Origin of the sequence: Sphingobium nicotianae (assembly GCF_018603885.1) — a bacterium.
Taxonomy (GTDB): domain Bacteria; phylum Pseudomonadota; class Alphaproteobacteria; order Sphingomonadales; family Sphingomonadaceae; genus Sphingobium; species Sphingobium nicotianae.
In genome coordinates, this window is record NZ_JAHGAW010000001.1 from 395106 (window position 1) to 452238 (window position 57133).

The window sequence follows — 57133 nt, forward strand, 5'->3', positions numbered from 1 at the left end:
GTCGGATTGGCATAATAAGCCCGCGCCTCCGCCGATTTGCGCCCAAGCGCGGTGCCGCAGAACACAAGCCTGAGCCCCGGCGCGAGCAGATCGGGCACGATATGGGTTTCCGGTAAAGGTCCGAATTGGGGAAGCAAGGGCATTGCGCAAATGTAAGATGCACACCCGCCAATAAAAGCTGCGAAGACACAGGAGCCCAGGGGGCATCGTGGACGAATTCGAACGGCCGCTATTCGCCGGGCGCTTCCCTAAAGCGGCCCGTCCGGACACGACGACTTTTCGGACATTTAGTTCCTCCCCGAGCTTGTCTCGGGGAGGGGGACCACCCGAAGGGTGGTGGAGGGGAAATGGACCGGCCTTCCGCCTTCGGCGGCCCCTCCACCGCTTCGCGGTCCCCCTCCCCAAGACAAGCTTGGGGAGGAATAGATGCGTCAGCTTCCGAATCGCGGAAGCCCGCTCAACCCTCGGCGACTCATAGAGATGCGTTGAGAATTGCCCGCCCTCGCACGGTGACTTTCGCTTGCGCAACACCAGCCCCCAATGTCAGGACGGGTCCGACCGTGCCCGCCAACCACATCCTCATCCCCATCCATGATTTCTCGGCCGGCGGCACCGAGTTGATCGCTTTTCGCCTCGCGCGGCTGTGGCTCGCGGCGGGGCGACGCGTCTCGATTCTCGCCGGTGCCGGCGACGGCCCGTTGCGAGCCCGCGTCCCCGAAGGCGTCGAGGTCCACATTCTCTCGCCCGAGCGCCCGCGCTCGGCGCTCTCGCGGCTCCGCCTCGGCCGCCCGATGGCGCTCGCCGCACGCGCGATCGATCCCGATGCCGTCTTCATTCCCGGCAATTTCCATTTCATGCTGGGGCGCGCCTTGCGCGCTGCCCTGCCCCGCTCGGCGATCGTCGCCAAAGCCAGCAATCCGGTCTGGTCGAGCGATTGGATCCCACCGGCCGTCGCCCGCGCGTTGGTCCGCCAGGGGACGAATGGCATTGATCGCATCATCGCGATGGCGCCTTCGCTCGAAACCGATGTTGTTCGCTATGTCACGGCGGACCGGGTCGCGGTGATCGACGATCCCTTTCTCGACGACGAGGCAGTCATCGCCGCCCGGTCCGCCGCGTCCGGGAGTGGGATGCGCCTGCTTACGGTGGGGCGGCTTGAACCCCAGAAGGATCCCCGGCTTGCGGTCTCGACCCTCAAGGCGCTCCGCGCGCAGGGCCATGATGCAAGCCTCCTGGTCCTGGGAGGTGGCCCCATGCTGGCCGGCCTGCAGGAGCAGATCGCCCGCGATGCTCTTGGCGATCATGTGACGCTTGCCGGTTATGTCGCTGATCCGGCCCCTTACTATCGCGCCGCCGACATGCTGCTCATGTCCTCGCGTTTCGAGGGCGTGCCAGCGGTCATCGGCGAGGCGTTGGTCACGGGGCTGCCCTTTGTCGCAACCGATTGCTCGCCCTGGCTTACGGCGCTTGCCGGGAATCATCCGGCGCTGGGTACGGTCGCCATGGACCGCTCACCGGACACGCTGGCTGCTGCGGTGATCGAACAGGCGCGACGCCCCGCCCCATCGGTCGCGCAGATCGAGGCGGGCATTGGCGCGCATCGCATCGGCCCAGCCGCCGGGGCCTATCTGCGGCTTTTCGACAGCCTGATTTAACCTGTCCTACAGCCCCGGATTCATGCCACGGTCGGCCATGAGCCTGATCTGTTCGCGATATCGTCACCGTCTCCCGCGACGAACCGGGCAAATGAATAAAAATGTTTACCCCGTGACTTTCGTGAACTTCGACCGAAAATCGCGCGCCCTTGATCTTATTCGCGCCGTTTCACGAAGGCTGATGACAGAATCAACCCGCACGCTATGGTTGCCGCCGCCGCCCCCAAGACCGGCAGAGTCGAACAGGAGACCCAGACATGCGCCTCATTCACGCCGCCCTCCCCGCCCTGCTCGTGACCGGCCTCGCCGGTGCCCTGATCGCCCAGCCCGGTGGCGGTGCACCGGGCAAGCCGGATCCGTCCGTCGTGACCGCCGGCAGCTACACTGTCGATCCCGGCCATACGCTGGTGAAGTGGCAGGTCGACCACCTCGGCTTCACGCCTTATTTCGGCTTGTTCGGTAGCGTGACCGGCTCGCTTACGCTCGATCCCAAGAATCTCTCGGCTGCGAAGGTCGACGTAACGATCCCGGTGTCGAAGGTGACCACCGCCAGTTCGGGCCTTACGGCACATCTGCTCAAGCCGGCTGCCGAGGGCAAGCCCGCCGACTTCTTCGGCGCTGCTCCGGCTGACGCCAAGTTCGTCTCGACCAAGGTGACTGCCAACGGTACCAGCGCGACGATCGACGGCAACCTGACCTTGAACGGCGTCACCAAGCCGGTCACGCTCCAAGCCAAATTCTATGGCGCGGGCAAAATGCCGGCCATGATGGGCGGCAAGGAAGGCCTCGGCTTCACGGCGACCGGATCGATCAAACGCAGCGACTTCGGCGTGGGCTATGGCATTCCGATGGTCAGCGACCAGGTCGATCTCGAGATCGTTGCCGGCTTCAACAAGAATTGATCAATCATGCGCGCCGGCCGGTGTGGCAATCACCGGCCGGCCGCAGCCGATCGCCGCCATATGGTCGCGGCGCTGTTGGATATACTCGCTGCCCGCAAAACGCGGCACGACGGGATGGACGCCCAAGGGCCAGAACTGGCTCCGGTCCATGATCGCCACGCGCTTGGTGGCACATAGCCGGTCGATCTGCGCCTCGCTGAGCATCTGCAAGGCGATCACCGCCGGACGCGCCAGCCGACCCTCGTCGAACCGGACGAGATCGGTCATGTAGTAGCCGCCCCTGATGTCGACGAGCACGACATCGGCATCGGCAGCCCGGATCGCCGCCATGGTCCGCGCATAGCCGCGCACATAGCCCTCGCTGTCCTGAACGAGCCACAGGCCTGAGAGCAGCGAGAAGATGGCAGCCGCGGCAACCAGGCGCATCTGCCTGCCGCCCTCCGGCACCACGGCGCGCCAGCCCAGACCCGCCAGCAGGCACAGCGCCCCCATCTGGCCATGCATGTAGCGAAAGCCCCAGCCATAGCCCTGGTAGAGCGCCAGCCCCATCCCGATCAGCACGCCGAGCAGCAGCGGCACGGCGATCGGCACCTCGCGAAGCAACCCGCGCCAGCGCACCGCGAACATCGACAGCCCCGCCAGCGGCAGCAGCATCAGGTTGTTCCAGCCGACCAGCCGTGCATTGTTGAGCAGCGGCTGCCACTTCTCCAGCCGCCCGAATAGGCTTTGCAGCTTGTCGAATATCCCGTTGGTACGATGCGCATCGCTGGGGGGGGCTGCGCCGACCAGTTCGGTGAGCGCCATCGGCCAGAGCCGCGCCCAGATGATCATCATCGCCACCATCACCAGCGCATGGAAGGCGGCCCCCCCCCAGCGCCGGTTCGCCGCCATCCACAGGATGAAGGGGCCGATAAACAATAGCGGAAAATGCCATTGATGCAGTCCCGCCGCCAGCAGCGCGACGATCGCCGCCATACCGTGCCCCAGCCTGTCCCCGCGCAGAACCAGCGCCAGCCAGACCATGTTGAAGGCGAAATGGCTGGTCATCGCATAAGGCGTCATCGCCGTCGTGACGAGCTGGGCAGACGTCAGCGCCATGATCATGACGATCATCACCGCGTCCCGCCGATCCGGCATCAGCTTGCGCGCGACATGCCAGAGAGCAGCCAGCCCGGCGGCCAGCGTGACCGGCGCGGCGAGATCGGCGCTACCGAGCCAGCCAAACAGAGCACGAATGGCCGCGTGAACTGGGAGGTAGATAGCTGTCCAGTGCGTATCCGCACCGTATGGGCTGTAAAATTCCGGCATCAGCGCACGCCGATATGGAATCCACTCCGCCGGAATCGACCAGCCGATGTGGCCGTCTGCAAGATAGGCGCCGGCGAGCTCGACCATGACTTCATCGCGCGATGGGCTGTAGCCGTGGAAGACGAGATTTCGGCCCAGCCATGCGACGAGCATTGCGATGGCGATGCCAGCCGCGATTGGCCAGTTCCCGCCAGCCCGAGCGTGCGGACTCCCGTCCGGCCGCCGCAGCGCCAGAGCCCAGAGCGCGAGGCCGGCAAGCGCCAAGGCCTGCATATCCAGCACCCACATGTCCTGCCGCGCGAAGAAATATTCGGCGAGACCGCGAATCCTAACATCCCGAATGTGCCACAGCCATGCGCCCAGGGAGAGCGCAAGTATCAGCGCTGCCCCGAGCGAAAGGGCGATCGGCAGCGCGCGTGACAGGCCGCCAGCCCGATCAGACGATGGGAACATTGCCGCCCAGAGTCAGCTCCGCGCGGACGAAAAGGCCGTCCAGCTCGACCAGCAGCGGAAAATGGCCCTTGTTGTTGGCGAAGATGGCATTGGGTACGAAGCCAGCCTCGGCCAACAGCGCGATCATCGTGCGATAATCGGTCGCACCTGCGTAGAGGGGCCGGACCGCTAGTTCGGTCTGCACGCCAGTCATGTGGCGGAGCACCGCGCTGGCGCCCGAGCAGACCTGCGCATCATGGCCCTGCGTGTCCATCTTGAGGAGGAAGGCGCGGGCATCCCGCGCCGGCATCAGGTCAGGCAGCAGACTGTCGAGCCGCGCGCAGGGGACGCGCACGGTCTCCGTCACCCGATTGCGTTCGGCGAAGATCGCCTCCAGCCCCTGGTCGGGGCGATTTAGCGAACTGAACTGGTCCGCTGCCATGATGTTGAACTCGGCCTCGCCGTCGCGGTCGGACAGGGCGATGTTATAGACATGCCAGTTGCTGTCCTTGCCGGCCGCCCTTTCGAGCGCGGCGCACACGACAGGATTGGGCTCGAAGGAAAGGATCGTCCCCCCAAACTTCACATCGCGCCGGAGCATCGTCGCATATTGCCCAGCGTTGGCGCCAACATCGATCACGCAATCGATCGCGAAATGGGCGATGAAACGCCGCAACGCGACGATCTCGCCGTATTGATGCTGGCGACCAGCCAGACCAAGACGAACGGCCAGCCAACGATCGCGCAATTCGCGGCGATAGCGCGCCAAACTCATATCCGCGCCTCGAATCGGGCTATCGCGTCGAGATAGGCATGCTCGGTCTGCTCCGCTGCCCTGTCCCATCCATCCATTGCGGCGCCATAGGCAAGCGCAGCCCTCCCCCGTGCCTCGCGCAAACCTTCATCCAAGAGCAGCGAGCGAAGTTTCTCGGTCAAGGCCTGGGCATCGCCGGCCGGGAATCGCGACGCCACATCCTGCGGAATTTCCCCGAACATGCCCGCGTCGCTGGTCACCATGGCCGCGCCATAGCGCAGCGCTGAGAGGAAGGCACCGCTCGAATCGATCGCCCGATAAGGAAATGCGAGAATGTCTGCCGCACGCAGATGCGCATCGAGCCGATGCTCGGTCAGAAAACCCAGATCGGTGATCAGACGATCGCCCAGACCGCCCCCCTGAATGGCTCCGAGGAAGGCCTCGACGGGCATGAAGGGCTTTCCGGAGATCGCCAGCTCGAAGTCGAGGCCCTCGCGCCAGAGCGTGAGGCATGCCTGCACCAGCAGGTCGAGCCCCTTGTAGGGCCGGATCGTGCCGAAGAAGAGAATCCGCGGGCAATTGGGCTTGGGAACGGCCGCGACGTCCTCCGCCGCCGCCTCGCGCAGGCGCATCGGCGGGTGCTGCACGATGTGGATGCGCTCTTCCTCCAGCCCCTGTGCCAGCAGAGCGTCACGAGTCTGTTCCCCATGGACGATCAGCGTGTCGAACTGCGTCAGAAGTGCGCCATAGCCGCGACCCTGTGCATTGCTGTCTCCGTGAAAGGGCTGCGCATTGTGGACAGTGTGGACCAGCGCCACGCGATCCCGCAGGCGACGCAGCAGGCGGGCATCGGCTGGCGCGAACGGCAGCCACTGGAAGTGCGCGATATCGCCCGCAAGGGCTTTGAGCGAGCCAACGCGAACGTCGATCGCATAATCCAGAGCCTTGGCAGCTTGACCGATCTTTCCTTCGCCAAGCAGCGGGCGCAAGCGCTCGCCGATGGAGAAAAAGCGCGCCTCGTACCGATAGCGCTTCGGCACGATCGCATCGGTCGAGCGCATCGGACGGCCAAGCAAAGTGACATCATGGCCCCGGGCAGCAATCGCCTCGCACAGGCCGTCGTCATAGCGCGCAGTGAACAGTGAGGGGTCGATCATCGCCACTTTCATGACGTCGCTTCCCCGCCAAGGCGGGCCAGCATCCGGCCATGGACGAGCGCCAGGACGAGATGGACCACGGCGTAGAGCGCTATGAAGGTCATGGAGAGACTCCAGCCCCAATGCTCCTGTAAGGCCGCTGCCAGCGGCGCGCTGAGCAGGCTGCCGATCAGAAAGGCGAAGGATGGTCCGACGAGAGCACCGAACCGGCCGAGGCCATTCTGCAGATAGACCGAGACACAGATCACGCTGAGACCAACCAGAAGCACCGAAATCATCACCAGCTCAATCCATTGTATCGTGATGTTTCCGGCGAATATGACGTGTGACAGCGGCCGGCCGACAAGTACAATTCCCGCAGCCGATGCCGCGGCCACGAGCAGCATCCAGCGCAGGCAGCGCACCAGTCCGGCGCGAAAGGCGGCGATGTCGCCGGCGAAATAATCCCGCGTCAGCCCCGGTAGTGTCGTTTCGATCAGGGCGCGGATGACGGCCGAAAGGGCTCGCGACGTCTTGAAGGCAAAATCGAACAGGAGGAGCGGCCGGGCGTCGTGTGTCGCCGCAGCGATGGTGAAATAAGGTGCATTATAGGCAGCCACGTCGAACAAGGTCAGTGCCCCAGTCCGACCAAAATCCGCAAGATAGTGCGCGCGGACGTGCGCGGCGCCCCGCCCCGCAGCAAGCCACTGCGCTGGTGTCATCGCAAGCGAGCGGTGGACGATAGCCAGTCCCACGACCAGCAAGCAAAGCGCAAGTGCGAGCTGCAGCACGACGGATTCCAGGATCGGCAGCCCGGCAAGCGAAGCGAAGAGCAGCGCGATGCCGGTGAAGCGGCGCACGAAATCGAGCCCTTCCCACCAGAGATTATGATCGAGCGCTGCGAGGGCCCGGCGCGCGAGGATGGCCAACAGATTGACGGCACTGACGCCGTAGAAAGCGATGAAGAGCGCCGGATGCGCCGTCGGGATCAGCCGCGCCAGGATGGCCGCGCCGATCAGGCACGCCCCGAGCGCGATGATGCCGGCCATCAGCCAGAACAACGCCACGATCTCCTCGCTGCGGAAACTCCCCTCGCCCGCAATCCGGTCGCGACGTAGGCGGCTATAGGCGATCGAGGTCAGGCCAAGCTCGGCAGAGACCGTGAAATTGGCAAAGGCGATGAGCAGCAGAAAGGTCCGGAACTCGCCGATCGGCAGCAGGCGCACGAACACGAATGTAACAACGAAGCCCCAGAGCATCGCAAGAGCAACATTGCCAAGCTTGGCGAGACCGAGCAGGCCGGGAACGCGCTCCAGCCGTCCGGCGAGCGCGACCAGACCGCCGCTTGCGCTCATGCCGGGCGACGGGCCCGGAACAGGGTGTCGGCAAGCGCCATGCGACGCACCTGATCGGCTGGCAGCGCGGCCGCGTCGATAATTTCGATCTCGAAGCCTGCCGCGCGGATCCGCTCGGCAAAGTCGCGGCCATATTGGCGGACATGATCCCATTGGCCAAAGCGCCGCTCCCGCTCACGCCCGGAAAGGTCGCGCGGGCCGTCCTCGCTCGGTTTCTCCCACAACGGCACCAACAGCCACGCCTCGCCGCCCGGCTTTAGCGCGCGCAGGACATTGCGCAGCACCACCGCATCGTCCGGCACATGCTCCATGACATGGCTCGCATAGACCCGATCGAACCGTGCCTCGTCCGACATGCTCATGAGATCAAGCTGCTGCATGCCGGGAACACCGTATCGGTCAGGATCGATATCGGCCGGAACATAGTCGCCCGCGCCAGCATAGAAACGTTGGACCAGACTGCCCTCGTTCGGCGCGCAGTGGAGGATTGCCGCGCCATCGGGGATCGTGATCAGACCAGCGTCGAGCAGCGCATGCATTAGCCGTTCGCGGGGCGAAGCGCCGCACCGGATGCAGCCCCACTCACGCTCCGCACCATAGCGGAAGAAACCGGCAACGTCATGCCGGCAGGCAGGACAATGCCAATCCTTGTGCGCGCCCAGCGCCGCGCGCGCGGCGAGCATGCTGCGCGAAAAATGCTTGCCAGCGGCCTTGAGAATGCGCTGCGAGGTGATCATCATGCCAGCCTATAGCGCGCCCGCACGATTGCGGAAGTAACAGTTGGTCAATTTCCGTCGCGCGATTTGGCCGGCACCCAGATGGTGAAGGTCTGCCCCCGCATGGCAAGGAGGATGCCTTTCAGCGTCGCGACATAAGCCAGTCCCATATCGATGATCGCCGCGATCGGCCCACGCCGCGCCATCAGACCAAGCATCAGCAGAATGATCGCGGCCGCACCGAGGGCGATAGCGGCGATGGGATTGATCGTCCAGGTGAGCGCGAATCCCGCGCTTCCCCCGATCGCCATCCAGGCCGCGCCGAACCAGCGCACGATCTTGCGCGAAGCATATTTGAACCGGTCGAGCGCTCTCATGCGGCGCAGTTGCGGGCGCAGATAGCTATGCGTGTGCCAGCTGCGCGCCGCGATACGCACCTTGCGGCGATATTCGTCCTCCCGCCGCGCCACCATCATCTCGCGGGCGATCACGTCCTTCGCCTTGATCAGCCGCTTGCCGGCGAAGACGACCGACATGGAGACAGTAAGATCGTCGAGCACGCTGTCAGGAAAATCCGGATAGAGCGCGCGCCGGATCGAGAAGATCGAGCCGTCCGCGCCCATCACATTCCCGCAGCGCGATTCCAGGTCCTTGAGGCTTTCCTCCATGCGCCAATACAGCGCGCCGACCGATGCGGACGCACTACTGTCCGTGCCACCATAGCGGAGCGAGCCGAGCACCCCGCCGACGGCCGGATCGGCATAGTAAGACAGGAGCCGATCGATCGCATCCTCATCGAGCAGGACATTGGCGTCGGTGAAGATGAGGATGTCGGCGCTGGCCCGGGCCGCCAGCTGTTTCATACCATGCGCCTTCCCGCTGCGACCAGGGCCGCGGACGAGCGTCACGGCGTCACTTGCCTGCACGAGCAGGTCGCCTGTTCCGTCGCTCGACCCGTCGTCGAACGCGAGGATCTCGAGCGCGTGGTATCGGGCCTTCAAGGTGCGCAGGTTTCCGATCTTGGCGGGCAGCGAAGCCGCCTCGTTATAAGCGCAGAAAAGCAATGAGGCCGGAGGGGGTGAGGTCTCGGTCTGCCGCATCACCGGGCGTTCGGGAATCATTCGCAGAATCAGCGGATAGAAGAGGAACGGCCACAGGAGGAGGACAGCGCTCAGCAAAATCAGCGCGACGAGCAGAAGTTGGATCATCTCACCCGTTCTTTCTGTTGCAGCCGCAGAAACGAGCAGGCCTCCTCAAAACGCATTGTCATGCGCCAGCACCCCCAGCGTCGCGACGATGATGCGCAGGTCGCGCCAGATCGACCAGTTGGTCACATATTCCAGATCGGACTGCAGCCGGTTGATCAGATCCTCATGTCGGTCGGTCGGGCCGCGATGGCCGCGCACCTGCGCGAGGCCGGTCATGCCGGGCTTGATGCAATGCCGTGCCCAATAGCGCTCGTCGACTTCCCAATAGAGGCTGTCAGCGGCTTTGGCGGCGGGTGCGTGCGGGCGCGGGCCGACGATGCTCATGTCGCCCTTGAGCACGTTGAGGAGCTGGGGCAGCTCGTCGATGCTGGTCCTGCGCAGGAAGGCGCCAACGCGGCTGACGCGGGGATCGTCCTTCTCCGTGAGCTTGTCGGCTGCAGAGTCGGTCAGCGCAGTATGCATTGTGCGGAACTTGAAGATCATGAACGGTCGCCCATCCTTGCCGATCCGCTGCTGGCGGAAGAAGACCGGGCCAGGACCGGAGAGCTTCACCGCGATCGCCGCGGCGACAAGCACGGGTGACAGCACCAGCACGGCCGGCACGCCGATCGCCAGGTCGAGCAGGCGCTTGACGATGCGGTCACGGAACAGGAGCGGACCGCCGGCCACCACGATGGTGGGATGATCGTCGAACGCGCTGACCTTGGCGGGCGCGAAACGGCGAAGCTCGGGCACGAGGATCTCGCCCTTGGCCGACAGTGCCGTCAGCGCGATTCGCCAAGCCTCGATCCTATCGGGCGGGCAAGCGACCACGACACGTTCGGCGCCGCCCACACCGTGGGCGAGCCGCTCGGCCATGCCGGCATCGCGCTGCGCGGGATCGACGCCGATGGCAGCGGCATCGATCCGCCAAGCCTCGCGTGGCGTCTCGATATCGACCCCATCGACCAGCAGCACAGTGATATGCGGCACCTCGCCCAGTAGCGCGATGCCGATCCGCTCGATGAGCAGGCGCGCGATGTAGAGGCTCGCCGCCGAAATCAGCAAACCGACGAGAAAGGTGAGACGCGAGAGCTGCTCGGCGACCTTGCCCAGATAGACGATGATCAGCATGAGCATGGCTGCCTGCGCCAGGCTCCAGATCGCCTTGGCCGCACTTGCCCGGCGATTGCCGATCATGCGGATGCCATAGACACCGCCATTCACGGCGATCAGCGTGTAAACCGGCGCGATCATGGCGAACATGACCAGGCCATGGGGCTTGCCCGGCTCGCCGGTCAGCGAATGCAACACAAGGATGTTAGCCAGCGCGAATCCGAGCCCCAGCACCATGATGTCGATGAGGATGCTCAGGATATAGAGGCGCAGGCGCGCCACTTCCTTGGACGGCGCTGGTTTCGCGGTCATGGCCCGCGCGCTATGCGGGGGCGTTGGAAGCGTCAATGACATTGTTGCGCCGGCGGTCCGCCAAAACTGCTCCAATATCGGCCACAGATGCACCATCCGTCCCAAACTCTGTGACAGATCGATGAAAGCTTGTTGATTACGATTTCATGACGGTCGATAAGCGCCCATGCTTAAACCACCTTTTCCAGCCGCCGCACCCATTCAGCGCGTTCAGAAAAACCTTCTCGCGGTACCGGAACGACGATTGCTGAACTGGCTGTGCAGCGTCCTCCCGGGCTGGGTAACCCCCGATTTGCTGACAGCTGCGGGCGTGCTGGGCGCGATCATGACCTTCGTGGGCTATGCCGCAAGCGGCTTCAGCGTTGCCTGGCTGTGGCTGGCGATCGTCGGCTATGTGGTGCAATGGTTCGGCGACTCGCTCGACGGCAGCCTCGCGCGGTTCCGGCGGATCGAACGGCCCTCCTACGGCTATTTCATCGATCATAGCTGCGACGGGCTGGTCACGTTGCTGATCCTGGGCGGCATGGGGTGCAGCCCGTTCGTGCGGATCGACGTGGCGATGCTGACCGTCACCGGCTACCTGCTGCTCTCCATCCATTCCTATCTCGCCGCGCGGGTGATGGGCGAGTTCAAGCTTTCCTACGGCATTGGCGGGCCGACCGAACTGCGCTTCGTCCTCATCGGCCTCACCCTGGCGATGATGGCCAGCGGGACGCGGCACGAGCCCATCCCGGGCATTTCCGGCTACGACATGTTCGTCGGCGGGGTCGGCGCGCTGTTCGTGCTGATCTTCATCGTCCAGACGCTGGTTACCGGCCGCCGCCTGCTGGAGGCGGAGCCGGGCAACCCGCTCTAAGACCTCAGCCGACCTTGCGCAGTCCCGGCTCCCTGGCCGGGGCCGGCTGATCCGGCCACATACCGCGCGTGTCATAGACGGCCTTGTCGACGCGCTCGTCGACGGGCACCGACTTGAACACATCATGGTCGACCAGCACAATGAACACAGCGCAATCCTCGATGGCGTCGTCGATATCGATCAGCGATGCGCCGGTTCCGACGAACTCGGCGGGCACGCCCTGGGCATAAGGCTCGACCAGCTTGATGCGCGGGCCATAGCGCTTGGCGAGGCGATGGGCGACTTCGAGCGCGGGTGACTCGCGGAAATCGTCGATATTGGGTTTGAAGGCGAGCCCCAGGCAGGCGATCCGCGCGCCGGGATGCTCGTCGATCAGTTTGCTCGCCTGCTCGACGACATAGTCGGTCTTGGCGAGATTGACCTCGCGCGCGGTGCGGATGATGCGGGCATTCTTCGGGTCGCCATGGACGATGAACCAGGGATCGACCGCGATGCAATGGCCGCCCACGCCCGGGCCGGGCTGGAGGATGTTCACGCGCGGATGACGGTTGGCGAGGCGGATGACCTCCCAGACGTCGATGCCCATGCCGTCGGCGATGACCGAAAGCTCGTTGGCGAAGGCGATGTTGACGTCGCGATAGCTGTTCTCGACCAGCTTCACCATTTCCGCGGCGCGCGCGGTGGTGGTGATGCATTCGCCGCGCACGAACTTGCGATAGAAGCTCAACGCCTTGCGGGCGCAGCGCGGGGTGATGCCGCCGATGCAGCGGTCGTTGTTGACGAGCTCGATGAGAATGCGGCCGGGCAGCACGCGCTCTGGACAATAAGCAATGGAGACGTCGGCGCCATTCCCCGGCAGGCCGGGCATCTTGAGGTCCGGGCGCAGCTTTTGCAACTCGTCGCGCATCGCCTCGGTCGTGCCGACCGGCGACGTGCTTTCGAGGATGACGACATTGCCGGCGGCCAGCACCGGCGCGATCGTGCGGGCGGCGGCGAGGACATAGCTGATGTCCGGCGCGTTATCCTCGCTGACCGGTGTCGGCACGGCGATGACAAACACGTCGGCCGGCTCGACGCTGAGCGAGGCGCGCAGCGTTCCGCGCGCCACGACGCCCTGGACGAGGCCGTCCAGATCGACTTCCTCGATATGCACCTTGCCGCTGTTCACCGTGTCGACGACATGCGGCGTTACGTCGACGCCCAGCACCGACATGCCCGAGCGGGCGATCAGCGCGGCGGTCGGCAGGCCGATATAGCCGAGGCCGATGACGGCAACCTTGGTGTCATGCTCGATGGGCATCCGATATGATCCTTGCAATTCGGGCGGCCGCCTGGCCGTCGCCGAAGGGATTATGGGCGCGCGCCATGGCGCCATATGCTGTCTTATCGTCCAGAAGCGTGAAAATTTCAGCAACGATGCGGGCGCGATCGGTGCCGACCAGCCTGGCGGTGCCGGCGGCGACGCCCTCGGGCCGTTCGGTCGTCTCGCGCATGACCAGCACGGGCTTGCCGAGCGAGGGCGCCTCCTCCTGCACGCCGCCGCTGTCGGTCAGCACGATCTCGCAAGCGTCGAGCAGGCCGACGAAATTGGGATAATCGAGCGGCTCGATCATCGCGACATTGGCGAGGCCGGCGAGCGCATCGTCCATGACCTTGCGGACATTGGGGTTGGGATGGACCGGGAAGATGACGGCGACGTCGTCGCGCTGGGCGATGTCGCGGATGGCGCCGGCGATATTGGACATGCCGTCGCCGAAATTCTCACGGCGATGACTGGTGACGGCGATGATCCGCTTGCCAGCGAAGCAGGACGTGATCGGGCCGATGTCCGCGGCGAGCGCGGGCGTCTCGCGGATGCGGGCCTGGGTGGCGAGCAGAGCATCGATCACCGTGTTGCCGGTGACGTGGATGCCGGCCACGTCGCGATTTTCCGCGCGCAGGGCATCGGCGGCCGCCTCTGTCGGCGCGAAGTTCATGTCGGCGATGCAGGCGACGACGCGGCGATTCACCTCTTCCGGCCAGGGATGATGAATGTCGCCGCTGCGCAGGCCGGCCTCGACATGGCCGACGGGAATCTTGCGGTAGTAGGCGGCAAGGCTCGCGACCATCGTGGTCAGCGTGTCGCCATGGACGAGGACGCGATCCGGCTTCTCGGCGTCGAACGCTTCGCCGAGCGCAACGATCAGCCGCGCGGTGAGCGAGTCCAGCGTCTGGTCGGGCTGCATGATGTCGAGATCGATGTCCGGCACGATGCCGGCAAGCTCCAGCACCTGATCGAGCAGGGCGCGATGCTGGGCGGTGACGCAGACGCGGGTCTCAATGCCCGGCGTCGCGCGCAGGGCGTGGACGACCGGAAACATCTTGATCGCCTCGGGCCGCGTGCCGAAAACGACGATGACTTTCTGCGTGCCCACGGACCCATCTTCCCCTGCTGGTCACCCGCCGTTACTGCGGGAATGTGAAAGCCGCGTAAAGCATGTGCTCGACGGCCGTTTTCCGGCAATCTGTGACCTGACGGCATCCTTCCAAAGCCAAGAGTCCAACCGAAGTTCACGAAGGTCACGGCGAAAACAGATTAAATTCCCTCCTTCATACGAGTCGACGCGACCGGTCACGCTCTGGCTTGGGGCCAGCATGGTTCGGTTTCAGCGATGTAGGACAGCGTTTTTTTTGGCTGAGGATGACCGCCTGGTCGGGTTGGACGCGGACGATCCGCTACCGGGCGCGATCCTCGAAAAGCTGCTTTTCGCACGCCCCTTGCGGATGCCAATGGTCGATCAGGGTGGTAGGCGGCTGGCTCGCGTCATGAAGAATGAGCGCGAAGCCTTTCCGGGGCACTGTCCCGATGGCCATGAGCAGCATCGGCGGCCCTGCCCTGATCACCAGACTATTGCCCGGCCCTCGCCCAAGCTGGACGCCATCGGGAGTCTCGAGGCAGGTGTCGCCGCTCACGGCATAGAAGGCTTCCGGGCCGGAATGGACATGCAGTGGCGCGGTTGTGCCCGGCTCGAAGATCGAGCGGAGATACTCGGCCGCATAAGTGGCGGCCGGCGTCACCGGCAGCGGACCGATGACGGAATGCTGCTCGCCTCCCCTGGACCGCCATTGTTTGGTTTCGAGCGTGAACAGCCATGTCGATCCGAATGCCTCGGTGACTACGCTGTTCGCCACCGCGGCGCGTTCAGCGGCCATTTTCGTCGGGAAGCGGTCGATATGCCAAAAGACCTCGCCGGAAGGTAGTGTCGCCAGAGGCTTGTGGGCCAGCAGACAGGCGGGGCCGGTCTTCTCTTCCGGCTCGCATGGGCGCGCCGTCGCCTGAGCCTGCACCGCCGCCGGGAAGGCAACCGCCGCGAAGACCGAGAGGATGATCAGCAAGCCCCGCATTGCATATCTCCCTTAAGAGTATGAAACATGAACATTTCTGGCGACTGCCGCAAGAGCTGTCGGCGAGAGGTCCCCTCTTGTCGTTCGTCTCCCGGTCAGCCGGCGACCAGCGCCGCGTCTCTCAGGCCGCGCCAGACGCGGGCGGCCTGGACGCTCTCCTGCACGTCGTGCACGCGCACGATCTGGGCACCTTGCTCGATCGCCCTGAGCGCCAGCGCCACCGAGCCGCCGAGCCGCTCGGGCACCGGCGCGCCATCGGTCAACGCGCCGACCATCCGCTTGCGGCTCGCGCCGAACAGGATGGGCACGCCGAGGCCATGATAGAGCGCGAGATTGTTGACGATGCGGGTGTCGTCCTGCAGCGCCTTGCCGAAGCCGATGCCGGGATCGACGATGATCTTCGCACGGTCGACGCCGGCCGCGACGCATGCCGCGATGCGCGCTTCCAGCCAGTCGAACACGGCAACGTCGATGCTCGCGCCGCCGACGGCGCCGGCCTTGTACCTGACGGCGCCGCCATGTGGGTCGTCGCCGGCCGAGGGGCTGTGCATGAGGATGACCGGGCAGCCAGCCGCCGCGACCACCTCCAGCCCGCGCGGGTCATGAGTGAGGCCGGTCACGTCGTTGACGATCCCCGCCCCCGCCGCCAGCGCGGCCTCCATCACTGCCGCCTTGCGCGTGTCGATCGAGACGATGATGCCGCTGCGGGCGAGGCGCTCGATCACCGGGACGGTACGGGCGATCTCGTCCCCTTCCCAGACCTGCGCGGCGCCGGGCCGGGTGGACTCGCCGCCGACATCGACGATCGCAGCGCCGGCGAGTTGCATGGCGAAACCGGCGTCGGCCGCGCCTTCCGGATCGTCGACCAGCTTGCCGCCGTCCGAGAAGCTGTCCGGCGTCATATTGAGGATGCCCATGACCTGCGGCGTGTCGAAGCGCAGCACGCGCTCGCCGAACGTCAGCGCCGGGCGGGGCGCGGACAGGCGTGCCACCAGGGTGGCGGCGCGCTCGCCCAGCGCATCCGGCAGGCGTGCCTGCCAGACATCAAGCAGGCCGAGCGGCACCTGCGCCTTGCCGGCCTCTCCATCCGGCGCGATCCAGCGCGCCTCGACGGCCTGGAACCAGATCAGCCCGCCCGCCAGGCGCCGGAAATCGCTCTCGGCAAGGCCGACCGGCGTGTCGGCGAACCAGATCGGGCGGAGATAGAGGCTGGCGCCCGGCTGTGGGCTGGCGAGTGCGTCGGTCATCGACGCCTCCTAATGCATGGGGATCGGCGAGGAAACCGCTCCTTCGCATCCGCACACCGGCATGGTAAGAACCGCCCGCGCTGTGGGAGCGGCTAGCGGTGGCAAAGCAGTTCATCCTCGTCACGGATTGGGCCTTCGATGCGCCGATCGAGCGCGTCTGGGCGCTGATCGAGCATAGCGAGGGCTGGCCCGGCTGGTGGCCGGCGGTGCGCGCCGTCACATGCCTGCGCGAGGGCGATGCGCGCGGCCTCGGCGCGGTGCGGCGACTGACCTGGCGCACGGCACTGCCTTATTCGCTGAGCTTCGATGTCGAGGTGACGCAGATCGAGCCGCTCGCCTTCATCGAAGGCCGGGCGCGCGGCGAGCTGGACGGCGTCGGCCAATGGACCTTTCGGCCGGTGGGCGAGCGCACCCATGTCCGCTACGACTGGCGGGTCGACGTCACCAAGGCATGGATGCGCGCGCTGGGCCCTGTGCTGAAGCCCGTGTTTGGCTGGAACCATGGCAAGGTGATGGCCTGGGGCGAGGCGGGCGCGCGGCAACGGCTGGCGATGGGGTAGCTGGCAAACCCTGCTCGGGACCTCATAAGACACCCTTCGCCATCCAGCTTCGCCGGGATGACGGAAAGGAACGATCCCTACTTCGCGGCCGGCGGCGGCGCGCTGATGAAGACGGCCTGGATCAGGATCTTGCCGTTGCGCACGAGGAATTCCTCGGTGCCGTTGACCGGGCCCATCGTCCAGGTGACGAAGCCCACCTCGCCTTCCTCCCAGACCTTGCCGATCTTCATGTTAGCCACCGGCGAGGGCTCGCCGGGCTTGCGATTGGCCATGCCGGCGAAGATGCCGCGAATGGCGTTCTTGCCCTGCACGGCCTTGCCGGCGGTGAAGTTCACCGCGTCGTCAGCGAAATCGCCCATGATTGCGTCGACGTCGCCCTTCTGTGCGAACTCGATATGGCGCTGCGCGATCTGGGCGGGGGTCAGTGTGGCGGCGTGCGCGGCGCCAGGGCTGGCCAGCGCGACGGCCAGGGCAATGCTCAACTTGCTCAAGGGAGCCTCCTCTTCCTCTCACGCGCCCCGCTCAATAGCGGAGTCGCTTGGCGAAGTTGAATAGGTCAACGATGCGACGGGTGGAAGCAGTCTCGCACATGTGCCGGCGCGGAAAAGTTGAACCCGGAACGGCCGGTGGGAGTCGGCGGTTCCGGGTTCGGGCCGCCTGGAAGGCGGCGAAGCCTGTCTCGGGCCCCGATCAGGGCTCGGTGGCGAGAATGTAGAGCTGGCGCAGGGCGTCGATCGGCTTGACCGCGCCTTCATGCTCGATCTGCCAGAAGGTCCAGCCGTTGCAGCTCGGCGCGCCCTGCAAGGTTGCGCCCAGCTTGTGGATCGAGCCGGTCTGGTCACCGCATTCGAGGCTGCCGTCGGCGCGGACGCGCGCTTTCCAGCGCCCGCCCTTGCCGGCGCTGAGCATTGCGCCGGGCTGGATCATGCCGGTCTCGACGAGCGTGCCGAAGGCGACGCGCGGCTGGCTGCGCGGCGACTGCATGGTCGTGATCGCGCTCTCGTCGAGCGGGAGCGCTGCAGCAATGCGCTCCCGCGCGACCTCGCAATAACTGTCCTCGCGCTCGATGCCGATCCAGCGGCGGCCGAGGCGGCGGGCGACGGCGCCGGTGGTGCCGGTGCCGAAGAAGGGATCGAGCACGACATCGCCTTTCTGGGTGCAGGCGAGCATGACGCGGTACAGGAGGGCTTCGGGCTTCTGGGTCGGATGGGCCTTGTGACCGTCCTTCTTCAGGCGCTCCGGCCCCGCGCAGATCGGCAGCACCCAGTCCGAGCGCATCTGCAGCTCGTCATTGAGCGTCTTCATCGCGCGATAGTTGAAGGTATATTTGGCTTTCTCGCCCTGGCTCGCCCAGATGAGCGTCTCGTGCGCATTGGTGAAGCGCGTACCCTTGAAATTGGGCATGGGATTGGCCTTGCGCCAGACGATGTCGTTGAGGATCCAGAAGCCCTGGTCCTGCATCAGCGCGCCGACGCGGAAGATGTTGTGATAGCTGCCGATCACCCAGATGGTGCCATCGGGCTTGAGGATGCGCCGCGCCTCGGCCAGCCATTCGCGGCAGAAGGCGTCATAGGCGGCATAGCTGTCGAAATGGTCCCAGGCATCGTCGACCGCATCGACGCGGCCGCCCTCGGGGCGGAACAGATCGCCGCCGAGCTGGAGATTATAGGGCGGATCGGCGAAGATCATGTCGACGCTCGCGTCCGGAATGGTGCGCATGATCGCGATGCAATCGCCCTGCAGGAGCGTGTCGAGCGGCAGGACGGGCGGCACCCTCAACGGCGCGACCTTGTTCCTTGCCGGCCGGGTCCCGACCTTCTCGATAACCCCCATCAAACGCTTCCCCCTCTGGTTTCGGCCGATGTGTGAGTCCCCGACAGGCCGCCGTCAAGCGCGGTAATCTTGGTTTACGGGGTGTTAAGTCGCTGATTCCGGGAGGAACGAAACGAGTCCGATACGAGGGATGGAGTCTCGCGATTCGGGGGAGACTCAAGATGTTGTGGTGTTGCGCGCAGGACTCAGCCCGCGCGCCTGTGGATATTTTTTTCGTAGATGCCTCAGGCCATGCCCGCGGCGCGCAAAAATAGCCAGATTCCAATCACGGCGAAGAGGATCGCGGCGATGATGCGCACCATTTTGAGGGGCACGCGCTTGATCAGTTCATGCCCGAAGAAGACCGCCGGCACGTTGGCGAGCATCATGCCGAACGTCGTCCCCATCGTGACCATCGTCACGTCCTGGAAGCGCGCGCCGAGCGCGACCGTGGCGATCTGCGTCTTGTCCCCCATTTCGACTAGGAAGAAGGCGATGACGGTGGTGAGGAAGGCGCCGAAGCGGGCCGGCTTGTCCTCCAGATCGTCGATCTTGTCGGGGATCAGCGTCCAGACCCCCATGGCGAGGAAGGAGGCGGCAATCGCATAGCTGAACCATGCGCTCTGCAGCAGCGAGGCGACCCGGGCGCCGAGAAAGGCGGCGCATGCATGATTGGCGAGCGTCGCGACGAGAATGCCGAGGATGATCGGCACCGGCTTGCGGAACCGGGTCGCGAGCAGAATGGCGAGCAGCTGGGTTTTGTCACCGATTTCGGCGAGCGCGACCACGGCGGTGGAGGTGAGCAAGGCTTCCATGAACGATCCTTGGGCCAGGCAGCGGACGAACAACGACACAGCGCCTCCCGCCCAGCCCGAGCGGAAACGCCATGCCATTGGTCTCGCCTGGACCTTGCGATCCTCCCTGCGCCACGGCCTCTCGACCGAGTATGTTGACGCGAGGGTCCGCCGGGGCGGCGGCTGGCTACTCCCCAAGGGACGCGGCGCTGTTAGCGGACGTTGAGGGACATGGCAAGCGATCGACCGGTCATCCGGCCGGTTGGCGCATGGACACCGCCGCGCTCCACGGCAGGATCTCGAGGTCGGGCCACATCGACCGCCAGCGCGCAGCCTTGGCCGCAAAGATCTGCGGCGTGATCTGCGTCGCATTCGCCCGAACGACCGGCCGGAGGAGATCGCCAAGGCCAAACGGCGCGGCGGTCTCCATCCCGCCATCGAGACGCAGCCCGACAGCGGCCGACGTCGTCGGGAAAGTCGCTATGGCTTCGCGCGACGACCGATAGGGCTCGATCTCGAAACCGAAACTGCCCGGATACCATATGTGCACCCGCGCCTGGTTGCGAACATCGAGCGGAACGGGAAGGTCGGCGAACAGAGAGGCCAGGCGGGCGCCGTGACTGGCTTCACTCTCCGGCGAAAGATCGGACGGATCGCAATAGATGATATCGGCATCGGATATACCGTGGTCGCATGGCAGACCGAACCGCTCGTTCCAGCGCGCCTGCGCGATGAGGCTCCCCGAGAGCCATGCGTCCGGCAAGTCGATGGCCGTCCAGCGATCCAGAAGTGTGCGGATGATGGGATGTCCGAGAGCGAGGCCGCGCAGCCGTGCAGCGTCATCGTCCGCCGTCAAAGCATCACCAGCTGGGCCACCGGCGCGAAGCTGCGGCGATGGAGCGGGCTCGGGCCATGCTCGCGCAGGGCGGCGAGATGATCGGGCGTGCCATAGCCCTTGTTCTGTGCCCAGCCGTAGTGGGGATGATGGTTGTGATAATCGCGCATCAGCGCGTCGCGGTGTTCCTTGGCAATGATCGAAGCGGCCGAGATACAGGGCTCCAGCGCATCGCCGCCGACGATCGGCCGTGCGGCCCAGCGCCATTCCGGCCGGCGGCCGTGCGGGGTCAGATTGCCATCGACCAGCACCTCACGCGGGTCGCAACCGATCTTGGCGCACAAAGCATCGACCGCGAGCGTCATCGCCAGCATGGTCGCGCCGAAGATGTTGAGTCGGTCGATCTCGCCGACATCGACGACGCCGACCGCCCAGTGACAGCGGCGCTTGATGACGGCCTCGAGCGCGGCGCGGCGATCCGCCGTCAGCTTCTTGCTGTCGTCCAGACCGGAAGGGCGCGGCTTGCACAGGATGACCGCAGCCGCCACCACCGGCCCGGCGAGCGGCCCCCGGCCCGCCTCGTCGACGCCGGCGATCACGGCGCCACGCGCCAGGGCGGATAGCGGCGATTCTCGCCGGCGCTGAACAGGCAGAGGCGATTGCCAGCCGGATCGACCAGCCAGGCCTCGCGCCAGCCCCAGCTTTGATCGACCGGCTCGCTGTCGAACACCAGCCCGATCGACTGAAGCTGCGCGACGCGGGCATCAAGATCGTCGCACTCGAAATAGATGGCCGGTGTATCGCCATGCAGCGAGAGCGTCGCGCCGCCCGGCGTCTCGAAGCGGGCGTAAGCGTTGCCGGGGCTGTCGACGATCAGGGTGAAGCCGAGACTCTCGTAGAAATCGCGCGAGGCGGCATAGTCGGCGACGGGCACGGACGCCTGATTGAAGCGCGGCGATCCGCCCAGGTCCAACCGCACCGACGGATGCCCCATGGGGCCATGGCCGCCGCCAAAACCCGGCGCGTCCCTGAGCGCGAGGCGAACGAAGGTCCGCGCGCGGGCGATTGCCTCTGGAAGGTCAAGCCCCTGCCCCAGCCCCACCGCGATGGCGCTCGCCAGCGTGCAGCCGGTGCCGTGGGTGTCCTGGGTCTCGATGCGCGGCGCTTCCCAGCGGGCGATCTCGCCCTCGGGGCCGACCAGCCGGTCGACGATCGTCTCGCCCGGAACATGGCCGCCCTTGATCAGCAGCATCTCGCCCCGCGCGGTCAGCGCCGCTTCGCCTCCGAGCGCTTCCAGCTCGGGGAGGTTGGGCGTCGTGAGATAGGCCCAACCCATCAGCTCGTGCAGGCTCTCTACCGTCGCGGCATCGGCGAGCACCCCGCCGCTGGTCGCCACCATCACCGGATCGAGCACGACCGGCGCGCCGATGCTCTCCAGCCGCGCTGCCACGGCCAGTGCCGTCTGCGCCGAACCGATCATGCCGATCTTGATCGCATCGACGCCGATGTCGCTCACCACGCTGTCGATCTGCGCCAGCACCATCTCGGTCGGCACGGGATGGACGGCCTGGACACCCAGCGTGTTCTGCGCGGTGATGGCGGTGATTGCCGTCATCGCATGGCCGCCGAGCATGGTGACCGTGCGAATATCCGCCTGGATACCCGCGCCGCCACCAGAGTCGGAGCCGGCGATGATGAGGATGCGGGGAGTCGTCATGGCGCACTTTTGCCGGGAGCCGTGCGCGAAGTCGAGGCGCTTTGCGGGTATGCCGGACAGGACCATGTCGCCGTCCGATGCGCGTGGGACAGATTTTCATATGGGGCAGCTTGGCCTGCCCCGTCAGTCCGTGCAAAATGAAACAAATCGGCAGCGAGGCCAAAAGGGGACACGACATGGATATTCCGGACGACATCTTCACCGAACCCGATCCGGTCAATCCCGACGCGCTCGCCAATCTCGGGCCCCTGCGGCGGCTGGCGGGCATCTGGGAGGGCCGGCGCGGCGTCGACATCAATCCCAAGGAGGATGGGCCGGAGCAGCGCGATTATTATGAGCGCATCGAGATGCAGCCGATCGACCCGCAGGCGAATGGGCCACAGCTCTTCTATGGCCTGCGCTATCATGTCCACATCAACACGCCCGAGGAGGACACGACCTTCCACGACCAGGTGGGCTACTGGCTGTGGGAGCCGGCGACAGGGCTGATCCTTCAGACCCTTGCCATTCCGCGCGGCCAAGTGGCCATCGCGGCGGGACATGCCGAGGCGAATGCGACCAGACTGGTGCTCAAGGCCGAGCGTGGGCAGACCGACTATGGCATCTGCTCGACCAGCTTCCTGGAGCTGGCCTTTCGCACGGACAGCTACAGCATCGAGGTCGAATTCCACGATGACGGCACCTGGAGCTATATCTCCGACACGATGCTGATGGTGCGCGGGCAGAGCGAGCCATTCCAGCATCGCGACCGCAACACATTGATGAAGGTCGGTGAGCCCGACCTCAATCCCTGGCTCAAGATCATCCGCGGTGGCCCGAAGCCCTAGGACATATCGACATTCAATTTTCTTGAAATGCTGAGCGCATTGTCTCGAAACAAGATCGTCATGCCGAACTTGTTTCAGGACGACGAAAATGGGATGCGGCCCGCTAAATGGCGATCCGCGCTATCCTTTGAATTTGCGCTCCGTCGAGGCCGGGTTATTGGCCAGCGCTTTGCTGACGCGGCTCGGGCGGTCCAGCAGCTCGCCGCCGCAATTGGGGCAGCGATCGTCGAGGGCATCGGCGCATTCGGCGCAGAAGGTGCATTCGAAGGAGCAGATGAAGGCGCCGCCGGCATCGGCCGGCAGATCGGCGCCGCAGCGTTCGCAATCGGGGCGCATTTCGAGCATCGCTTATTCCCTAGTCCGTTCGGCCTTCTTCCGCCCGATAAAGTCCGCGGCATGAGTGCATTTCACGCATGCTCCGCAGCGCTGGCGACGGCATCGCAGATGCGCTCGACCACACGCCTGACCTGATCGCCATCATCGCCCTCGGCCATGACGCGGATGACCGGCTCGGTCCCCGACGGACGAATGACGAGGCGGCCGGAACCGTTCAGCTCCCTCTCGGCATCGGCGATCACGGTCTTGACGCTCTCCGCCTCCAGTGGCTTGCCCCCGGCGAAGCGGACATTCTTGAGCAATTGCGGCACCGGTTCGAACTGGCGGAGCAGTTCGCTGGCCGGCTTGCCGCTTTCGACGAGGGCTGCGAGCACCTGCAACGCCGCGATCGTGCCGTCGCCTGTCGTCGCATAGTCGGAGAGGATCATGTGGCCGGACTGCTCGCCGCCGACATTGCAGCCGCGCGCCTTCATCTCCTCCAGCACATAGCGGTCGCCGACCTTGGTGCGGATAAGCGGGATGTCGTGGCTCGCCAGCATGCGCTCGAGGCCGAGATTGGACATGACCGTCGCCACGAGGCCGCCGCCCTTGAGCGTGCCGCGCCGCGCCCAGCTCGTGCCGATCAATGCCATGATCTGGTCACCATCGACGATCGCGCCGGTCTCGTCGACGACGATCAGGCGATCCGCGTCGCCATCGAGCGCGATGCCGATGTCCGCGCCGGACGCGACCACCGTCTCCTGCAGCACCTGCGGCGCGGTCGAGCCGACGCCGTCATTGATGTTGGTGCCATTGGGATTGACGCCGATGCTGATCAGCTCGGCGCCGAGCTCCCAGAGTGTGGAGGGCGCGGTGTTATAGGCCGCGCCATTGGCGCAATCGAGCGCGACCTTGAGCCCATCAAGGCGCAGATGCTCGGGAAAGGTCGACTTGACGAAGTGGATGTAGCGCCCGCGGCTATCCTCGACGCGGCGGGCGCGGCCGATATGGGCAGCGTCGGCGAGCGGGATGTCGTCACTCTCGATCAGCGCCTCGATCTTCATCTCGTCGGCGTCGGAGAGCTTGTAGCCGTCCGGGCCGAACAGCTTGATGCCGTTGTCGTAATAGGGATTGTGGCTGGCCGAGATCATCACGCCAAGATCGGCGCGCATCGAGGCGGCGAGCATCGCGACGGCGGGCGTCGGGATCGGCCCGAACTGCACGACATCCATGCCGACGCTGGTGAAGCCGGCGACCAGCGCATTCTCGATCATGTAGCCCGAGAGGCGCGTATCCTTGCCAATGACGACGCGGTGGCGATGATCGCCGCGCAGGAAATGACGCCCCGCCGCCATGCCGACCCGCATGGCCATCTCGGCGGTCATCGGCGACTTGTTGGTGAGCCCCCTGATCCCGTCTGTGCCGAAGAAGCGTCTGCTCATATCGTCCCCTCGATCGCTCGCTCACGCGCTGCGCAGGCGTCCATGCGCCCGCGCAGCGCATCCGGTCAAGCCGGTCAGGTCACGCCGTGCATCCAGCGCTTGAGGAAGAAGGAGAGCAGGAACAGGATCACGCCCGCGCCGATCGCGATCTCGGCAATCGAGGTGAACACGCCGACATAGGTTTCAAGGCTCACCTTGAGGTTCGTCACCTGGCCACCAACCGTCTCGACGCTGGCGAATTGCGCCACCACGCCCGCGACATATTGCGCGACCGAGATGGACAGGAACCAGACGCCCATCATCATGCCGACGATGCGCGCGATGGAGAGCTTGGTGATCATCGAGAGGCCGACCGGCGAGATGCACAGCTCGGCGGCGGAGTGAATGACATAGAGCCCGGCGAGCCACCACAGCCCGACCTTGAAATCCGGTCCGGCGAAGACGGAGCCCCAGACCAGGAACAGGAATCCCGCGCCGACGCCGACAAGCGCGATCGAGAATTTGATCGGGATAGACGGCTCCCAACCGCGCCTGGCGAGCCAGCCCCACAGGATGCTCATCAGCGGCGCCAGCAGCACGATCGAGATGGGATTGAAATTCTGCGTCTGCGGCGCGGAGAGCGAGAAGAGGCCGAAGACGCTGCGATCCGTGTTGCGATCCGCGAACAAAGTGAGGCTCGACCCGGCCTGCTCGAACAGGGTCCAGAACACGACATTGAAGACGATGAGGACCATCGCGGCCAGCATCATCTCGCCTTCCTTGCGGCTGCCCTTGAGGAAGGACCAGATCAGGATGCCGGGCACCGAGACGATGAAGGTGCCGAACAGCAGCTTGCCCATGATCGGCAGGCTCATGAGATAACCGACGAAACCGGAGCCCTCGGGCGGCTTCTCGGTCGCCATCAGATTGACGAACAGGAAATAGATGACCGGCACGGCGAGAACTGCAAGGACGTAGATCAGCATCGCGCGATCCGGCCCGGTGCGGCGGGGCGCATTGCCATAGGCATCCAATCGCCCGCCATGATAGCTGATCATCAGGAAGGAAATGACCATCGCGACACCGGCGAGGCCGAGGCCCGCGGGCCAGCCGATCGTGTCGGCGAAGATGGCGCAGAGCAGTTGGCCGAGGATCGAGCCGGTGTTGATGCCCATATAGAAGATGGTGAAGCCCGCATCGCGTCGTCGGTCGCCCGGCTGATACAGTTCGCCCACCATCGTCGAGATATTGGGCTTGAAGAAGCCGTTGCCGACCGAAATGAGCGACAGCGCCATCAGCATGATCATCGTCAGCACGGCGCTGCGCTCGGCCTGCTCGGTGAAGCTGCCCTTGGCGAGCTTGCGCACTTCCTGGCCATTGGCGCCGAGCAGCGACATGCTGCCGTCGTCATTGCCGCGCATCTTGAGCTTCTGGCCGCCATCGACAAGATAGCGCGCCTCGGCCGGATCGCTCGTCGGCGCGTCGCGGAAATGCTCGACGACCACCTCGTAGCGCTGGCCGTCGACGACCTGATAGGGCTTGGCCGCCGTGCCGCCGAAGGCGAGCGTGAAATAGCCGATCGCCATCATCAGCGCGCCAAAGCGCACCGCACGCTTGGAACCCAGATACTGGTCGGCGAGCAGGCCGCCGACCAAAGGCGTCAGATAGACGAGCGCGGTATAGCCGCCATAGAGGCCGGTCGAGGCGCGATCACCCAGCACGAAATGCTTGGTAAGATACAGCGTGAGCAGCGCGCGCATGCCATAATAGCCGAAGCGCTCCCACATCTCCGTGCCGAACAACCAGAACAACGGTTTCGGATGACCGAACCAGGTTCCGACGTGCACCACATCGGCCGGCGGCGTGCCTGGCTCGATGGATGCATCCTCCATGTGATTGGACATAAATTGGCGATCCCTTGTGCAGCGCGCTCCCTGAAAGGCGCGCAGATGATCGCGGGAGACTAGAGATTATTGCGTGGCTGTGAAGTTTTTTTGCGCACGTTTGCTGCGAGCGATTCGCAAAACAAGGCTTGGCGAAAGCCCGGGATTTGGCTAGCGAATTGACATGCTCAACGATCGCTCCTCGCTGCTCGCCCATCTCTCCACGCGCCGCTCCGGCAAGCCACGCGACCTGGCGGCACCGGGGCCGAGCCTCGACCAGATGCGCGAGATGGTGCGCATTGCCGCGCGCACGCCCGATCATGGCAAGCTCGCGCCCTGGCGTTTCGTCATCGTGCCGGACGACAAGCGCGAGGCGCTGGCGACTTTGCTTGCGGACTCCTATCTCGTCGAGAAGCCGACCGCCGGGCGACTGGAGGTCGACTCCATGCTGCAATATGCGCGGCAGGCACCCGCGCTGATCGTGGTGCTGTCCGCGCCGAAACAGACCAAGATCCCGCTCTGGGAGCAGGAGCTGTCGGTGGGCGCGGCGACAATGAACCTGCTGCATGCCGCCCATGCCATGGGCTTTGCCGGCGGCTGGCTGACAGGCTGGCCGAGCTATAGCGACGCGGTGCGCGACGCATTCGGCAGCGCGGAGGAGAAGGTCGCCGGTTTCGTCTTCATCGGCACGCCCAGCCAGGAACTGGATGAACGGCCCCGGCCGGAGCTGGACGACGTGCTCAGCGTCTGGACCGGTCCGAAAGGCTGAACAGCCACGGCCTTATCATTGCGGCCGATACGGCATTCAGGCGCAACATCTTGTGTTGACCGACTGGCTGTATTATGTCACTGATGCAGCATGATCGATGAAAGTCGGCCCGTCTATCTGCGTTTGCGCGATCTGATTGCTGCGGCAATCCTTGATGGGCGCTATGATGACGGCGACATGTTGCCCTCAGTCCGCGCTTTTGCTGCGCAGCAAGGTGCCAATCCGCTGACCGTCGCGAAAGCCTATCAAAGTTTCCAGGATGACGGCCTGGTGCAGGTGAAGCGCGGCGTCGGCATGTTCGTCGCGCCCGGCGCGTCCCGCAGGCTCCGCGCGATGGAGCGCGAGCGCTTTTTCGGCTCGGTCTGGCCACCCGTGGTGGAGCAGATGCATCGCATCGGCATCACGCTGGATGAGCTGGCAGAGAAGATGGGGGCTTGAGGCGAGCCTCGGTCATTCAAAATACCGTCCGGCTTAGCGAAGTCGAAACTTGCTCCACAGCGAATGGGAAGATCTAAATCAAGCCCAGATCCGAGGCGGCGTGGACAAATTCGAGCGAGGGCTATCCGGCATTTTCTCCTGGAATTCGACAGTCGGGGCGCGACGGCACTGCCGTCATTAGCCTCTCCTCTTCAGAGGAGGGGCTAATGGCCGTTCACCACGACTTTTCAGTCATCCGGCCTGGATTGTCGGCGCATAAGAGCGGACAATCATTGAAGCGGGAATTTGTTCAGGCCGAATAGCTCAGTTTTTGCTTCGCATGCCGACAGACTGCGCAACCGGTGATCGCCATGGCCGATTGCGCGACGCGCACCGCCTGATTCCGAAGAGCGCGACGCCAAGATCCACACCAAAGGCTACCGGGTGGGTGGCGGCCTCGCGTCGACGATGGCGGACCCATCCCTCGCTACAATTCTGCCGCTATTATGATCAGCCTATGTCTACCTAAGTAATGACACATATGACATCGAGGCGTGATTTTGGTTACTGTAAGTTGTCTTGACGCACTTGCGCCGGAGACATCATGCTACTGCCGGCCCCTTGACCGTCCCACTTTCTCATCAATTGAGAAGCAGCATGACGTTCCGCCAGCCAATGCTCGGAGGACGACGTGGTTGACATTGCTATTCTCGGACATGGACGGCTGATCGCCAATCAATCGGACGTTTTTCAGGTCCAGACCGAATATGCCGTGCGCGGGCGCCCGGCGGTGTCCGGGGGATTTGCCCTTCCCATTGAGGGGAAACCTGACCGGTCGTCGAGGGACATGCGATGAGAAGCCAGGGCGCAATGCTGCGGAGGCTCGCAAGGTCTGGCGGGGCCGCACCGCTGATTGCCACGAGCGCCCTCACCCTGGCACTGACGGCCTGTGGCGGAGAAACCGCCGGCTCCCCACCGGTCACGATCCCTACGCCGACACCCACTCCCTCCCCGACACCGACGTCCACTCCGACACCAACACCCTCGCCAACACCCACAGACGCCGTCAAACCGACGACCCTCGGCATCAATCTCAGCGGGCCCGCTTATTACGGCCAGGAGCGCATGTTCTCGAACCTCGTCTCCGGTGGGGGCCGGATGTTGCTCAACGCCGCAAATCAAGGCGTGAGCGTGCCCGCAGCGCGCATGGACGCCAACTACGACGTGATCCGCCTCGATGCCGGCGAGCGCATCGTAACGGGCATCAGCATTCCGACCAGGGCCTATCGCGGCGCGACGGTGCAGGTCACCTGCCAGTGGACGGGCACAATCGCCACGGCGGAGGTGTTCGGCCCGCCGGTGAAGAATCCCGTCTATAGCGCGAATTCGGTGACCTTCTCATGGGTGCCGGGACCGGTGAACTACAACGCCAGCTTCTATTATTCCGGCATGTCGAGCGAAGATCCGCTGCGCAATCTCGATTGCCGCGAAAGCGACGCCGATCCCGCCGCTACCTTCGATCCGGTCTTTCTCGCCAACGTCAGGAATTACAGCGTCGTGCGCTTCCTCAACTGGACCACAGCCGTCAATGATAACCGGGCCGTCACCTGGGCGACACGCAACAGGCCGGGATCGGGAGCGTTCGACGCGGCGGACGGTGTCGCGCTGGAATATATGATCCTCCTCGCCAACCAGGCGCACGTCAACCCATGGTTCAATGTGCCATGGAATGCCGACGCGGCCTATGTCCGCAAGATGGCCGAGTTGGTCCGCGACACGCTCGATCCGACGCTCAAGGCATATGTCGAAGTCTCCAACGAGGTCTGGAATTGGGGTTTCAAAGTGACGACGCAGGCCAACAAGGAAGGCCTTGAAGAGGGGCTGGCGAAGGACGGCAACCTCGCCATCATGTATCGCCTTGCCGAAAAGACAGGCGAGGTGATGGACGTCTGGTCCAGCGTGTTCGCCGGGCAGATGAACCGCGTCGTTCGCGTCGTCTCCTTTCAGAATGGCCCCAGCGCCGTACCTTATGTCCTCGGGTTCAAGGACACCGCCAGGAAGGTCGATGCCTATGCGACGGCACCCTATTTCTCCACCAGCACGCTGACCCCGGACTCGCTCTCGACCGCTGCGGCGATGGATGCCTTCTTTGCGACCACCGTCCCGGCCCGGATCGACGAGACGCTTACCTATGCCGCGCTGACCAAGGCCGAGGTCGCGAAATATGGGCTGCGGTACATCAGTTATGAGGGCGGACAGCATTTCCTGTCGTCCGACCTGGACCTGCTCAAGGCGATCGAGCGCGATCCCCGCATGGGGCAGGCCTACACGCGCTATCTGACCGCATGGCGAGACCAGATCGGTGACCTGCTGACCCTCTACCAGGACGTTGGCGTGATCAGCATCTACGGCGCCTGGGGGCTGCAGGAATATCCGGGCCAGCCGCTGAGCGAAGCCCCCAAGGCAGCGGCGGTCGAAAGATTCCGGGCGGGGGCCACGGGTGCCTGAGGTGAAGCACACCAGGCCGAAGCGCCACTACAATCGTTTATTCATCATCAAAGCGGCACGCCGGGAAAACGCTTCGTTTTGATCGCCTGTCGCCCGTGGCGAACAAAATGTCCAACAACGATCTTATTGAAGAACCGCCGGCCGCCGTCGGTGAAGCGAGAAGCTGTTGTCCGTCTGCGAGGCGTCATCGCCTGAATACTGACGCACGTCGCCACCCGTCTCGACCGCAATATCGAGCTTCATCCCAGATTATACGTCTTCATCAGGTCATAGAGCGTCGGCCGGCTGACGCCGAGCATGCGGGCGGCGCTGGAGACATTGCCATCGGCACGCGCGATCGCCCGCCGGATGGCTTGCTGGTCCGCAGCCTCCCGCACTGCCCGCAGATTGACGACGACCTCCTCGACCTCCTCGCCCGCATCGAGATCAAGATCGGCCGCGCTGACCAGCTTGGCATCGGCAAGGATCACCGCACGCTTCACGCGATTCTCCAGCTCACGCACATTGCCCGGCCAGCTCCAGGCGTCGATCGCGGCGATGGCATCGTTTGCCAGTCCCTTGACCTGCGGATTGAGGTCGCGGGCGAATTTCGACACGAAGTGGCGCGCCAGCAGCACCGCATCCCCTGCCCGCTCCGCCAGCGTCGGAATACGCACGACGATCTCGGCAAGGCGATAATAGAGGTCCTCGCGGAACCGCTGCTCGGCGATCATCTCGTCGAGATTCTGGTGGGTCGCGCAGACGATGCGGGTGTCGACGGGGATCGGCTGGCGCCCACCGATCCGCTCGATAACCCGTTCCTGCAGGAAGCGCAGCAGCTTCACCTGAAGCGGCAGCGGAATGTCGCCGACCTCGTCGAGGAAGAGAGTGCCGCCCTCGGCCTGCTCGATCTTGCCGATCGTCGTCTTGACTGCACCGGTGAAGGCGCCCTTCTCGTGACCGAAGAGCTCGCTCTCCAGCAAGGTTTCGGGGATCGCAGCGCAGTTGATCGCCACGAACGGGCCGGATGCCCTGTCACTGGTCTCGTGCACCCCCTTCGCCAGCAATTCCTTGCCGGTGCCGCTGGCGCCCAGAAGCATCACCGCTACATTGGCATTGGCGACGCGCTCGATCATGCGCGCGACCTTGAGCATTTCCGGTGCAGCCGTGATCATCCGGCCGAGCACGCGGCCGTCCGCCGGCGCCGCTTCGGCAAGACGGCGATTCTCCTCCTCCAGCGCATGCACATGGAAGGCGCGGCCTACGATGTGGCCGAGCGAATCGATGTCGATCGGCTTCTGGTAGAAATCCCACGCTCCCTCGGCAATGGCACGGCGGGCGCTGGCCCGATCGCCATGACCGGACGCGACGATGACCTTGGTGCCGGGGCGCTCCGTCAGGATCTGCGCCAGCACGGCCATGCCCTCACTGATCCCGTCAGGGTCGGGCGGCAGGCCGAGATCGAGGGTGACGACCGGCGGTTCCTCGGTGCGCAATATCTCCAGCGCTTCGGCGCGGTCGCCTGCGATGAACAGCTGATAGCCGTCATAGGCCCAGCGCAGTTGCCGCTGCAGCCCGATGTCATCCTCGACGATCAGCAATTTCGGGCGCGTGTCGGGCATCAACCAGTCTTTCGTGTCTGCTCGGAGGAAGCGTCGCTCCCCCATATATCCGCAAAAGGCAACCGGATGGTAAAGGTCGTCCCCTGACCCTCAATGCTCTCGACATCGAGCATGCCGCCCATCGTCTGGACGAGCAGCCGCGCCTCATGCGCACCGAGACCGAACCCAGTGGGCTTGGTCGAACTGAACGGGCGGAACAGCTGATCCCGCATAAACGCCTCGCTCATGCCATGGCCGCGATCGGTCACGCGGATCGAGGCGCCCAACGCATTCTCGCTGAGGCTGATCCACACCAGACGTCCGGCGGGGCTGGCCTCGATGGCATTGCGCACGAGGTGTCCGATCGCACGGCTAAGCCCCTCCGCATCGGCACGGACCGGTCGCATCACGTCGCCGTCCACCTCGACAAGGCCCAGACCCGCCGCCCAGCTTGCGACGAGATCGCGCGCCCAGGGGCCAAGCAGCAGCCCCTTGGCCTCGGCCCGCGACCCTGGCCGACCCAGCCGCTGCAGCAATTCGGTCATGCGGCTCGCCGTTTCCTTGAGGGTCAGCACCATATCCTCGCGGAACGCGGGATTGTCGGCATGACGCTCGGCATTGCTGGCGAGCAACGACATCTGGCTCACCAGATTCTTGAGATCGTGGAGGATGAAGGCGAAACGGCGATTGAACTCGTCGAAACGCTGCGCCTCGGCGAGAGCGGCCCGGCTGCGCGCCTCGCCGAGCCGCGCGGCCGCCTCCCAGCAGACCACGCGCAATACGTCGAGATCTTCCCAGTCCAGCCGGCGATTGCCCGGCGGTGCGGCCAGCAGGATCACGCCGACGAGCTGATCAGCGTGGATGAGGGGCGCCAATGCCCAGGTCTGGGCGCTGCGCTGCATCCAGGCCGGCAGCATCGCGCCATAAGTCGCCCAGTCCGCCGCGAGATCGACGATCCAGGCCGTCTCCAGGAGGCGGTCTGCAAGCACGGCCGGCAAATGACCCGGCAACTCCGTCTGGACCGGCCAGCACCAATGCTTGGCGAGACTCAGCCGACCATCCTCGTCGCGCAGATAGAGCGCCGCGCTGGGGGCTTCGATCGCTTCGGCAATCGCGCGGGTGACGCGAGTCTCGAGCGGGGCCTCGTCCGTCCCGTTCTCTCCGACGGTCGCGGCGAAGCGCATCCACAGCATGCGATAATCATAGCGGTGCGCGAAGAGATGCTTGGTGATCTCGACCCGCAACCAGGCACGCAGCGACGTCGAGGGCATCAGCGCCAGAACGGAGACGGCGAGCGCGAACAGGACGCCGAACTGCACCACCCGCCCGACCGGCGCGATGAGGCCGCTGGAAAGGGTCGCGAGCAAAGTGACGACGATCAGATACAGCGCCAATATGCCGAGCGATACCAAGCGCATCGTGACTGCGCGGGAGAGCGCCAGCGCCCGCGTTCCGTCATCCGCGCGCAACCCCAGTACCAGCATCAACGAGAAGAGGGCCATGACGAAGCCGCGCATCGGCCCGATCGAATCGGCGCGGCCGTCGGTGAGCCAGGCGAGCGCATAATGATTGAAGTCATAGGCCCACATGAACGCGAGTCCGGCGCCGACCCAGGCCTGCCGCCGGGCCGCGGCCGGATGATCGCGCTGAGTGGACATGCCGTGGAGCAATACGAGCGCGCCGAGCGCGAAGGTGCAGCGCAGCAGCCAGCTCGATTGGAAGACCGGCAGCACGACCTCATTGACGGGCGCGCCCTCGCCGACCAGCAGGTCGAATCCAAGCTGGATCACCAGCACCTGCGCGAGCGACAGCAGCACCAAGGGCCTGACGCGACCCAGGCTGCCGCCGACGGGATGCCGATGCATATAGATGGTCATCACGCCGAGCCAGGCGCCGTTGCGGACTGTCTCGGCCACGCCATCGGACAGCGCGCCGATGTTCAGCACGCTCGCCAGCGCATGCCGCAGCGACCAGAGCGCGGTCACCGTCAGCGCGACGACCAGGATCTGCCCCTCATAGGAGCGCAGGGAGCGACGGGACGTCAGAATGGCGAGGCTGGTCAGCAACGCCGCGGCAAGCGCGTGTCCCGTATTACCGGCAACGATCCAGAGTGACATGGCGATGCCCAGCCCGCTTCAGCGGGCGCCCTCGGGCCAGAGGATCACGCGCAGCGTCTGCAGCAGGATCAGCAGGTCGAGGAAGGGTGAATAATTCTTTGCGTAATAAAGGTCATATTCCAGCTTGTTGCGCGAATCCTCGATCGAGGCACCATAAGGATAATTGATCTGCGCCCAGCCGGTGATGCCCGGCTTTACCATGTGACGCTCCGCATAGTAACGTAGCTGGGTCTCGAGATCCTCGACGAACTGGCGGCGCTCCGGGCGCGGGCCGACGAAGCTCATGTCGCCTTTGAGGACGTTCCACACCTGCGGCAGTTCATCGATGCGCGTCTTGCGCAGGAAGCGGCCGAGGCGCGTGATGCGCGGATCGTCCTTCTCGGCCCAGACCGCCTTGCCGGCAACTTCGGCGTCCTGGCGCATCGTGCGCAGCTTCACGATGTTGAATTCCTGGCCATAGAGGCCGACGCGCAGCTGCTTGTAGAAGGCCGGGCCCTTGCTATCGAGCATGACGGCAAGCGCGCCGAGCAGGATGATCGGCGCGGTCAGCACCAGCAGCAAGGCGCTCGCGGTCACGTCGAACAGGCGCTTGGCGATTGCGGAAAGGCGCTGGCCCGAGGAAAAGCCGTCCGAGAAAATGAGCCAGCTGGGATTGACCGTGTCGAGATCGATGCGACCGGTCTCCCGCTCCAGGAAGGTCGAGAGATCGTTGACGTGGACGCCGGTGGTCTTGATGCGCAGCAAGTCGCTCATCGGGACGGAGTTGCGCCGTTCCTCCAGCGCAAGGATCACCTCGCTGGCCGCCAGCCGGACAACGAAATCCGACATATTATAGATGGCGCTGCGGTTGATCGCTTCAGGAATGAGCTGCTCGCCATCGTTCATGGCGATATAGCCCACGACGATATAGCCCGAGCCCGAGCGCTTCTCGAGCTGGCGGATGCGATCCGCCCGCTTGCCCGCGCCCAGCACGACGAGCCGGCGCTTGAACGCCTCGCCGCCAAGCATCGATCCGAGCAGGATGCGCAGCGTGATCAGGAAAAGGAAGGCAAGCACCATCGCGTAGAGCGAATTGGACCGCCACAAGGTGAAGTCCGGCATCGCGAAGTGCATGACCGAGAGAAAGATGACGCCGAGCGAAATGGCGACGAGCAGCCGCGCCATGGCGAAGCGCAGGGAGGTCAGAGCCTCGGGGCTATAAACACCGACCGCGATCATCGCCGTCTGCAGCGCGACGGCGAAGCTCGCAAGCGGGCCGATGCGGTTATAGATCTGGTCGACATCCATCGCGATCTGGTGGGCGCGCAGCACCCATCCCGCCTCCGCAGCCGCCACCAGCAGCGCAAAGTCGAAAATGCCGAGCATCAACACCGCATGCGGAATATAATGCTTGAACACCCTGATCATGCCGACCCGTCACCCCCGCGGCGTGAGCATTTCATGCTTTGCCGCCTTACATCAAGCCGCCGGATTCTCCGACAGTCTCAGAGGCATACACGGTAAATGGCAAATATATGTTGAACGGCGCAGCGCGATCCTGCGCCGGACCGATATCGTCCATTTACCGGATGCTAAGGCCATTTGCGTAAAGTCCGACCGCTCGGCCGGGCCGGGCATCGGAGCAGGGCATGTCGAAGCGGATTTATCAGATCACTGCACTGGCGATCCTGATCGGTGCGCCCATTCTCGTAAACAGTATCAGCAGCGCCCTGCCCGGCGCCGAGCGCGCCGCTCACGCCGCCGCGGAAAAAGCACCGGCGCCGAACCGGCCGGCCGTCCCCGCATCCGCTCCGACTGACGCCGCCACGCCGCCCATACAGATCACGCCCAGCACGAATGCTGTCGCCGACGCGACCCCGACGCTGGATGCAACGGGCATCTCGCCCGCTTCATCGGACGACGCCATGGCCGCGCCGGTCCCGGCACCGCCCGTGGTGATCACCCCCGCCGTGCAAGCAGCGCCTGTCGCATCCGACTATGTGCCACCGCGCAAGACGGTGGGACCGCGCTCGCTCTCCGTGCGGGAATAGGCGGGCTCAGGCGAAGTCGCGCGCCAGCTCGCGCCTGATTTCTTCACCGATCATCGCCATGTGGCCGTAATGCGGATGATCGATCCCGAACAGAATCTGTCCCTCGCCCCCTTGCCAGGTGGCGACCTGTGCATCGCTGAACGGAAAATGGAGGAAATGGACGCTGGATGCCTTGCCGTCCGCCCGGCTGCGCTCCACATCTCCTTCCGGCACGGCGTCGATCCGCTCGCCCGCGACCGAAAGATAGATATGATCTTCGATACCACCGAGGCGGCCCAGCGTGTGCGCGCGGATCACCGGATCATCGATCTCGATCATCAACGTGCAGGTGAGCTCGCGGCCGTTGGGGATCATCGGATTATAGGCGGCAAGCTCGTCGACCAGCTGCTCCTCGCCGCCTTTCTCGATGCGCAGCATTTCCTGCACCTGCAGCCACATGCTGTCCCAATTCTCGAAGGTCACGGTGATGTGCGGCCCGACCGACACGCGGCGGAACCGCTTGCGCAGCAGCGCCTCCTCGCGCTTGAGTGGGCGGATCGTCTCATAGGTGCCGAGGTCCATGATGTCCTCGCGCGTGATGATGCGGGCGTCATGCGGCATGGCTCGCTCCTTTAGAGGCCATAGGCCCGCGCCATCACTTCGATCGGATGGCCGATGCGCTCGGGCGCGGCATTGCCGGACAGCTCCAGCACCTGCTTGAGGTGCGGCCCGGCCAGCGGGCATTCGCTGACCATGACGTCCGGCATATCCTTGGCGAGCTGGCGCGCGGCGGGACGGCCGACCTTGACCGCCGTGTCGAAATGCTGCGCAAAAATACCCCACTTGCCGCCATGGCCCGAGCAGCGATCGGTGAGCGCCGGTTTCGCACCCGGGATGAGGCGCAGCATTTCCAGCGCCTTCGGTCCCATATTCTGCGCGCGCGCGTGGCAGGCGAAATGGACGCCGATCTTCGCGTCCCATTCCACGATCGGCATGAGGCCGGTCTCCTTGGCCAGCATGACGATATATTGCGAGACGTCGAATGTGTTGGCCGAGAGTCTGGCGATTGCTGCATGGTCCGGCTGCAGCAAAGGCCATTCGAACTTGAGCATCAGCGCACAGGAGGTGGTGAGCGGCACCACCGCATAGCCCGCGTCGATCAACGGCTCGAAATGCGCCGCGACGCGCTCGGCCGCGCTCGCCACCGCGGCGAGATCGCCATTCTCGAATCTGGGCATGCCGCAGCATTTCGGATATTCGATGCGCACCTCGACGCCGTTGTGGGCGAGCACCTTGATCGCCGCCTCGCCCGGCGTCTGGTCGTTGAAGTTGGCGAAACAGGTGGCGTAGAGCGCCACCTTGCGACCGAAAGCGGGGCCGTCCGGATTGGGCGGCGGCACCAGCGCCTGCTTGTTGGCGAGCGGCACGTCCGCATAGGCCGGGAGATGCGCGCGCTTGTCGATCCCAAGCGTCGCCTGCATGACGCCGCGCGCGGGGCTGGCTTCCTTCGTCGCGAAATTGGCAAGGCCGCTGGCGAGCGTCGCGAGCTTGCCGTTGCGATCGGTTTTGGCGAGCTCCCGGTCGGCGAAGCTGGTCAGCCCCTTGCGATGCTCGACCGCCCGATAGCGCAGCATGAGATGCGGAAAATCGAGGTCGAACGCGTGCGGCGGCACATAGGGGCACTTCACCATGAAGCACATGTCGCACAGGGTGCAGTCGTCGACGACCGCCTTGAGGTCCGCCGCGGTCAGATCCTCGACCGATTCGTTCGGGCTCTCGTCGACCAGATCGAACAGGCGCGGAAAGCTGCTGCACAGATTGAAGCAGCGCCGGCACCCATGGCAGATGTCGAACACGCGGCGGAGTTCCGTGTCCAGCGCGGTCTCGTCGTAGAAGCTGTCATCGTCCCAAGCGATCGGGTGACGCATGGGTGCTTCGAGACTGCCTTCCTTCATAGGATCTCCCCTCCTCGCCGCATAGGATCAGCGACCTCCCCCAACAGAAACGGCCACCTGATCAGGGGGCGAATCAGGTGGCCACATCTGACGTCTGAGCAAAGGGGAGCGTCTCAGGCGTCGGCCAGCACTGCGTCCAGCGTCTTCTGGAACTTGCCGGCGTGGCTCTTCTCGGCCTTGGCGAGCGTCTCGAACCATTCGGCGATCTCGTCGAAGCCCTCGTCGCGCGCGGTCTTGGCCATGCCCGGATACATGTCGGTATATTCGTGGGTCTCGCCCGCGATCGCCGACTTGAGGTTGCTCACCGTATCACCGATCGGCATGTCGGTCGCCGGATCGCCGCCGCCGCTCTGGAGGAACTCGAGATGGCCATGTGCGTGGCCGGTCTCACCTTCAGCCGTCGAGCGGAACACCGCCGCGACGTCGTTATGGCCTTCAATGTCGGCCTGCTGCGCGAAATAGAGATAGCGGCGATTGGCCTGGCTTTCGCCGGCAAACGCGGCCTTGAGATTGTCCTCGGTCTTCGAACCCTTGAGTTCCATCTTCGCTCTCCTTCAACCGAACGGGGATCGTCTGATCTTTTTGTTCAGTCGGAGTGTATCCACGCGAGGCGCCCGCGCCAGTGCATTGTCGCAATGAGCTTGATCGGCGAAATCGATCATCGAGACCTGATTGATCGATTTGCTAATGCGTCGCAATAGTGGACTCGCTTCGACTATAACCTTTCTTGTTCAGATCGACACGAACGACAGGAGAGGTGCGTCTTACTAAGACGGACTCTGGATGAGCGCCCGCTATTTCTTCAGGATGTCCAGCGCCGCCACGGTGAGCGCCTTGCTCGCGGTGCCAATCACCGCGTCGGGATCGGGCGCCCAGAGCGGGCTGTGGAGGCCCGGCAGGCTGATCTCGCCCTTGTGCGCGCGCGCGACCTTGGCGGGATCGACGCCGCCGACCCAGAAGATGAAGCTCTCGATCGTCTTGTCGGTGCGATAATATTGGCTGAAATCCTCGCCGGCCATGACCGGGGGCACGGGCCTGACCCGATCCGCGCCGAAATGCGTGGCGAAGACCCCGGCCAGCCGCTCCGTGATCGCCGGCGTGTTGAAGGTCGAAGGCGTGTAATCCTTCTCGGCCGTCATGATCGGCATGCGGTCCTCGGGCACGCCGGCGGCGATCGCCTCGCCCCGCGCGATCCGCTCGATGCCCTTGAGCAGCGCGTCCCGCGCCCCGTCCGAATAGCTGCGCACGGTAATCAGCAGCTTCGCCTGGTCGGGAATGACATTATGCTTGGCGCCCGCGATGAAGCTGCCGACCGTGACCACCGCCGGCTCCTGCGGATCGCGCTCGCGGCTGACCAGGGTCTGGAGACTGGTGACGATGCGGCTCGCGATGACGATAGGATCCTTCGTCATGTGCGGATAGGCGCCATGGCCGCCGACGCCGCGCACGGTCAGGTCGATGCTGTCGACATTGGCCAGCGCCCAGTCCTTGGGATAGCCGATCGTCCCGGCCGGCAGCTCGGCGCTGTCATGGAAGGCGATGACATAATCGGGCTTGGGAAAGCGGGTGAACAGGCCGTCCTCGATCATGGCCTTGGCGCCCAGGCCGATCTCCTCGGCAGGCTGCAGGATCATGACGAGGGTGCCGGACCATCTGTCCTTCATCGCCGACAGCGTCTGCGCCGCGCCGATCCAGGCGGACATGTGCGTATCGTGCCCGCAGGCATGCATGACCGGGCTCTCGATGCCGTCACGCGTGGTGGCGACGACCTTCGACGCGAAGGGCAGACCGGTCTTCTCGGCGAGCGGCAGCGCGTCCATGTCTGCGCGGATCATCAGCACCGGGCCAGTGCCGTTCCTGAGCACCGCGACGACGCCGGTCTGGCCGACCTTCTCGGTCACGGCGAAGCCCAGCTTCCTCGCCCGCGCGGCGAGCTTGGCGGCGGTCTGCACTTCCTGGAAGCTCAGCTCGGGATGCGCATGCAGATCGCGGTAGAGCTCGATCAGGCCGGGCATTGCGCCGTCGATGCGGGCGTCGACATCGTCGGCTGCGGCGGCTGGACTGCTCAACGTCATCAATGCTCCTCCGATGAGGCAGGCGAGCCGGGCCGCCCTGGACTGTCTCATGAATGGGTCTCCCTCTTGAGAGCGAGCATAAGCGGTTTTGGCGAGGGGGAAAGGGGCGGCGGGAGGTTTGTCATGACGAGCGCTCTTGCGAACGCCCTGTCCTACTCCCGTCGGATGATTATTCCGCCGCCTCGGATGCATCATTGGCAGGAGCAGCCCCTTCGCCCGACCCGAGCTCCGGCAATCTTGCCAGCGCCTCGACCGGTTCCATCGCATCGATCTCGCGCGAGCCGGTCTCGACGCTCAGTTCCTTGAAGCGGCGGCCTGTGACCAGCACGCGATTCTCGAAGCTGGAGACAAACCGGTTGTAATGCCCCACCGAGCCGTTGAGGCTGCGCCCGAGCGCGGACAAGTGCCCGGCCGCGACCGACAGCCGCTCATACATCTCCTTGCCGAGCACACCGATCGCCTGCGCCTGCTCGGCCAGCTTCTCCTGCCGCCAGACGCTCGCGACAGTGCGGGTGATGGCGATGAGATTGGTCGGCGTCGCCAGCAGCACGCGCCGCTCGAACGCCCATTCCCACAGCGCGGCATCCTGCTCCAGCGCGGCGGAGAGGAAATGCTCGCCGGGGATGAACATCACCACATAGTCCGCCGCCTTGCCGAAGCGCGTCCAGTAATCCTTGGCGCCAAGCTGCTGCGCGTGGAGGCGGATCGCGGCGGCATGGGCGCGCAGATGGCCGAGGCGCGCGGTATCGTCGGCCGCCTCGCTGGCATCCTGATAGGCATTGAGCGAGCATTTCGCGTCGATGATCAGCTCGCGCCCACCCGGCAGGCGCACGATCACGTCCGGCCGCAGTCGCCCGTCCTCGGTGTCGACCGAGACTTCGCGCAGATAGTCGATATGCTCGGAGAGACCGGCCTGCTCGAGCAGATTGTGGAGCGACTGCTCGCCCCAGCGCCCTCGCGCCTTGGGGCTGGAACGCAGGGCATTGACCAGCCGCTGCGTCTCGTCCCGCACCTGCCCCTGCCCGCTGCGGACCAACTCGATCGACTCGCGCAGCGCCGCATAGCTGTCCACCCGCTCCTTCTCGACGCGGCCGAGGCCTTCCTCATAGCGCTTGAGCGTCGTCTCGACAGGCTGCAGCAGCGCCTTCAGGCTCGCCTCGCTCTTCTCGTGCGCCTGATTGAAACGATGATCGGCTCGCTCGATCAGGGCGCGCTGCGCCTCGCCCAGCAGCTTGCCGGCAGTCTCGCTGAACTGCGCCGAGAGCTGCTCGCGCGCCTCGTTGAGCGCCTTGATCTGCGCTTCGAAGCCTTCCGTCCGCGCGGCATGATCGGCACGGATCGCGGCCAGCGTCCGCTCCGCCTGTTCGCGCGCCGCCGTGGTCAGCTCCAGCTTGGTGCGCAGCTCGTCCGCCTGCCCGGCCCGTTCCTGCGCGACGAAGAGGTCGCGGATCGCCGCGGTCCGCATCTCCTCCACCGTCGCCAGCCGGTCGGCCAGCGCCCGCCGCTCGGCCTCGACCGGCGCAGCCATGCGCGCGCGGATCAGCCAGCCGGCGAGCAGTCCGACGAGGGTCGCGGCGAAAATGAGACTGAGCGCAAGCGGAGACACGGGCCACACTTTCCTGGATGGGAACGAAAAGAGAACCTATCGCCTCATCGCTCCTGGCGCAAGCGCCTCACTTCTTCGGCTTCCTGGCATTCTCTTCGAAGAACTTGGGCACCTCGCCCAGCATCGAGTCCCACCAGGCCAGGATATCGGCGAAATTCTCCGGCGTGATCCCGCCGATCGTCGCCACGTCGTAGCTCAGACGGGAATATTTGCCGTCCTCATAGGCCATCTGGAGGAACCGCTTCCTGGTGTTCCAAAGATTGGCCAGCTCCTGGCCGTTGCTGATCACGTCGTCGAAGCTGATGTAGAATTGCAGGGAGTCGCACAGGCTGCCCTCGGTGCAACCGTAGAAATAAATGTCGTATTTATAGCCATTGGCCTCGCTGTGGATCAGCGGGGCGCCGTTGGCGTCCTTGGCGAGCTCCGCCTTGTGGCCCGCTTTGACGATGGCCGCGACCACCGTCTGGGGCACGGTCGCACAGACCAGCCCCTTGCCGCAGACCGTCGTATCATTCGCCAGCGCCGCCCCGCCCGCCATAAAAAACAGCAGGGCGCCGCCGATCCATTTCAGAAGAGCCATATTTCCCCCAAGTTTGATATCCCGTCCGGTGACGTGGCTGCCGTTCTTGCCGGGGCGCTGGGGTCACGCAAGCGGGATCAGCCCGACTCGCTCATTTCCCGGCGGGATGCTCCTTGAAGAAACGGCCGAGCTGGCCCAGCATCGTGGCCCACCAATCGATCACGTCGGCGAAATTCTTCTGGTTGAGTCCGCCCAACGTTGTCACGTCATAGCTGAAGCTCAGCGACCTGTCGGACGGGTCGAACGACATCTGGCTGAACCGTTTGTCCTTGTTCCACAGATTGGCGAGCTCGGCCGAATTGGCGCCGTCATCGTCGTTGAAGGTGATGTTGAACTGGATGGAGGCGCAGGCGGCGCCCTTCTCGCACTCGTAGAAATAGATCCAGAACTTGTAGCCGCTGGCCGCGCTCTCGATCATCGGGTTGCCGCTTTTGCTCTTGGAGAGCACGCCCTTGTAGCCGGCCGCCTGCAATGCATCGACGACGGTCTGCGGGCTGCTCGCGCAGACCATGGCCTTGGCGCAGGGCTCCGTGTCGGCCGCGCCGGCGCTGGCCGTGGCGAGGCCGGCCGCCAGCACGCAGCCGGCCAGATATGTCCATCGCATCGATCGTTCCCCTCTGCCGCGAATCCTGGACGCCAGTCTAGCCCGGCGCGGGGTCCTCGCAAACCTCAACGCCGCTCAGAGGGCGAGCGCTGCTCCGACCGGCAGGGGACCGCCGACGATCCGCCGCGAGATGACGGCCGACATCGTTGCCGTGGACGGATTCTCCATGGCCTTGCGCGTGGCCTCGCGCTGCTGTGCGCGCACGGCCGGATCGGGCTCGCTCATCTGCTTCTTGAAATGCTGGGCGCTGGGCGAGGTGATCTCCAGGAAGATGCGCCGCCGCTCGCGCGCATAATGGTCCAGCGCTTCCTCGCCCACATGACCATGCATGACCGCACCGAGCAGCTGGAACAGCGCATTGGCATCCATAAGGCCGGTGGTGAGGCCGAGGCCTCCGCACGGGTTGCAGGCATGGGCCGCATCGCCGGCGAGCAGGACGCGATCGACGCGGAAGCTCGGCGCGCTGCGCTCATGGCAGCGATAGGGCGCGGCCTGGACGATCTTATAGTCCGTCTCGGGCGGCATGAAGGCGCGGTAATGGGCGGGGACACGTTCCCACATCGTCTCCTCGTCGAGCCGGCCATCCTCGCCATAGGTCAGCCGCCAGAGATTGCCGCGGCTGAGCCGTGCGATCACCGCCCAGTTGACGGGATCGATCACCATATTGGTGTCGAAATAGCCGAGCGCGCGCAGATCGACCTCGACGTTGGTGGCGATAAAGCGCTCCGGCCAGGTGAACCCCTCGAACGGCAGGCCGAGCAGATGCCGCACCGTGCTGCGCGCGCCGTCCGCGCCGATCACCCAGCGCGCGCTGATCTGCTTGCGCCCGTCCGGCGTCTCGACTCCGAGCATGACGCGCTCGCCATCCTGCACCAGCCCTTCCAGCCGATGGTTCCAGTGCACCCGCGTATTGGGCAGGCGCGCGAGATGATCGGCGATGACAGCGGCCAGCTCATGCTGCCCGAAGTGCAGGTTGAACTTGTATTTCTGCTCCGGCAGCGCCGCCTTCTCATAATTGAAGGCGATGATGTCGCCGGTCTCGGGATAGCGCATAGCGAGACCGTGGCAGTGGAAGGCGATCGCCATGCAATCGTCGATTACGCCGAGCCGATCGAGCAGTTCCATCGTGACCGGATGATAGATCGCGGCGCGCGGCGAATTGACGATGCCCGGCTCGGCATCGATCAGCGTCACGTCGATTCCCTGCCGCGCCAGGCCCAGGGCTGTCACGAACCCGACCGGTCCCGCGCCGACGATCACGACGTCCCGCTGTTCTGTCATATGTTTCCCTCACTCGGCGCGCTCTCTGGCGAGTCCGTTCCGCAAGACAGCCTGCGCGCCGGGCTGGGTCTTGTCAATTTGGGCTGCGACGCTTCGTGGCCGGGGTGAAACGGCTGAAGCGAGCCTGCACATTTGTTCTCTTTATGTTCTTTTTCCGCCATGCCCCTGATCAAGGGCCGCGGTGCCCCGTCCAATGTCGGTTCGTCACGTTTCAGCTTGCCCGCGCGGCAGGTCGATGGCGACTGGATGGACTTTCGGCTGGAGGACGAGGACGCCCCGCCCCCGCTGCGCACCACGATCACCGAGGAGCGCGCCCGGACGATCATCACGCGCAACACATCGCCGGACGTCGGCTTCGACCAGTCGATCAATGCCTATCGCGGCTGCGAGCACCCCCGCAACGGTTGCAACTGACTAGGGAATGCTTCGACGATTGAGGTAAGCAACCTGCTCCCTCGCCTCCTGGTCGGTGTAAAAAGTATCGGGACAATCTACTGGCGGCTTGTAATCTCCATAACCAAGCCGCTCTCGGTATGATTGCATCGCCTCAAACCACGATGACGCACGGAGACGGAAAACAAAGCGAGCATCGGGAAAAAGAGTCGGCCTCAACTGATCGGAGCGTTCTTGCACGATGCCGAACTCTCCACCGTCATCGCTTTCCCAATACTCGTGCAACAGCTCAGCCATGTGCTCATATTTAGCCACCGCCACAAACAGGGGCAACCGGCAGTTTGGATCGCGGGCCACTTGCCCTTTTGTTTCATATATGTTCTCTTTGCATATGCCCTTTAAAAACGGTCGCGGCGCGACGAACAATCAGGCGAGCACACGCTTTAACCTCGCTCAACGTGAGGCAGACGGCGATTGGCTGGACGAGTTTGAGGAAATCGATGGTCCTGCATCAAAGCTCAGAACTACTGTTACCGAACTGAAATCAAAGACGATCATAACGCGCAACAGCTCCCCCGATATCGGATTTTCCCAATCGATCAACGCGTTCGCCGGCTGCGAGCATGGCTGCATCTACTGCTTTGCGCGGCCGACCCATGCCCGGATGGATCTATCGCCCGGCCTCGATTTCGAGAGCAGATTGTTCGTGAAACCCGAAGCAGCCAGGTTGCTGCGGGCCGAGCTCGCCAGACCGCGCTATGTCGTCAGGACCATCGCGATGGGGACCAACACCGATCCCTATCAGCCGATCGAGGGCCGCTATCGCATCACCCGCGCCTGCATCGAGGTGCTCGCCGCCTGTAGGCACCCGTTGATGATCACCACCAAGTCCGACCGGGTCACGCGCGATCTCGATCTGCTGGCACCGATGGCCGCGCAGGAACTGGTCGCGGTCGCTCTCTCGGTGACCAGTCTCGACCCAGCCCTCTCCCGCAAGCTGGAACCGCGCGCTCCGCATCCGCGCAAGCGCCTCGCCGCGATCCGCGCGCTGAGCGAAGCGGGCGTGCCGGTGAACGCCTGCATCTCGCCGATCATTCCGGCGATCAACGACATGGAGATTGAGGCGCTGGTCGAGGCGACGGTCGAGGCGGGTGCGCGCTCGGTCTCAAACATCCCAGTGCGCCTGCCGTTCGAGGTCGCGCCGCTGTTTCGCGAGTGGCTCGCCGAGCATTTCCCCGATCGTGCCGACAAGGTGATGCACCAGATCCAGTCGATCCGTGGTGGGCGGGACAACGACCCGGACTTTGGAACCCGCATGCGTGGACAGGGGCCCTATGCCGACCTCATCCGCCTGCGCTTCGACAAGGCCCGCGCCCGGCATGGCATCCACAACGACGGGCGGATCAGCCTACGGAAGGATCTGTTCGTGCCGCCGAGCGATCAGGGACGGCTGTTTTAGCCGCATGGACAGATTTCGTGTCGAGCTGATGTCCGCCTCAAGGAGGCACCTAGCCGAACATCGCCAGAAACAGATCGTTCGCCCAGAGGATCCTGCCGTCGGGCGCAAATTTCTGTGACGGCCTGCGAGAGACACGGGACTTGCCGGTCGGTGTCACGCTTTCCGACAGGGACCCCACGCCTTGCTGCGGGTTAGAAGACCCATCGGGTTAAGCGTCCGCCGTGGATTGCAAATTCTACATGGCTTCGTTCAGGCGACGACGCGCAACTGCGGGCCGAGCGGAGTCATGCTGGCCGCGCTCACGCCGGCGATCGCCTCGATGCGTTCGGCCAATTCCCCGTCGACCTGGAAATCGCTGCCGAGCCGCACCAGCGCGACGCCCTGCGGCGTCTGCGTCTCAATCAGCACTTCCGATCGGCCGCCCCGCCGGTCGGCGAGCATCGCCGCCAGTGGGTTGATCGCCTCGGGTGCGTCGACCCGGACAACCATCCGCAGCTTGGCGACGCTCTGTACGCGCGAGAAAGGCGTCACCCCGCGCACGGTGACGCGCGGCGTTTCCTCGCCGGGCTGGCGGTCAAGCTCGACGGTCAGCAGCGCGCATTCCCCCTGCTCGTGCATCTGCGCGAGCAGCTTGCAGCCTTCCTCGTCGAAGCAGCTCGCCTGGAACTGCCCGCTGCTGTCCGAGAATTTCGCCGAGACGAAACGGCCGCCCTTGCGGGTGTCGCGCCATTTCAGCTCCTCGACCAGTCCCGCCATCGCAGCACCGGTGCGCTCGCCGCTGCCCAGGCCATCCGCAGCGCCGCACAGCTCGGCATAGGTGCGCACGCCGCGCTCGCGGGCGATCTGGCGATAGCGATCGACGGGATGCGCCGAGAAATAGAAGCCGAACGCGTCCTTCTCCTGCTCCATGCGCTCGTTGCGCGCCCAGACCGCGTCGTGCGGCAGCGGCACATTGGCATGCGGCACATCGTCGCCGCCGAACAGCCCGCCCTGCCCGCTCTCGCGCTGCTCGGCCGCCTTGGCCGCGACCGAAAGGATCGCCTCGGCGGCGGCATGGACGACGGCGCGGTCCAGCCCGAGCGTGTCGAACGCGCCGCCCGCCGCCAGGCTCTCCAGCTGGCGCCGGTTGAGCAGGCGCGGTTCGATGCGCTCGGCCAGATCGTCGAGATCCTGGAACGGCCCGCCCCGCTCGCGCTCTTCGACCAGAGTCTCCATCGCCTTCTCGCCGACGCCCTTGAGGCCGCCCAGCGCATAGCGCACGGCCTGCCGCACCGGATCCGCCGGGTCCGGCTCGACCGTGAAGTCGGCGCGACTGACGTTGATGTCCGGCGGCAGGCAGGTCAGCCCCATGCGCCGCATATCGTCGACGAAGACGCAGAGCTTGTCGGTCTGATGAATGTCGAAGGCCATCGACGCAGCATAGAATTCCGCCGGATGATGCGCCTTGAGCCAGGCCGTCTGATAGGTCAGCAGCGCATAGGCGGCCGCGTGGCTCTTGTTGAAGCCGTAGCCCGCGAACTTGTCGATCAAGTCGAACAGCTCGTTGGCCTTCTTCTTGTCGATATTGTGGTGCGCCTTGCAGCCCTCGACAAAGGTGGCGCGCTGGGCGTCCATCTCCGCCTTGACCTTCTTGCCCATGGCGCGGCGCAAGAGGTCGGCGCCGCCGAGCGAATAGCCGGCCAGGATCTGCGCGGCCTGCATCACCTGCTCCTGATAGACGAAGATCCCGTAGGTCTCCTTCAGGATCGGCTCGAGCAGCGGATGGGGATACTCGATCTCCTCCTGCCCGTTCTTGCGGCGGCCGAACATCGGGATATTGTCCATCGGCCCGGGCCGATAGAGCGCGCCGAGCGCGATGATGTCCTCGAACACCGTCGGCTTCACCGCCGCCAGCGTCTTGCGCATGCCCTCTGATTCCACCTGGAACACGCCGACCGTGTCGCCGCGCTGGAGCAGGGCATAGGTCTTCTCGTCGGTCCATTCGAGCCCGTCGAGGTCGATCCCGACGCCGCGCTCGGCCAGAAGCTGCACCGCGCGCTGGAGCACGGAGAGCGTCTTGAGGCCGAGAAAGTCGAATTTCACGAGGCCGGCGGTCTCGACATATTTCATGTCGAACTGGGTCACCTGCATGTCCGACTTGGGATCGCGGTAGAGCGGCACCAGCTCGCTCAGCGGCCGGTCACCGATCACCACGCCGGCGGCATGGGTCGAGCTGTTGCGGGGCAGTCCCTCAAGCATCATGGCCTGGTCGACCAGCCGCTTGATCTGCCGGTCGGCCTGATATTCGGCCAGGAATTCGGCCGATCCGTTCATCGTGCGCTTGAGCGTCCAGGGATCGGTCGGATGGTTCGGCACCAGTTTCGCGAGCCGATCGACCTGATTGTAACCCATCTGGAGAACGCGGCCGGTGTCCTTCAGCGCAGCGCGGGCTTTGAGCGTACCGAAAGTGATGATCTGGGCGACATGGTCGGCGCCATATTTGTTCTGGACGTAGCGGATGACTTCGCCGCGCCGCGTTTCGCAAAAGTCGATGTCGAAGTCCGGCATCGAGACGCGCTCGGGATTGAGGAAGCGCTCGAACAGCAGGCCGAGCTGGAGCGGATCGAGGTCGGTGATGGTCAGCGACCATGCCACCACGGAACCCGCGCCGGAGCCGCGCCCCGGCCCCACCGGGATGCCCTGTCCCTTCGCCCATTTGATGAAGTCGGCAACGATCAGGAAGTAGCCCGGGAAACCCATCTGGATGATGACGTCCAGCTCGAAGTCGAGGCGGGCGAAGTAGTCTGGGTAGAGGGTGCGGAGCTCTGCATCTCCAACCTCGTCATGCCCGCTTTCGTGGGAATGACGATGATGCTTCGCCAATCGCGCGACCAGCCCGTCGGTCGCGTCCCTGCGCAATTGCGCCTCCTCGCCCGCCCGATCGCCGGCGAGGCTCGGCAGGATCGGCTTGCGCTTGGGCGCCATCACCGCGCAGCGCTGCGCCACCACCAGCGTGTTGGCGATCGCCTCGGGCAGGTCGGCAAACAGGGCCACCATCTCGTCGGCCGGTTTCATCCAGCTTTGTGGCGAGCTTTTCGGCCGCTCGTCGCTTTCGACATAGCTGCTGTTTGCAATGCACAGCAGCACGTCATGCGCACCGTGAAAGTCGGCATCCGCATAGCAAGCGGGATTGGTCGCGACGAGGGGCAGGTCGCGCGCATAAGCGAGATCGATCAGCGTCGCCTCGGCTTGCTCCATGACGGGATCGCCCGCGCGCGACAGCTCGATATACAGCCGGTCACCGAACAGCCTCTGCAGCCGGTCCAGATAGGCATCCGCCGCATCAGGCTGATCCTCGGCGATTAGCCGGGCCAGCGCGCCTTCGCCGGATGCGGTAAGGCATATCAGCCCCTCGGTATGGCGGGCCAGCGTCGCCATCTCGACATGCGCCTCCGCCTCCATCGGCCGGGCTACATGTGCCTGGCTGACGAGAGCACAGAGGTTGCTGTAGCCCGCCTCATCCTGGGCGAGCAGCACCAGCCAGTCGAGCGCGAGCGGCGCCGTCTCGGGGCGATCCGGCCGCGCCACCGCCAGAGTCGCGCCGATGATCGGTTGTACGCCGGCCTTCGCCGCCGCCTCCGAAAAGGACATGGCGGCATAGAGTCCGTTGCGATCGGTCAGCGCCGCGGCGGGAAAGCCCAGATCCTTGGCGCGCGAGGCCAGATGCTTGGGCGCGATGGCGCCCTCGAGCAGCGTATAGGCCGACAGGTTGCGAAGCGGGACGTAGGGCGCATGCGGCATGGCCATGCTTATGTGGCGAGCACCCTCGTCAACACAAGCGCCGCGATCGTCTGTTGTCGACTTGTCCACAAGCTTTTGCGGGCGCGCCCGATCTTGCCAGCAGGCCCGTTTCATGATCCAACACCAGCCCTGTTCTCGACAGGGGGAGTGCAAATGCCATGACTGACGGAACGCCAGAAGGTGCCGGCCGCTCGATCGTCGAACGCGCCAAGGCAATCATCCTCAAGCCAAAAGACGAATGGCCGGTCATCGATCGCGAGACGACGTCCAGCGGCGATATTTTCACCCGCTACGCGGTGCCGCTCGCGGCGATCGGCCCGGTCGCGCTGCTGATCGGCAGCCAACTGTTCGGTTATGGTGCCTTCGGCATCACCTATCGCCCCTCGCTGATGTCCAGCCTGTCGCTGGCGATCACCAGCTTCGTGCTCGGCCTCATCGGCCTGTTCGCGCTGAGCTTTGTGGCGGACAAGCTCGCGCCAAATTTCGGCGGCGCATCGAGCTCGCGCAATGCCTTCAAGCTGGTCGCCTATTCGATGACCGCGTCGTGGCTGGCGGGCTTCTTCAGCATCGTGCCGTCGCTGGGTTTCCTCGGCCTGCTCGGCCTCTATTCCTTCTACCTCTTCTACACAGGCGCGATGCCCCTGATGAAGGTGCCGGTCGACAAGGCGCTGACCTACACGATCGTGACCGCGATCTGCATGATCGTCATTTATGTCTGCATCGGCGCACTCACATCGGCGATCGGCGGTCTGTTCGGTGCGTCGCCGCTCAGCGTGATGGGCGGCGGCACGGTCACGAGCTCGGACGGTGGCAGCGTCTCCGTTCCGGGTGTCGGCACGCTCGACACCGGCAAGATTCAGCAGGCGACGAAGGATCTGGAGGCCGCAGCCAACGGCAAGAGTCAGGCGGTTGCGCCCGACGCCCTTCAAGCACTTCTGCCTGGCGCGATCGGCGGTTATCAGCGCACCGCTGTCGAGAGCCAGCGGGTCGGCCCCGCCAGCAATGCCGAGGGCACCTATGAGGCGAGCGGCAAGAGCTTCAAATTGAAGGTCTCCGACATGACCGTGGTCGGTGCCATCGCCGGCATGGCCACCGCCTTCGGCGTCGAGCAGAATCGCGAGGATGGCGACAGCTACGAGCACACCACGACCAAGGACGGCAATCTGACGATCGAGAAATGGGATCGCGGCGACAGCAGCGGCACCTTCTCGACCATGGTCGGCAAGCGCTTCATGATCGAGGCCGAGGGCGAGGCTGGCAGCATCGACGAGTTGAAAGCCGCCGTCGCGACGATCGACCTCGGTAAACTCGCATCGCTGGCGAAGAGCTGAGCGGCCCGCCTCTCCTTCGTCATCCCAGCGAAAGCTGGGAACTCATCCAGACCCGCGCTTTGCGTCCGCAAGAGCTCCCAGCTTGCGCCGGGGCGACGTCATCTACCAGGGCAGAACCTCACCGTCATAAGCCCAGAACGAGCCGGTGTTCGCGACGCTCAGCCCATCGAGCACCTTGCGCAGGCCCGCCGCGCTGGTCCGCACATCGATGTCCGCGCCCTGCCCGCCCATGTCGGTGCGGACCCAGCCGGGATGCAGCATCGCCACCGCGATCCCGTCACCCTTGAGCTCGCCGGCAAGCAGCTTGAACGCCATGTTCACCGCCGCCTTCGAGGTGCGATAGGCGACGCTGCCCCCTTGCGCGAGCGTGAGCGACCCCATCCGGCTGGACATCACCGCCACCTTCGCGTCCCTCGCCTTGCGCAGATTGGGCAACAGCGCCTGCGTCACGCGCAGCGGGCCGAAGACATTGGCATCGATCACCTGCTGGAAGCCGGCGAAGTCCATGTCCGTCGCGCTCTGTCGGGTCGGCCCGGCAATACCGGCATTGTTGATCAGCAGATCGATCGCCTCGCCGTCCAGTCCCGCGACCGCCTTGGCGATCGATTCCTCGTCAGTGACATCGAGCGCGATCGTTGTTCCGAACAGCGGGTCGGCCTTGTCCACGCCCCGCATCGCGCGGATCACCTCATGCCCGTCGGCCGCATATTGGCGCGCCAGCTCCAGCCCGATGCCGCGATTGGCACCCGTGATGAGAATATTGGCCATGGTCGCTCTCCTTCATGCCTTGCAGTCTTCAGTGAAGTCGAAACGCACAGCGCGGGATGGGCCTTATTCCAGTTTCCCGTCATGCAGCCGCACGAGCCTGTCCATGCGCGCGGCAAGCCGCTCGTTATGCGTGGCGATCACCGCGGCCGAGCCCTGTTCACGCACCAGCCGGATGAACTCGTCGATGACGATGTCGGCCGTGCGCTCGTCGAGATTGCCGGTGGGCTCGTCGGCCAGCACTAGCGCCGGGCGATTGGCGAGTGCACGGCCCACGGCGACGCGCTGCTGCTCGCCGCCCGAGAGCTGACTCGGCTTGTGATCGAGGCGCTGCGCCAGCCCAAGGCTGCCGAGCAGGCTCTCCGCGCGCGCCCGCGCTTCCTCCAGCGTCTTTCCAAGAATGAGCTGGGGGAGAATCACATTCTCGACCGCGCTGAAATCGGGCAGCAGATGATGGAACTGGTAGACGAAGCCGAGCTTCTCGCGCCGTAATTTGGTGCGCCCCTCATTGCCCTCGTTCGCCACCTCGATGCCGCAGAGGCGGATCGAACCACCATAGCCGCCTTCCAGGAGCCCAACGGCCTGCAGCATGGTCGACTTGCCCGTGCCCGAGGGACCGAGCAGGGCGACGATCTCGCCCGAGCCGACGGTCAGGTCGACACCGCGCAGCACGTCGATCTGCGCCCCGCCCTGGGTGAAGCTGCGCGAGAGCGCGGAGACGGCGAGCACTTCACTCATAGCGCAGCACCTGCACGGGATCGGTATTGGCGGCCTTGAGCGCCGGGTAGAGCGTCGCCAGGAACGAGAAGCCGATCGACATGACGCAGATGCCGATGATCTCGACCGGATCGGGCTTGGACGGCAGCGTCGTCAGGAAGCGGATCGACGGATCCCAGATCTGCTGCCCGGTCAGGAACTGCACGCCGTCGAGGATGCCCTGGCGGAAGAAGAGGATGATGAAGCCGAGCACCGTGCCCGCCAGCGTCCCCATCGTGCCGATGGCGAGGCCCACCGTCACGAAGATGCGCAGCAGGCTGCTGCGCGAGGCGCCCATGGTGCGCAGGATGGCGATGTCGCGCGTCTTGGCGCGCACCAGCATGATGAGCGAGGAGAGGATGTTGAACACCGCGACCAGGATGATCAGCGAGAGGATGACGAAAGAGACCACCCGGTCGACCTGGAGGGCTTCGAACAGGCTCGAGTTCATCTGCCGCCAGTCGATGACCAGCGCCTTGCCCTGTACCTGTTTCGCGAGCGGCGCGAGGATCTGCTGGACCCGGTCCGGATCGTCGGTTTGCACCTCCACCATGCCGACTTTGTCGCCAAGCAGCAGCAAGGTCTGCGCGTCCTGCATCGGCAGGATGATGAATGCCTTGTCGTAATCGTAGATGCCGATCTCGAAAACCGCCCCGATTTCATAGGGTAATTGCCGCGGCACGGTCCCGAACGGCGTCGACCGCCCCGCCGGATTGATTACACTGATTGTATCGCCCACCGTGACGCCAAGATTTTCTGCCAACCGGGACCCGATCGCCACTTTGCCGCTCCCGGCGCGCACGGCGTCGAGCGATCCGCCCACCAGCTTGCTCTTGAGCGAGGGATTGTCCCGAATGTCATGCTCGGTCATGCCGCGAATCAGCGCGGCCTCGACGCGCCCCTGATAAGTCGCGAGCAAGGGCTGCTCGATCAGTGGTGTGGCCTGGGTCACGCCCGGCGTGTTGCGAGCAGCGGCGGCGATCGCCTGCCAGTTGTCGAGCCGGCCGCCATAGCCCTGGATCACGGCATGGCCGTTCAGCCCCACGATCTTGTCGAACAGCTCGGCGCGAAAGCCGTTCATCACGCTCATCACCACGATCAGCGCGGCGACACCGAGCATGACCGCGACGAGGCTGATCGAGGCGACGAGAAAGATGAACCCCTCGCCCTTCCCCGGCAGCAGGTAGCGCCGGGCGATCATCTGTTCGTAGCGGTTAAGGATCATGATGCTGCGGGCAGCCTTGAAGCGGGTGGCCGGGACAGGCGATTGGCGCACCTCTATGGTGCGGCGAAGAGACTGACAAGGGCGCAGACAAACCGCTACGGGAAAGGCGACATGTCGTAGCGTCAGCTGTGATCCCTCAAATCTGTTGCGGAACTGACACAGATGCCGAGACAATTATCCGGGAACCCCGTTTGCCCCGTGACAGCCCGGCGCACCTCGCCTAGCTTCGCCAGCGAAACACAGGCTGTCATAGCAGGCCGTGGTTCAGGGACGTCGCTCTCCCGCCTTCACGCTTGAGGGGGCCGGTAAGGTGAGTGGAGACGACGGCTAAGGGGGAGACGATTTTTTCGTCCACGGGCGCCCGGATCGGCAACGATCTGGGCGCTTAGTCTTTGTGACGACCTGCCCTTGAAACCTCTCGGTCCAAAATTATCTCCAGGCCATCCGGTCGCCTGTCATGGGGCCGGAGGATGAACCGGACGCCCGCCGCGGGTCCGGCATCGCACGTTCAACACGCTCCAAACGGAGGATTTGACCTATGCGTACTGGTTTCGACCTGACTCCCTATCGTCGCTCCACAGTCGGCTTCGATCGCCTCTTCGACCTGATCGAGAATAATGCGCGGCTGCAGCAGGGCGACAATTACCCGCCTTACAATATCGAGCGTCTGGACGAGGATCGCTATCGCGTGACACTCGCCGTCGCCGGCTTCAAGCCCGACGAGATCGACATCACCGCCCAGCAGAACCTGCTCCAGATCAGCGGCCGCAAGGCTGAGATCGCCGAGAGCGACACCAGCAAATTCCTCCATCTCGGCATCGCCAATCGCGGTTTTGAGCGCCGCTTCGAGCTGGCCGATTTCGTCCGCGTCGAGCGCGCCGATCTCGCCGACGGCCTGCTTACCGTCGAGCTGGTCCGTGAGATCCCGGACGCGATGAAGCCGCGCAAGATCGCCATCAACGGCAAGGGCGAGGTCATCGACATCACGGCTGGCGACAAAAACGCAGCCTGAGCCGTCTTACAGTCTCTCAACCCAGAGCAGAGGAGGGGCGACCGGGCAACCGGCCGCCCCTTTTTTCCTTGGCGTATCGGGGCCGGTCGTGCCTATTCTGGCATGCTTGCGAATTGCGGCAGATCCTGCGGCTTAATCCAGCCGTGACGGCGCTTGGTGAACATCTCCAGCATCGGCCGGATCAGGTCCGGTTCGTCCAGACTGCCGAGCATCACGAAGATCGTGCCCGGAAAGGTTTCCAGATTACTGGTGAACAGTCTGGCACCGCAGGCCGGGCAAAAGTTGCGCTCCAGCGTCTTGCCGGACTCGGCGACATAGCGAAACGATGTCGGCGCCCCGCTGATCAGGGTGAAGTCGTCCTCGGGCACGCCGAAGAAAGTCGCCATCACGCCGCCGGACGCCTTCTGGCAATCCTTGCAGTAACAGTCGGCAATGAAGGTCGGATCGGTATCGAACGCGAACTTGACGGCGCCACACGCACATTTCGCCGTGTATTTCTTAGCCATAACCAACTCCTGGTCGAGGGAAATGGTACGGATCCGCCATCCGTCCACGCCCATCTTGCCGGTCACGCAGACGGATCGCAACCGCTCTGCGCCGCTGGGGCGATGCGATAATGATAGCCGTACAGATCGCGCGCGATTCCGAGGCTTTGATACAGAGCGACGGCGGGGGCATTGTCCGCCATCACCTGCAACGCCGCCGAGCGCGCGCCCTGCCCTCTCGCCCAGCCAAACAGGCCGGACAGGCATTGCCGCGCAAGGCCACGTCCGCGCATGGTCGCATCGGTCATGACCGATTCCACGACAAGCAGATCATCCTGCAGCACGCCGAACGCGAGGGACGCGATCTGGCCATCGACCGAGAGCGATGCGAAGCCGCAGGGCAAGGCGATCACGCCGATGATGGCCCGATAGGCAGCCACCGCTTCCGCATCCACGCCGCTCACACGATCGCGCGCGGCGAGCCACGTTTCACCCGGGTCGGGCGTGATCGCCAGGTTGTCTGGGCCATTTGCAAAGCCGTCGAGCGGTCCGAACAAGGTCCGCGTTCGCGCATCCGTCGCATAGCCGCGCACATCCAGCGCCGCGTCGATCCCGCCCGCCATGTCCGGGATGCGGAACATCGCGCGCCGGCCTTGCCGGCGGTAGAATGCCTCGACGCGGTCGATGAATCGCTCGCTCGACTGTGCGCCCGCGTGCAAAGGATTGGCGGAATTCGTCCGCCGCGTCGGGCCGCCCGACGAGCGCAGCGCCCAGCCATCGAGAATAACCTGCCGGGGCGACGGCCAGGCATTGAAGCAAGCCTGCTCGATCTGCCAGTTCAGCGCGTCCGATGTCATGCACGCCCCCCAAAAGGAGATTCTATCGTGCGCTCGTCCCTTAGAACAGCCGGCTCTGCTTGACCGCCGCCGCGATGAAGCTCGCGAACAGCGGGTGCGGATCGAACGGCTTGGACTTGAGTTCCGGATGGAACTGTACGCCGATGAACCAGGGATGGTCCGGCCGCTCGACGATCTCGGGCAGCGCGCCGTCCGGCGACATGCCCGAGAAGATCAGGCCGCCTTTCTCGAGCGGCTCGCGATAGCTGGCATTGACCTCGTAGCGATGGCGATGCCGCTCGCTGATATCATTGCTGCCATAGATGCCCGCGACAACGCTGTTGCCGGTGAGCTTGGCCGGATAGGCGCCCAGGCGCATCGTACCGCCCAGATCGCCATCGGCGTGACGCTGCTGCAGCCCTTCCTTGCTCATCCACTCGGTGATGAGGCCGACCACCGGCTCCTCGGTGGGTCCGAACTCGGTGGTCGAGGCCTTCCCGATGCCCGCGGTGTTGCGAGCGCCTTCGATGCAGGCCATCTGCATGCCGAGGCAGATGCCGAAGAAGGGCACGTTGCGCTCGCGGGCGAAGCGCACCGAAGCGATCTTGCCCTCTGAGCCGCGCACGCCGAACCCGCCCGGCACGAGGATGCCGTGCATCGGCTCCAGCTTGGCGGCGATGTCGCTGTCTTCCGCCTCGAAGAGCTCGGCATCGAGCCACTGCACGTTGACCTTCACGCGGTTCGACAGGCCGCCATGGACCAGCGCCTCATGCAGCGACTTGTAGGCGTCCGGCAGGCCGACATATTTGCCGACCACGCCGATCGTCACCTCGCCTTCCGGGTTCTGCTGGCGATCCATGATATCGATCCAGCGCGCCATGTCCGGCTCGCGCGATCCCTCGATCCCGAACGCGCTCAACACCGCCGAATCGAGGCCCTCGGCATGATATTGCTCAGGCACCGCATAGATGCTCTTGGCGTCGAGCGCTGGGATGACCGCGCTTTTCTGGACGTTGCAGAACAGGGCGATCTTGGCTCGCTCGCTGTCCGGCAGCGGATGCTCGCA

The 57133-nt window shown here is 64.8% G+C and carries 52 protein-coding genes and 1 pseudogene (2 of these 53 only partly in view); 13 read left to right on the forward strand and 40 right to left on the reverse strand.

The features are described from left to right. On the reverse strand, nt 1-98 hold the start of the coding sequence (locus KK488_RS01995; RefSeq protein ID WP_214621438.1) for a mismatch-specific DNA-glycosylase. The gene continues 394 nt to the left of window position 1, outside the view; the window shows 98 of its 492 coding nt (coding positions 1-98); the start codon lies at nt 96-98; its stop codon lies beyond the left edge, outside the window. A gap of 462 nt (nt 99-560) precedes the next feature. Between KK488_RS01995 and KK488_RS02000 the strand changes: the two genes are divergently transcribed. Next, complete coding sequence (locus tag KK488_RS02000) at nt 561-1655, forward strand: glycosyltransferase (protein WP_214621439.1); 1095 nt, start codon at nt 561-563, stop codon at nt 1653-1655. 257 nt (nt 1656-1912) lie between these two features. Beyond that, nucleotides 1913-2557: a YceI family protein gene (locus KK488_RS02005; RefSeq protein ID WP_214621440.1), complete on the forward strand. Its 645-nt coding sequence runs from the start codon at nt 1913-1915 to the stop codon at nt 2555-2557. On the opposite strand, the gene KK488_RS02010 is transcribed toward KK488_RS02005, so the two are convergent. From KK488_RS02010 to KK488_RS02040, 7 genes are read right to left on the reverse strand one after another with little or no spacing between them, the layout of a single operon-like run. Beyond that, nucleotides 2558-4318 carry an MFS transporter gene (locus KK488_RS02010; RefSeq protein WP_214621441.1) on the reverse strand — a complete coding sequence of 587 codons (1761 nt, stop codon included), beginning with the start codon at nt 4316-4318 and terminating at the stop codon, nt 2558-2560. Then, nucleotides 4302-5066, reverse strand: a complete 765-nt coding sequence (locus tag KK488_RS02015) for an FkbM family methyltransferase (RefSeq protein WP_214621623.1) — start codon at nt 5064-5066, stop codon at nt 4302-4304. Before KK488_RS02015 ends, KK488_RS02010 begins: the two co-directional genes overlap by 17 nt. 2 nt (nt 5067-5068) lie before the next feature. After that, entirely contained in the window at nt 5069-6220 is a 1152-nt protein-coding gene (locus KK488_RS02020) for a glycosyltransferase family 4 protein (RefSeq protein WP_214621442.1), read from the reverse strand. Continuing rightward, entirely contained in the window at nt 6217-7542 is a 1326-nt protein-coding gene (locus KK488_RS02025; RefSeq protein ID WP_214621443.1) for an MATE family efflux transporter, read from the reverse strand. The genes KK488_RS02020 and KK488_RS02025 overlap by 4 nt, the downstream gene beginning before the upstream one ends. Further along, the gene (locus tag KK488_RS02030; protein WP_214621444.1) at nt 7539-8279 is read right to left on the reverse strand and encodes a methyltransferase domain-containing protein; all 741 of its coding nucleotides are present in this window, start codon (nt 8277-8279) and stop codon (nt 7539-7541) included. Before KK488_RS02030 ends, KK488_RS02025 begins: the two co-directional genes overlap by 4 nt. A gap of 47 nt (nt 8280-8326) precedes the next feature. Further along, complete coding sequence (locus KK488_RS02035) at nt 8327-9466, reverse strand: glycosyltransferase (protein WP_214621445.1); 1140 nt, start codon at nt 9464-9466, stop codon at nt 8327-8329. Between the two features lie 45 nt (nt 9467-9511). Next, a complete protein-coding gene (locus KK488_RS02040; RefSeq protein ID WP_214621446.1) occupies nt 9512-10873 on the reverse strand; it encodes an exopolysaccharide biosynthesis polyprenyl glycosylphosphotransferase in 1362 nt (453 codons plus the stop codon). A 166-nt stretch (nt 10874-11039) separates the two neighbouring features. On the opposite strand from KK488_RS02040, the gene KK488_RS02045 reads away from it, so the two are divergent. Further along, on the forward strand, nt 11040-11729 hold the full coding sequence (locus KK488_RS02045) for a CDP-alcohol phosphatidyltransferase family protein (protein ID WP_214621447.1): 690 nt from the start codon (nt 11040-11042) through the stop codon (nt 11727-11729). Nucleotides 11730-11733: 4 nt separating this feature from the next. On the opposite strand, the gene wecC is transcribed toward KK488_RS02045, so the two are convergent. From wecC to folP, 4 genes are all read right to left on the reverse strand, one after another. After that, entirely contained in the window at nt 11734-13029 is a 1296-nt protein-coding gene (gene wecC, locus KK488_RS02050; protein ID WP_214621448.1) for a UDP-N-acetyl-D-mannosamine dehydrogenase, read from the reverse strand. Further along, the gene (gene wecB, locus KK488_RS02055) at nt 13013-14089 is read right to left on the reverse strand and encodes a non-hydrolyzing UDP-N-acetylglucosamine 2-epimerase (RefSeq protein WP_250890018.1); all 1077 of its coding nucleotides are present in this window, start codon (nt 14087-14089) and stop codon (nt 13013-13015) included. The genes wecC and wecB overlap by 17 nt, the downstream gene beginning before the upstream one ends. A gap of 355 nt (nt 14090-14444) precedes the next feature. Further along, entirely contained in the window at nt 14445-15113 is a 669-nt protein-coding gene (locus tag KK488_RS02060) for a cupin domain-containing protein (protein ID WP_214621450.1), read from the reverse strand. Nucleotides 15114-15208: 95 nt separating this feature from the next. Then, nucleotides 15209-16360: a dihydropteroate synthase gene (folP, locus tag KK488_RS02065; protein WP_214621451.1), complete on the reverse strand. Its 1152-nt coding sequence runs from the start codon at nt 16358-16360 to the stop codon at nt 15209-15211. A 98-nt stretch (nt 16361-16458) separates the two neighbouring features. On the opposite strand from folP, the gene KK488_RS02070 reads away from it, so the two are divergent. Continuing rightward, nucleotides 16459-16920 (forward strand): SRPBCC family protein, encoded by a 462-nt coding sequence (locus KK488_RS02070; protein ID WP_214621452.1) that lies wholly within the window; start codon nt 16459-16461, stop codon nt 16918-16920. Nucleotides 16921-16997: 77 nt separating this feature from the next. On the opposite strand, the gene KK488_RS02075 is transcribed toward KK488_RS02070, so the two are convergent. From KK488_RS02075 to thiD, 6 genes are all read right to left on the reverse strand, one after another. Continuing rightward, a complete protein-coding gene (locus tag KK488_RS02075; protein ID WP_214621453.1) occupies nt 16998-17411 on the reverse strand; it encodes a nuclear transport factor 2 family protein in 414 nt (137 codons plus the stop codon). Nucleotides 17412-17610: 199 nt separating this feature from the next. Next, nucleotides 17611-18753: a site-specific DNA-methyltransferase gene (locus KK488_RS02080; RefSeq protein WP_214621454.1), complete on the reverse strand. Its 1143-nt coding sequence runs from the start codon at nt 18751-18753 to the stop codon at nt 17611-17613. A gap of 224 nt (nt 18754-18977) precedes the next feature. Then, nucleotides 18978-19547 (reverse strand): TMEM165/GDT1 family protein, encoded by a 570-nt coding sequence (locus tag KK488_RS02085; RefSeq protein WP_214621624.1) that lies wholly within the window; start codon nt 19545-19547, stop codon nt 18978-18980. A 229-nt stretch (nt 19548-19776) separates the two neighbouring features. Beyond that, nucleotides 19777-20382, reverse strand: a complete 606-nt coding sequence (locus tag KK488_RS02090; RefSeq protein ID WP_214621455.1) for a nucleotidyltransferase family protein — start codon at nt 20380-20382, stop codon at nt 19777-19779. Next, nucleotides 20379-20960 (reverse strand): ribonuclease HII, encoded by a 582-nt coding sequence (gene rnhB, locus KK488_RS02095; protein ID WP_214621456.1) that lies wholly within the window; start codon nt 20958-20960, stop codon nt 20379-20381. The genes KK488_RS02090 and rnhB overlap by 4 nt, the downstream gene beginning before the upstream one ends. Continuing rightward, on the reverse strand, nt 20957-22078 hold the full coding sequence (gene thiD, locus KK488_RS02100; RefSeq protein ID WP_214621457.1) for a bifunctional hydroxymethylpyrimidine kinase/phosphomethylpyrimidine kinase: 1122 nt from the start codon (nt 22076-22078) through the stop codon (nt 20957-20959). Before thiD ends, rnhB begins: the two co-directional genes overlap by 4 nt. A gap of 176 nt (nt 22079-22254) precedes the next feature. Between thiD and KK488_RS02105 the strand changes: the two genes are divergently transcribed. Further along, a complete protein-coding gene (locus KK488_RS02105; RefSeq protein WP_214621458.1) occupies nt 22255-22905 on the forward strand; it encodes an FABP family protein in 651 nt (216 codons plus the stop codon). Between the two features lie 120 nt (nt 22906-23025). Here KK488_RS02105 and KK488_RS02110 read toward each other — a convergent pair whose 3' ends face one another. From KK488_RS02110 to KK488_RS02120, 3 genes are all read right to left on the reverse strand, one after another. Next, entirely contained in the window at nt 23026-23250 is a 225-nt protein-coding gene (locus KK488_RS02110) for a DUF1272 domain-containing protein (RefSeq protein WP_214621459.1), read from the reverse strand. A 62-nt stretch (nt 23251-23312) separates the two neighbouring features. Continuing rightward, nucleotides 23313-24662: a phosphoglucosamine mutase gene (gene glmM / locus KK488_RS02115; RefSeq protein ID WP_214621460.1), complete on the reverse strand. Its 1350-nt coding sequence runs from the start codon at nt 24660-24662 to the stop codon at nt 23313-23315. Between the two features lie 74 nt (nt 24663-24736). Further along, a complete protein-coding gene (locus KK488_RS02120; RefSeq protein WP_250890022.1) occupies nt 24737-26533 on the reverse strand; it encodes a peptide MFS transporter in 1797 nt (598 codons plus the stop codon). Between the two features lie 175 nt (nt 26534-26708). Here KK488_RS02120 and KK488_RS02125 point away from each other — a divergent pair, with 175 nt between their 5' ends. The 3 genes from KK488_RS02125 (at nt 26709) to KK488_RS02135 (ending at nt 30218) form a co-directional block, all read left to right on the forward strand. After that, nucleotides 26709-27293, forward strand: coding sequence for a nitroreductase family protein (locus KK488_RS02125; RefSeq protein WP_214621462.1), 585 nt, complete (start codon nt 26709-26711; stop codon nt 27291-27293). A 90-nt stretch (nt 27294-27383) separates the two neighbouring features. Beyond that, nucleotides 27384-27731 carry a GntR family transcriptional regulator gene (locus tag KK488_RS02130; protein ID WP_214621463.1) on the forward strand — a complete coding sequence of 116 codons (348 nt, stop codon included), beginning with the start codon at nt 27384-27386 and terminating at the stop codon, nt 27729-27731. A 1164-nt stretch (nt 27732-28895) separates the two neighbouring features. Next, nucleotides 28896-30218, forward strand: a complete 1323-nt coding sequence (locus KK488_RS02135; protein ID WP_214621464.1) for a hypothetical protein — start codon at nt 28896-28898, stop codon at nt 30216-30218. 239 nt (nt 30219-30457) lie between these two features. Here KK488_RS02135 and prsR read toward each other — a convergent pair whose 3' ends face one another. The 3 genes from prsR to KK488_RS02150 are packed head-to-tail and all read right to left on the reverse strand — an operon-like array spanning nt 30458 to nt 35322. Beyond that, the gene (gene prsR / locus KK488_RS02140) at nt 30458-31819 is read right to left on the reverse strand and encodes a PEP-CTERM-box response regulator transcription factor (protein WP_214621465.1); all 1362 of its coding nucleotides are present in this window, start codon (nt 31817-31819) and stop codon (nt 30458-30460) included. Further along, on the reverse strand, nt 31819-33915 hold the full coding sequence (gene prsK / locus KK488_RS02145) for an XrtA/PEP-CTERM system histidine kinase PrsK (protein WP_214621466.1): 2097 nt from the start codon (nt 33913-33915) through the stop codon (nt 31819-31821). The genes prsR and prsK overlap by 1 nt, the downstream gene beginning before the upstream one ends. Nucleotides 33916-33933: 18 nt before the next feature. Next, nucleotides 33934-35322 carry a TIGR03013 family XrtA/PEP-CTERM system glycosyltransferase gene (locus tag KK488_RS02150; RefSeq protein ID WP_214621467.1) on the reverse strand — a complete coding sequence of 463 codons (1389 nt, stop codon included), beginning with the start codon at nt 35320-35322 and terminating at the stop codon, nt 33934-33936. Between the two features lie 221 nt (nt 35323-35543). Here KK488_RS02150 and KK488_RS02155 point away from each other — a divergent pair, with 221 nt between their 5' ends. Beyond that, entirely contained in the window at nt 35544-35945 is a 402-nt protein-coding gene (locus KK488_RS02155; RefSeq protein WP_214621468.1) for a hypothetical protein, read from the forward strand. A gap of 6 nt (nt 35946-35951) precedes the next feature. On the opposite strand, the gene KK488_RS02160 is transcribed toward KK488_RS02155, so the two are convergent. From KK488_RS02160 to KK488_RS02195, 8 genes are all read right to left on the reverse strand, one after another. Continuing rightward, a complete protein-coding gene (locus tag KK488_RS02160; RefSeq protein WP_214621469.1) occupies nt 35952-36545 on the reverse strand; it encodes a DUF3501 family protein in 594 nt (197 codons plus the stop codon). Between the two features lie 11 nt (nt 36546-36556). Next, complete coding sequence (locus KK488_RS02165; protein WP_214621470.1) at nt 36557-37879, reverse strand: heterodisulfide reductase-related iron-sulfur binding cluster; 1323 nt, start codon at nt 37877-37879, stop codon at nt 36557-36559. 113 nt (nt 37880-37992) lie between these two features. Then, a complete protein-coding gene (locus KK488_RS02170; protein WP_214621471.1) occupies nt 37993-38421 on the reverse strand; it encodes a rubrerythrin family protein in 429 nt (142 codons plus the stop codon). A gap of 252 nt (nt 38422-38673) precedes the next feature. Continuing rightward, on the reverse strand, nt 38674-40005 hold the full coding sequence (locus tag KK488_RS02175) for an amidohydrolase (protein ID WP_214621472.1): 1332 nt from the start codon (nt 40003-40005) through the stop codon (nt 38674-38676). A gap of 118 nt (nt 40006-40123) precedes the next feature. Further along, complete coding sequence (locus tag KK488_RS02180; RefSeq protein ID WP_214621473.1) at nt 40124-41560, reverse strand: DNA recombination protein RmuC; 1437 nt, start codon at nt 41558-41560, stop codon at nt 40124-40126. A 67-nt stretch (nt 41561-41627) separates the two neighbouring features. Then, the gene (locus tag KK488_RS02185; protein WP_214621474.1) at nt 41628-42140 is read right to left on the reverse strand and encodes a YbjN domain-containing protein; all 513 of its coding nucleotides are present in this window, start codon (nt 42138-42140) and stop codon (nt 41628-41630) included. Nucleotides 42141-42231: 91 nt separating this feature from the next. Next, on the reverse strand, nt 42232-42744 hold the full coding sequence (locus tag KK488_RS02190) for a YbjN domain-containing protein (RefSeq protein ID WP_214621475.1): 513 nt from the start codon (nt 42742-42744) through the stop codon (nt 42232-42234). Nucleotides 42745-42819: 75 nt separating this feature from the next. Continuing rightward, nucleotides 42820-44025: an FAD-dependent oxidoreductase gene (locus tag KK488_RS02195; RefSeq protein ID WP_214621476.1), complete on the reverse strand. Its 1206-nt coding sequence runs from the start codon at nt 44023-44025 to the stop codon at nt 42820-42822. Nucleotides 44026-44184: 159 nt separating this feature from the next. Here KK488_RS02195 and KK488_RS02200 point away from each other — a divergent pair. Beyond that, nucleotides 44185-44433, forward strand: a pseudogene (locus KK488_RS02200) (PA0069 family radical SAM protein); the annotation flags it as partial. A gap of 6 nt (nt 44434-44439) precedes the next feature. Here the strand turns inward: KK488_RS02200 and KK488_RS02205 are convergent. Beyond that, complete coding sequence (locus KK488_RS02205) at nt 44440-44715, reverse strand: hypothetical protein (protein ID WP_214621478.1); 276 nt, start codon at nt 44713-44715, stop codon at nt 44440-44442. 94 nt (nt 44716-44809) lie between these two features. Here KK488_RS02205 and KK488_RS02210 point away from each other — a divergent pair, with 94 nt between their 5' ends. Continuing rightward, nucleotides 44810-45877, forward strand: coding sequence for a PA0069 family radical SAM protein (locus KK488_RS02210; RefSeq protein ID WP_214621479.1), 1068 nt, complete (start codon nt 44810-44812; stop codon nt 45875-45877). A 249-nt stretch (nt 45878-46126) separates the two neighbouring features. Here the strand turns inward: KK488_RS02210 and dnaE are convergent, their stop codons facing one another. Next, on the reverse strand, nt 46127-49657 hold the full coding sequence (dnaE, locus tag KK488_RS02215) for a DNA polymerase III subunit alpha (RefSeq protein WP_214621625.1): 3531 nt from the start codon (nt 49655-49657) through the stop codon (nt 46127-46129). Nucleotides 49658-49815: 158 nt separating this feature from the next. Here dnaE and KK488_RS02220 point away from each other — a divergent pair, with 158 nt between their 5' ends. Then, a complete protein-coding gene (locus KK488_RS02220; RefSeq protein WP_214621480.1) occupies nt 49816-50988 on the forward strand; it encodes a Yip1 family protein in 1173 nt (390 codons plus the stop codon). A 102-nt stretch (nt 50989-51090) separates the two neighbouring features. Here KK488_RS02220 and KK488_RS02225 read toward each other — a convergent pair whose 3' ends face one another. From KK488_RS02225 to KK488_RS02235, 3 genes are all read right to left on the reverse strand, one after another. After that, nucleotides 51091-51756 (reverse strand): SDR family oxidoreductase, encoded by a 666-nt coding sequence (locus tag KK488_RS02225; protein ID WP_214621481.1) that lies wholly within the window; start codon nt 51754-51756, stop codon nt 51091-51093. A gap of 63 nt (nt 51757-51819) precedes the next feature. Continuing rightward, nucleotides 51820-52491 (reverse strand): ABC transporter ATP-binding protein, encoded by a 672-nt coding sequence (locus KK488_RS02230; RefSeq protein ID WP_214621482.1) that lies wholly within the window; start codon nt 52489-52491, stop codon nt 51820-51822. Next, nucleotides 52484-53734, reverse strand: a complete 1251-nt coding sequence (locus KK488_RS02235; RefSeq protein ID WP_214621626.1) for a lipoprotein-releasing ABC transporter permease subunit — start codon at nt 53732-53734, stop codon at nt 52484-52486. Before KK488_RS02235 ends, KK488_RS02230 begins: the two co-directional genes overlap by 8 nt. A gap of 538 nt (nt 53735-54272) precedes the next feature. Here KK488_RS02235 and KK488_RS02240 point away from each other — a divergent pair. Continuing rightward, on the forward strand, nt 54273-54746 hold the full coding sequence (locus KK488_RS02240) for an Hsp20 family protein (protein WP_214621483.1): 474 nt from the start codon (nt 54273-54275) through the stop codon (nt 54744-54746). A 92-nt stretch (nt 54747-54838) separates the two neighbouring features. Here the strand turns inward: KK488_RS02240 and KK488_RS21215 are convergent, their stop codons facing one another. The 3 genes in view from KK488_RS21215 to pyrG are tightly spaced (at most 40 nt apart) and all read right to left on the reverse strand, a layout consistent with a single transcriptional unit that may run on beyond the window. Then, nucleotides 54839-55318, reverse strand: coding sequence for a GFA family protein (locus tag KK488_RS21215; protein WP_214621484.1), 480 nt, complete (start codon nt 55316-55318; stop codon nt 54839-54841). Beyond that, entirely contained in the window at nt 55315-56088 is a 774-nt protein-coding gene (locus KK488_RS02250) for a GNAT family N-acetyltransferase (protein ID WP_214621485.1), read from the reverse strand. Before KK488_RS02250 ends, KK488_RS21215 begins: the two co-directional genes overlap by 4 nt. Nucleotides 56089-56128: 40 nt before the next feature. Continuing rightward, nucleotides 56129-57133 carry the 3' portion of a CTP synthase gene (gene pyrG / locus KK488_RS02255; RefSeq protein WP_214621486.1) on the reverse strand. Its footprint extends 630 nt past the window's final position, so only the last 1005 of its 1635 coding nucleotides appear in the window; its start codon lies off the right edge, out of view; it ends in the stop codon at nt 56129-56131.

Excerpts from the sequence above, each read along its gene's own strand:
- KK488_RS02005 (WP_214621440.1), top strand. The coding sequence starts at position 1,913 with ATGCGCCTCATTCACGCCGCCCTCCCCGCCCTGCTCGTGACCGGCCTC.
- KK488_RS02010 (WP_214621441.1), bottom strand. The coding sequence starts at position 4,318 with ATGTTCCCATCGTCTGATCGGGCTGGCGGCCTGTCACGCGCGCTGCCG.
- KK488_RS02020 (WP_214621442.1), bottom strand. The coding sequence starts at position 6,220 with ATGAAAGTGGCGATGATCGACCCCTCACTGTTCACTGCGCGCTATGAC.
- KK488_RS02025 (WP_214621443.1), bottom strand. The coding sequence starts at position 7,542 with ATGAGCGCAAGCGGCGGTCTGGTCGCGCTCGCCGGACGGCTGGAGCGC.
- KK488_RS02030 (WP_214621444.1), bottom strand. The coding sequence starts at position 8,279 with ATGATCACCTCGCAGCGCATTCTCAAGGCCGCTGGCAAGCATTTTTCG.
- KK488_RS02035 (WP_214621445.1), bottom strand. The coding sequence starts at position 9,466 with ATGATCCAACTTCTGCTCGTCGCGCTGATTTTGCTGAGCGCTGTCCTC.
- KK488_RS02040 (WP_214621446.1), bottom strand. The coding sequence starts at position 10,873 with ATGACCGCGAAACCAGCGCCGTCCAAGGAAGTGGCGCGCCTGCGCCTC.
- KK488_RS02045 (WP_214621447.1), top strand. The coding sequence starts at position 11,040 with ATGCTTAAACCACCTTTTCCAGCCGCCGCACCCATTCAGCGCGTTCAG.
- wecC (WP_214621448.1), bottom strand. The coding sequence starts at position 13,029 with ATGCCCATCGAGCATGACACCAAGGTTGCCGTCATCGGCCTCGGCTAT.
- wecB (WP_250890018.1), bottom strand. The coding sequence starts at position 14,089 with ATGTTTCCGGTCGTCCACGCCCTGCGCGCGACGCCGGGCATTGAGACC.
- KK488_RS02060 (WP_214621450.1), bottom strand. The coding sequence starts at position 15,113 with ATGCGGGGCTTGCTGATCATCCTCTCGGTCTTCGCGGCGGTTGCCTTC.
- folP (WP_214621451.1), bottom strand. The coding sequence starts at position 16,360 with ATGACCGACGCACTCGCCAGCCCACAGCCGGGCGCCAGCCTCTATCTC.
- KK488_RS02080 (WP_214621454.1), bottom strand. The coding sequence starts at position 18,753 with ATGGGGGTTATCGAGAAGGTCGGGACCCGGCCGGCAAGGAACAAGGTC.
- KK488_RS02085 (WP_214621624.1), bottom strand. The coding sequence starts at position 19,547 with ATGGAAGCCTTGCTCACCTCCACCGCCGTGGTCGCGCTCGCCGAAATC.
- thiD (WP_214621457.1), bottom strand. The coding sequence starts at position 22,078 with ATGACGACTCCCCGCATCCTCATCATCGCCGGCTCCGACTCTGGTGGC.
- KK488_RS02105 (WP_214621458.1), top strand. The coding sequence starts at position 22,255 with ATGGATATTCCGGACGACATCTTCACCGAACCCGATCCGGTCAATCCC.
- KK488_RS02110 (WP_214621459.1), bottom strand. The coding sequence starts at position 23,250 with ATGCTCGAAATGCGCCCCGATTGCGAACGCTGCGGCGCCGATCTGCCG.
- glmM (WP_214621460.1), bottom strand. The coding sequence starts at position 24,662 with ATGAGCAGACGCTTCTTCGGCACAGACGGGATCAGGGGGCTCACCAAC.
- KK488_RS02120 (WP_250890022.1), bottom strand. The coding sequence starts at position 26,533 with ATGGAGGATGCATCCATCGAGCCAGGCACGCCGCCGGCCGATGTGGTG.
- KK488_RS02125 (WP_214621462.1), top strand. The coding sequence starts at position 26,709 with ATGCTCAACGATCGCTCCTCGCTGCTCGCCCATCTCTCCACGCGCCGC.
- KK488_RS02130 (WP_214621463.1), top strand. The coding sequence starts at position 27,384 with ATGATCGATGAAAGTCGGCCCGTCTATCTGCGTTTGCGCGATCTGATT.
- prsR (WP_214621465.1), bottom strand. The coding sequence starts at position 31,819 with ATGCCCGACACGCGCCCGAAATTGCTGATCGTCGAGGATGACATCGGG.
- prsK (WP_214621466.1), bottom strand. The coding sequence starts at position 33,915 with ATGTCACTCTGGATCGTTGCCGGTAATACGGGACACGCGCTTGCCGCG.
- KK488_RS02150 (WP_214621467.1), bottom strand. The coding sequence starts at position 35,322 with ATGATCAGGGTGTTCAAGCATTATATTCCGCATGCGGTGTTGATGCTC.
- KK488_RS02155 (WP_214621468.1), top strand. The coding sequence starts at position 35,544 with ATGTCGAAGCGGATTTATCAGATCACTGCACTGGCGATCCTGATCGGT.
- KK488_RS02160 (WP_214621469.1), bottom strand. The coding sequence starts at position 36,545 with ATGCCGCATGACGCCCGCATCATCACGCGCGAGGACATCATGGACCTC.
- KK488_RS02165 (WP_214621470.1), bottom strand. The coding sequence starts at position 37,879 with ATGAAGGAAGGCAGTCTCGAAGCACCCATGCGTCACCCGATCGCTTGG.
- KK488_RS02170 (WP_214621471.1), bottom strand. The coding sequence starts at position 38,421 with ATGGAACTCAAGGGTTCGAAGACCGAGGACAATCTCAAGGCCGCGTTT.
- KK488_RS02175 (WP_214621472.1), bottom strand. The coding sequence starts at position 40,005 with ATGAGACAGTCCAGGGCGGCCCGGCTCGCCTGCCTCATCGGAGGAGCA.
- KK488_RS02185 (WP_214621474.1), bottom strand. The coding sequence starts at position 42,140 with ATGGCTCTTCTGAAATGGATCGGCGGCGCCCTGCTGTTTTTTATGGCG.
- KK488_RS02190 (WP_214621475.1), bottom strand. The coding sequence starts at position 42,744 with ATGCGATGGACATATCTGGCCGGCTGCGTGCTGGCGGCCGGCCTCGCC.
- KK488_RS02195 (WP_214621476.1), bottom strand. The coding sequence starts at position 44,025 with ATGACAGAACAGCGGGACGTCGTGATCGTCGGCGCGGGACCGGTCGGG.
- KK488_RS02205 (WP_214621478.1), bottom strand. The coding sequence starts at position 44,715 with ATGGCTGAGCTGTTGCACGAGTATTGGGAAAGCGATGACGGTGGAGAG.
- KK488_RS02210 (WP_214621479.1), top strand. The coding sequence starts at position 44,810 with ATGCCCTTTAAAAACGGTCGCGGCGCGACGAACAATCAGGCGAGCACA.
- dnaE (WP_214621625.1), bottom strand. The coding sequence starts at position 49,657 with ATGCCGCATGCGCCCTACGTCCCGCTTCGCAACCTGTCGGCCTATACG.
- KK488_RS02220 (WP_214621480.1), top strand. The coding sequence starts at position 49,816 with ATGACTGACGGAACGCCAGAAGGTGCCGGCCGCTCGATCGTCGAACGC.
- KK488_RS02225 (WP_214621481.1), bottom strand. The coding sequence starts at position 51,756 with ATGGCCAATATTCTCATCACGGGTGCCAATCGCGGCATCGGGCTGGAG.
- KK488_RS02230 (WP_214621482.1), bottom strand. The coding sequence starts at position 52,491 with ATGAGTGAAGTGCTCGCCGTCTCCGCGCTCTCGCGCAGCTTCACCCAG.
- KK488_RS02235 (WP_214621626.1), bottom strand. The coding sequence starts at position 53,734 with ATGATCCTTAACCGCTACGAACAGATGATCGCCCGGCGCTACCTGCTG.
- KK488_RS02240 (WP_214621483.1), top strand. The coding sequence starts at position 54,273 with ATGCGTACTGGTTTCGACCTGACTCCCTATCGTCGCTCCACAGTCGGC.
- KK488_RS02250 (WP_214621485.1), bottom strand. The coding sequence starts at position 56,088 with ATGACATCGGACGCGCTGAACTGGCAGATCGAGCAGGCTTGCTTCAAT.